Source organism: Streptomyces sp. NPDC008079 (assembly GCF_042957385.1).
GTDB lineage: Bacteria > Actinomycetota > Actinomycetes > Streptomycetales > Streptomycetaceae > Actinacidiphila.
Genome location: NZ_JBIBIC010000002.1, coordinates 403,701 through 460,345 on the forward strand (window position 1 = coordinate 403,701; position 56,645 = coordinate 460,345).

52 protein-coding genes and 1 pseudogene (2 of these 53 cut by a window edge) are annotated in these 56,645 nt (G+C 72.0%); 37 read left to right on the forward strand and 16 right to left on the reverse strand.

Going from position 1 to position 56,645, the window contains the following annotated elements:
• From uvrC to ACFZAM_RS08815, 9 genes are all read left to right on the forward strand, one after another.
• Positions 1-1,459, forward strand: the 3' portion of a protein-coding gene (gene uvrC / locus ACFZAM_RS08775; protein WP_391044085.1) for an excinuclease ABC subunit UvrC. Its footprint begins 632 nt before the window's first position; only the last 1,459 of its 2,091 coding nucleotides appear in the window; its start codon lies off the left edge, out of view; it ends in the stop codon at positions 1,457-1,459.
• Entirely contained in the window at positions 1,456-2,382 is a 927-nt protein-coding gene (gene rapZ, locus ACFZAM_RS08780; protein WP_355333906.1) for an RNase adapter RapZ, read from the forward strand. The genes uvrC and rapZ overlap by 4 nt, the downstream gene beginning before the upstream one ends.
• 2 nt (positions 2,383-2,384) lie before the next feature.
• The gene (gene yvcK / locus ACFZAM_RS08785) at positions 2,385-3,389 is read left to right on the forward strand and encodes a uridine diphosphate-N-acetylglucosamine-binding protein YvcK (RefSeq protein ID WP_355333903.1); all 1,005 of its coding nucleotides are present in this window, start codon (positions 2,385-2,387) and stop codon (positions 3,387-3,389) included.
• The gene (gene whiA, locus ACFZAM_RS08790) at positions 3,380-4,357 is read left to right on the forward strand and encodes a DNA-binding protein WhiA (protein ID WP_188284204.1); all 978 of its coding nucleotides are present in this window, start codon (positions 3,380-3,382) and stop codon (positions 4,355-4,357) included. The genes yvcK and whiA overlap by 10 nt, the downstream gene beginning before the upstream one ends.
• 179 nt (positions 4,358-4,536) lie before the next feature.
• Complete coding sequence (gap, locus tag ACFZAM_RS08795; protein ID WP_355333900.1) at positions 4,537-5,541, forward strand: type I glyceraldehyde-3-phosphate dehydrogenase; 1,005 nt, start codon at positions 4,537-4,539, stop codon at positions 5,539-5,541.
• A 143-nt stretch (positions 5,542-5,684) separates the two neighbouring features.
• On the forward strand, positions 5,685-6,908 hold the full coding sequence (locus ACFZAM_RS08800; RefSeq protein WP_355333897.1) for a phosphoglycerate kinase: 1,224 nt from the start codon (positions 5,685-5,687) through the stop codon (positions 6,906-6,908).
• A gap of 4 nt (positions 6,909-6,912) precedes the next feature.
• Complete coding sequence (gene tpiA / locus ACFZAM_RS08805) at positions 6,913-7,698, forward strand: triose-phosphate isomerase (RefSeq protein WP_391044090.1); 786 nt, start codon at positions 6,913-6,915, stop codon at positions 7,696-7,698.
• A 153-nt stretch (positions 7,699-7,851) separates the two neighbouring features.
• Positions 7,852-8,088: a preprotein translocase subunit SecG gene (gene secG, locus ACFZAM_RS08810; RefSeq protein WP_355333892.1), complete on the forward strand. Its 237-nt coding sequence runs from the start codon at positions 7,852-7,854 to the stop codon at positions 8,086-8,088.
• 170 nt (positions 8,089-8,258) lie between these two features.
• Positions 8,259-8,594 carry an RNA polymerase-binding protein RbpA gene (locus ACFZAM_RS08815; protein ID WP_073497103.1) on the forward strand — a complete coding sequence of 112 codons (336 nt, stop codon included), beginning with the start codon at positions 8,259-8,261 and terminating at the stop codon, positions 8,592-8,594.
• 110 nt (positions 8,595-8,704) lie between these two features.
• Here the strand turns inward: ACFZAM_RS08815 and ACFZAM_RS08820 are convergent, their stop codons facing one another.
• Positions 8,705-9,571, reverse strand: coding sequence for a MurR/RpiR family transcriptional regulator (locus tag ACFZAM_RS08820; RefSeq protein ID WP_188284199.1), 867 nt, complete (start codon positions 9,569-9,571; stop codon positions 8,705-8,707).
• Between the two features lie 70 nt (positions 9,572-9,641).
• Here ACFZAM_RS08820 and ACFZAM_RS08825 point away from each other — a divergent pair, with 70 nt between their 5' ends.
• The 4 genes from ACFZAM_RS08825 (at position 9,642) to pgi (ending at position 13,606) form a co-directional block, all read left to right on the forward strand.
• The gene (locus tag ACFZAM_RS08825) at positions 9,642-10,679 is read left to right on the forward strand and encodes a BadF/BadG/BcrA/BcrD ATPase family protein (RefSeq protein ID WP_355333887.1); all 1,038 of its coding nucleotides are present in this window, start codon (positions 9,642-9,644) and stop codon (positions 10,677-10,679) included.
• 211 nt (positions 10,680-10,890) lie between these two features.
• Positions 10,891-11,655: an SIS domain-containing protein gene (locus ACFZAM_RS08830; protein ID WP_355333884.1), complete on the forward strand. Its 765-nt coding sequence runs from the start codon at positions 10,891-10,893 to the stop codon at positions 11,653-11,655.
• A gap of 94 nt (positions 11,656-11,749) precedes the next feature.
• Positions 11,750-11,872 carry a hypothetical protein gene (locus ACFZAM_RS08835; protein ID WP_391044095.1) on the forward strand — a complete coding sequence of 41 codons (123 nt, stop codon included), beginning with the start codon at positions 11,750-11,752 and terminating at the stop codon, positions 11,870-11,872.
• Between the two features lie 75 nt (positions 11,873-11,947).
• On the forward strand, positions 11,948-13,606 hold the full coding sequence (gene pgi / locus ACFZAM_RS08840) for a glucose-6-phosphate isomerase (RefSeq protein WP_355333880.1): 1,659 nt from the start codon (positions 11,948-11,950) through the stop codon (positions 13,604-13,606).
• Positions 13,607-13,690: 84 nt separating this feature from the next.
• On the opposite strand, the gene pgl is transcribed toward pgi, so the two are convergent.
• Genes pgl through tkt form a run of 5 tightly spaced genes read right to left on the reverse strand, consistent with a single transcriptional unit; the run spans position 13,691 to position 20,296 of the window.
• Positions 13,691-14,470, reverse strand: coding sequence for a 6-phosphogluconolactonase (gene pgl / locus ACFZAM_RS08845; protein WP_391044097.1), 780 nt, complete (start codon positions 14,468-14,470; stop codon positions 13,691-13,693).
• Positions 14,467-15,504: a glucose-6-phosphate dehydrogenase assembly protein OpcA gene (gene opcA, locus ACFZAM_RS08850; RefSeq protein ID WP_355333876.1), complete on the reverse strand. Its 1,038-nt coding sequence runs from the start codon at positions 15,502-15,504 to the stop codon at positions 14,467-14,469. The genes pgl and opcA overlap by 4 nt, the downstream gene beginning before the upstream one ends.
• Positions 15,501-17,030 (reverse strand): glucose-6-phosphate dehydrogenase, encoded by a 1,530-nt coding sequence (gene zwf, locus ACFZAM_RS08855; RefSeq protein WP_391044285.1) that lies wholly within the window; start codon positions 17,028-17,030, stop codon positions 15,501-15,503. The genes opcA and zwf overlap by 4 nt, the downstream gene beginning before the upstream one ends.
• Positions 17,031-17,040: 10 nt before the next feature.
• Entirely contained in the window at positions 17,041-18,159 is a 1,119-nt protein-coding gene (gene tal, locus ACFZAM_RS08860) for a transaldolase (RefSeq protein WP_355333874.1), read from the reverse strand.
• A 34-nt stretch (positions 18,160-18,193) separates the two neighbouring features.
• Positions 18,194-20,296 carry a transketolase gene (gene tkt / locus ACFZAM_RS08865; protein ID WP_391044100.1) on the reverse strand — a complete coding sequence of 701 codons (2,103 nt, stop codon included), beginning with the start codon at positions 20,294-20,296 and terminating at the stop codon, positions 18,194-18,196.
• Between the two features lie 312 nt (positions 20,297-20,608).
• Between tkt and ACFZAM_RS08870 the strand changes: the two genes are divergently transcribed.
• The 3 genes from ACFZAM_RS08870 (at position 20,609) to ACFZAM_RS08880 (ending at position 23,161) form a co-directional block, all read left to right on the forward strand.
• Positions 20,609-21,556, forward strand: coding sequence for a heme o synthase (locus ACFZAM_RS08870; protein WP_355334680.1), 948 nt, complete (start codon positions 20,609-20,611; stop codon positions 21,554-21,556).
• A 52-nt stretch (positions 21,557-21,608) separates the two neighbouring features.
• Positions 21,609-21,947 (forward strand): hypothetical protein, encoded by a 339-nt coding sequence (locus ACFZAM_RS08875; RefSeq protein WP_355333869.1) that lies wholly within the window; start codon positions 21,609-21,611, stop codon positions 21,945-21,947.
• A gap of 86 nt (positions 21,948-22,033) precedes the next feature.
• The gene (locus ACFZAM_RS08880; protein WP_391044101.1) at positions 22,034-23,161 is read left to right on the forward strand and encodes an amidohydrolase; all 1,128 of its coding nucleotides are present in this window, start codon (positions 22,034-22,036) and stop codon (positions 23,159-23,161) included.
• Here ACFZAM_RS08880 and ACFZAM_RS08885 read toward each other — a convergent pair.
• A complete protein-coding gene (locus tag ACFZAM_RS08885) occupies positions 23,138-24,133 on the reverse strand; it encodes a COX15/CtaA family protein (RefSeq protein ID WP_355333865.1) in 996 nt (331 codons plus the stop codon). The genes ACFZAM_RS08880 and ACFZAM_RS08885 overlap by 24 nt on opposite strands.
• 145 nt (positions 24,134-24,278) lie before the next feature.
• Between ACFZAM_RS08885 and ACFZAM_RS08890 the strand changes: the two genes are divergently transcribed.
• The gene (locus ACFZAM_RS08890; RefSeq protein ID WP_355333863.1) at positions 24,279-25,589 is read left to right on the forward strand and encodes a glycosyl hydrolase family 28-related protein; all 1,311 of its coding nucleotides are present in this window, start codon (positions 24,279-24,281) and stop codon (positions 25,587-25,589) included.
• Between the two features lie 6 nt (positions 25,590-25,595).
• Here ACFZAM_RS08890 and ACFZAM_RS08895 read toward each other — a convergent pair whose 3' ends face one another.
• Both ACFZAM_RS08895 and ACFZAM_RS08900 read right to left on the reverse strand, forming a co-directional pair.
• Positions 25,596-26,387 (reverse strand): ABC transporter permease, encoded by a 792-nt coding sequence (locus tag ACFZAM_RS08895; protein WP_355333860.1) that lies wholly within the window; start codon positions 26,385-26,387, stop codon positions 25,596-25,598.
• A 31-nt stretch (positions 26,388-26,418) separates the two neighbouring features.
• On the reverse strand, positions 26,419-27,345 hold the full coding sequence (locus tag ACFZAM_RS08900; RefSeq protein ID WP_355333858.1) for an ABC transporter ATP-binding protein: 927 nt from the start codon (positions 27,343-27,345) through the stop codon (positions 26,419-26,421).
• Positions 27,346-27,545: 200 nt separating this feature from the next.
• On the opposite strand from ACFZAM_RS08900, the gene ACFZAM_RS08905 reads away from it, so the two are divergent.
• The 10 genes from ACFZAM_RS08905 to dapD all read left to right on the forward strand — a co-directional run bounded on the left by ACFZAM_RS08905 (position 27,546) and on the right by dapD (position 37,292).
• Positions 27,546-28,370 carry an ArsR family transcriptional regulator gene (locus ACFZAM_RS08905; protein ID WP_391044106.1) on the forward strand — a complete coding sequence of 275 codons (825 nt, stop codon included), beginning with the start codon at positions 27,546-27,548 and terminating at the stop codon, positions 28,368-28,370.
• Positions 28,367-29,788, forward strand: a complete 1,422-nt coding sequence (gene sufB, locus ACFZAM_RS08910; protein ID WP_355333852.1) for a Fe-S cluster assembly protein SufB — start codon at positions 28,367-28,369, stop codon at positions 29,786-29,788. The genes ACFZAM_RS08905 and sufB overlap by 4 nt, the downstream gene beginning before the upstream one ends.
• 72 nt (positions 29,789-29,860) lie before the next feature.
• Positions 29,861-31,027, forward strand: a complete 1,167-nt coding sequence (sufD, locus tag ACFZAM_RS08915; protein WP_355333849.1) for a Fe-S cluster assembly protein SufD — start codon at positions 29,861-29,863, stop codon at positions 31,025-31,027.
• Positions 31,027-31,365: a non-heme iron oxygenase ferredoxin subunit gene (locus tag ACFZAM_RS08920; RefSeq protein WP_355333847.1), complete on the forward strand. Its 339-nt coding sequence runs from the start codon at positions 31,027-31,029 to the stop codon at positions 31,363-31,365. The genes sufD and ACFZAM_RS08920 overlap by 1 nt, the downstream gene beginning before the upstream one ends.
• 7 nt (positions 31,366-31,372) lie before the next feature.
• Complete coding sequence (gene sufC, locus ACFZAM_RS08925; RefSeq protein WP_355333844.1) at positions 31,373-32,167, forward strand: Fe-S cluster assembly ATPase SufC; 795 nt, start codon at positions 31,373-31,375, stop codon at positions 32,165-32,167.
• A gap of 26 nt (positions 32,168-32,193) precedes the next feature.
• Positions 32,194-33,441, forward strand: coding sequence for a cysteine desulfurase (locus tag ACFZAM_RS08930; RefSeq protein ID WP_355334677.1), 1,248 nt, complete (start codon positions 32,194-32,196; stop codon positions 33,439-33,441).
• 10 nt (positions 33,442-33,451) lie between these two features.
• Positions 33,452-33,934: a Fe-S cluster assembly sulfur transfer protein SufU gene (gene sufU, locus ACFZAM_RS08935; protein WP_188284431.1), complete on the forward strand. Its 483-nt coding sequence runs from the start codon at positions 33,452-33,454 to the stop codon at positions 33,932-33,934.
• On the forward strand, positions 33,931-34,272 hold the full coding sequence (locus ACFZAM_RS08940; protein WP_188284432.1) for a metal-sulfur cluster assembly factor: 342 nt from the start codon (positions 33,931-33,933) through the stop codon (positions 34,270-34,272). Before sufU ends, ACFZAM_RS08940 begins: the two co-directional genes overlap by 4 nt.
• Before the next feature lie 163 nt (positions 34,273-34,435).
• Positions 34,436-36,214: a DUF2264 domain-containing protein gene (locus ACFZAM_RS08945; protein WP_391044111.1), complete on the forward strand. Its 1,779-nt coding sequence runs from the start codon at positions 34,436-34,438 to the stop codon at positions 36,212-36,214.
• Positions 36,215-36,311: 97 nt separating this feature from the next.
• Positions 36,312-37,292 (forward strand): 2,3,4,5-tetrahydropyridine-2,6-dicarboxylate N-succinyltransferase, encoded by a 981-nt coding sequence (gene dapD, locus ACFZAM_RS08950; protein WP_355333839.1) that lies wholly within the window; start codon positions 36,312-36,314, stop codon positions 37,290-37,292.
• 22 nt (positions 37,293-37,314) lie between these two features.
• Here dapD and ACFZAM_RS08955 read toward each other — a convergent pair whose 3' ends face one another.
• Complete coding sequence (locus ACFZAM_RS08955; protein ID WP_391044112.1) at positions 37,315-38,280, reverse strand: NAD-dependent epimerase/dehydratase family protein; 966 nt, start codon at positions 38,278-38,280, stop codon at positions 37,315-37,317.
• Positions 38,281-38,351: 71 nt separating this feature from the next.
• Positions 38,352-38,966: a pyridoxamine 5'-phosphate oxidase family protein gene (locus tag ACFZAM_RS08960; RefSeq protein WP_355333834.1), complete on the reverse strand. Its 615-nt coding sequence runs from the start codon at positions 38,964-38,966 to the stop codon at positions 38,352-38,354.
• 207 nt (positions 38,967-39,173) lie between these two features.
• Here ACFZAM_RS08960 and ACFZAM_RS08965 point away from each other — a divergent pair, with 207 nt between their 5' ends.
• Positions 39,174-39,638: a DoxX family protein gene (locus ACFZAM_RS08965; protein WP_391044114.1), complete on the forward strand. Its 465-nt coding sequence runs from the start codon at positions 39,174-39,176 to the stop codon at positions 39,636-39,638.
• Positions 39,639-39,863: 225 nt separating this feature from the next.
• A complete protein-coding gene (locus ACFZAM_RS08970; RefSeq protein ID WP_391044116.1) occupies positions 39,864-41,267 on the forward strand; it encodes an aminotransferase class V-fold PLP-dependent enzyme in 1,404 nt (467 codons plus the stop codon).
• On the opposite strand, the gene ACFZAM_RS08975 is transcribed toward ACFZAM_RS08970, so the two are convergent.
• Positions 41,245-42,918, reverse strand: coding sequence for an ATP-binding cassette domain-containing protein (locus ACFZAM_RS08975; RefSeq protein WP_391044119.1), 1,674 nt, complete (start codon positions 42,916-42,918; stop codon positions 41,245-41,247). The genes ACFZAM_RS08970 and ACFZAM_RS08975 overlap by 23 nt on opposite strands.
• A 117-nt stretch (positions 42,919-43,035) precedes the next feature.
• On the opposite strand from ACFZAM_RS08975, the gene ACFZAM_RS08980 reads away from it, so the two are divergent.
• From ACFZAM_RS08980 to ACFZAM_RS08990, 3 genes and pseudogenes are all read left to right on the forward strand, one after another.
• The gene (locus ACFZAM_RS08980) at positions 43,036-44,529 is read left to right on the forward strand and encodes a carboxylesterase family protein (RefSeq protein WP_391044122.1); all 1,494 of its coding nucleotides are present in this window, start codon (positions 43,036-43,038) and stop codon (positions 44,527-44,529) included.
• A 304-nt stretch (positions 44,530-44,833) separates the two neighbouring features.
• On the forward strand, positions 44,834-46,363 hold the full coding sequence (locus ACFZAM_RS08985; protein WP_355333820.1) for a hypothetical protein: 1,530 nt from the start codon (positions 44,834-44,836) through the stop codon (positions 46,361-46,363).
• Between the two features lie 157 nt (positions 46,364-46,520).
• Positions 46,521-46,853: pseudogene (locus ACFZAM_RS08990) on the forward strand (Tat pathway signal sequence domain protein); the annotation flags it as partial.
• 147 nt (positions 46,854-47,000) lie between these two features.
• On the opposite strand, the gene ACFZAM_RS08995 reads toward ACFZAM_RS08990, so the two are convergent.
• Positions 47,001-47,645: an HNH endonuclease family protein gene (locus ACFZAM_RS08995; protein ID WP_355333817.1), complete on the reverse strand. Its 645-nt coding sequence runs from the start codon at positions 47,643-47,645 to the stop codon at positions 47,001-47,003.
• 330 nt (positions 47,646-47,975) lie between these two features.
• On the opposite strand from ACFZAM_RS08995, the gene ACFZAM_RS09000 reads away from it, so the two are divergent.
• A complete protein-coding gene (locus ACFZAM_RS09000) occupies positions 47,976-48,392 on the forward strand; it encodes a CBS domain-containing protein (protein WP_355333815.1) in 417 nt (138 codons plus the stop codon).
• 228 nt (positions 48,393-48,620) lie between these two features.
• Here ACFZAM_RS09000 and ACFZAM_RS09005 read toward each other — a convergent pair whose 3' ends face one another.
• Both ACFZAM_RS09005 and ACFZAM_RS09010 read right to left on the reverse strand, forming a co-directional pair.
• Positions 48,621-49,847 carry a TerD family protein gene (locus tag ACFZAM_RS09005; protein ID WP_391044125.1) on the reverse strand — a complete coding sequence of 409 codons (1,227 nt, stop codon included), beginning with the start codon at positions 49,845-49,847 and terminating at the stop codon, positions 48,621-48,623.
• A gap of 179 nt (positions 49,848-50,026) precedes the next feature.
• A complete protein-coding gene (locus ACFZAM_RS09010) occupies positions 50,027-50,785 on the reverse strand; it encodes an alpha/beta fold hydrolase (RefSeq protein ID WP_355333809.1) in 759 nt (252 codons plus the stop codon).
• Between the two features lie 357 nt (positions 50,786-51,142).
• Between ACFZAM_RS09010 and ACFZAM_RS09015 the strand changes: the two genes are divergently transcribed.
• The 3 genes from ACFZAM_RS09015 to ACFZAM_RS09025 all read left to right on the forward strand — a co-directional run bounded on the left by ACFZAM_RS09015 (position 51,143) and on the right by ACFZAM_RS09025 (position 54,830).
• Positions 51,143-52,354, forward strand: a complete 1,212-nt coding sequence (locus ACFZAM_RS09015) for a SpoIIE family protein phosphatase (RefSeq protein ID WP_355334674.1) — start codon at positions 51,143-51,145, stop codon at positions 52,352-52,354.
• 242 nt (positions 52,355-52,596) lie between these two features.
• A complete protein-coding gene (locus ACFZAM_RS09020; RefSeq protein ID WP_391044128.1) occupies positions 52,597-54,393 on the forward strand; it encodes an ATP-binding protein in 1,797 nt (598 codons plus the stop codon).
• On the forward strand, positions 54,390-54,830 hold the full coding sequence (locus ACFZAM_RS09025; protein ID WP_355333804.1) for a response regulator: 441 nt from the start codon (positions 54,390-54,392) through the stop codon (positions 54,828-54,830). The genes ACFZAM_RS09020 and ACFZAM_RS09025 overlap by 4 nt, the downstream gene beginning before the upstream one ends.
• A 79-nt stretch (positions 54,831-54,909) precedes the next feature.
• Here ACFZAM_RS09025 and ACFZAM_RS09030 read toward each other — a convergent pair whose 3' ends face one another.
• Positions 54,910-55,740, reverse strand: coding sequence for an NAD-dependent epimerase/dehydratase family protein (locus ACFZAM_RS09030; protein WP_391044130.1), 831 nt, complete (start codon positions 55,738-55,740; stop codon positions 54,910-54,912).
• 249 nt (positions 55,741-55,989) lie between these two features.
• Here ACFZAM_RS09030 and ACFZAM_RS09035 point away from each other — a divergent pair, with 249 nt between their 5' ends.
• On the forward strand, positions 55,990-56,645 hold the 5' portion of the coding sequence (locus ACFZAM_RS09035; protein ID WP_391044132.1) for a 5-dehydro-4-deoxyglucarate dehydratase. 277 nt of this gene lie beyond the right edge of the window; the window shows 656 of its 933 coding nt (coding positions 1-656); it begins with the start codon at positions 55,990-55,992; its stop codon lies off the right edge, out of view.

Sequence of the window (56,645 nt, forward strand, 5' to 3'; positions counted from 1 at the left end):
GCGCCGCCTGGAACAGCGCATGAAGGACGCGGCGAGCGAGATGGAGTACGAGCAGGCCGCCCGGCTGCGGGACGACCTGGAGGCGCTGCGCCGCGCCATGGAGAAGAACGCGGTGGTGCTCGCCGACGCCACCGACGCCGACCTGATCGCCGTCGCCGAGGACGAGCTGGAAGCCGCCGTGCAGATCTTCCACGTACGCGGCGGCCGGGTCCGCGGCCAGCGCGGTTGGGTCACCGACAAGGTCGAGGCGGTCGACACCGCGGGCCTGGTCGAGCACGCCCTCCAGCAGCTCTACGGCGACGAGCGCGGCGACGCCGAGCGCTCCGGCGGCAGCGGCGGTGTGCCCAAGGAGGTGCTGGTCCCGGCGCTGCCCGCACCGTCGGAGCCGGTCGCGCAGTGGCTGAGCGACCGCCGCGGCTCGCACGTCAGCCTGCGCGTACCGCAGCGCGGCGACAAGAAGGACCTGATGGCCACCGTGCAGCGCAACGCGCAGCACGCCCTCGCGCTGCACAAGACCAAGCGCGCCTCCGACCTCACCACCCGCTCCCGCGCGCTGGAGGAGATCGCCGCCGCGCTCGACCTCGACACCGCGCCGCTGCGGATCGAGTGCTACGACATCAGCCACCTCCAGGGCGACGACGTGGTCGCGTCCATGGTGGTCTTCGAGGACGGCCTGGCCCGCAAGAGCGAGTACCGCCGCTTCCAGATCAAGTCCTTCGCCGGGCAGGACGACGTCCGGTCGATGCACGAGGTGATCTCCCGCCGCTTCCGCCGCTATCTGCTGGAGAAGCAGAAGACCGGCGAGTGGGAGGGCGAGTCCGGCGAGGTCCCCGCGAACCACGGCGATGTTCCCCTGGACCACGAGGAACAGGCGTCCGGCCCCATCGACCCCGACACCGGACGGCCGCGCAAATTCGCGTACCCGCCGCAGCTCGTCGTGGTCGACGGCGGACAGCCGCAGGTGGCCGCCGCCCGGCGCGCGCTGGAGGAGCTGGGCATAGACGACGTCGCCGTGTGCGGCCTCGCCAAGCGCCTGGAAGAGGTCTGGCTGCCCGGCGACGACGACCCGGTGATCCTGCCGCGCTCCAGCGAGGGCCTGTACCTGCTCCAGCGGGTCCGCGACGAGGCGCACCGGTTCGCGATCTCGTACCAGCGCAGCAAGCGCTCCAAGTCGATGAAGGCCGGCGCGCTGGACTCCGTGCCGGGGCTCGGCGAGACCCGCAGGCAGGCGCTGCTGAAGCACTTCGGCTCGCTGAAACGGCTCCGGGCGGCGACGATCGAGGAGATCTGCGAGGTCCCGGGGATCGGCCGCCGTACGGCGGAGACGGTCGCGGCGACCCTGGCAGCCGCGGCTCCGGCCGCACCCGCGGTGAACACCGCGACAGGAGAGATCATCGAAGAGGCCGACGGGACCCCGCCCGGGGCGGACCCGTCCCACCATCGGGGGATCAGCACATGAGCGACCAGGACGAACAGGACGGAACGCACGTGACAACCGGCGGAGCGGGGGAGGCCGTGGAGGCCATCCCCGAACTGGTGATCATCTCCGGCATGTCCGGAGCGGGCCGCAGCACCGCGGCCAAGTGTCTTGAGGACCTCGGCTGGTTCGTGGTGGACAATCTGCCGCCCGCGCTGATCCCCACCATGGTGGATCTCGGCGCGCGCTCGCAGGGCAACGTCGCCCGGATCGCCGTGGTCGTGGACGTCCGCGGACGCCGCTTCTTCGACAATCTGCGCGAGTCCCTCGCCGACCTGGCGACCCGCAGCGTCAAGCGCCGGATCATCTATCTGGAAGCCTCAGACGAGGCCCTGGTCCGCCGCTTCGAGTCGGTCCGCCGGCCGCACCCGCTCCAGGGCTCGGGCCGGATCGTGGACGGCATCGCGGCCGAGCGCGACCTGCTGCGCGAGCTGCGCGGCGACGCCGACCTGGTGATCGACACCTCCAGCCTCAACGTGCACGAGCTGCGCGCCAAGCTGGACGCCCAGTTCGCGGGCGAGGAGGAGCCGGAACTCCGGGCCACGGTCATGTCGTTCGGATTCAAGTACGGCCTGCCCGTCGACGCCGACCTGGTGGTGGACTGCCGCTTCCTGCCCAACCCGCACTGGGTGCCGGAGCTGCGGCCCTTCACCGGGCTCAACGACGAGGTGGCGCAGTATGTGTTCAACCAGCCGGGCGCGAAGGAATTCCTCGACCGCTACGCCGAGTTGCTGCACATCATCGCCGCCGGATACCGGCGCGAGGGCAAGCGGTACGTGACGATCGCGGTCGGCTGCACGGGCGGCAAGCACCGCAGCGTGGCGATGTCGGAACGGCTGGCCGCACGGCTGGCCGCGGATGGGGTGGAGACCGTGACAGTGCACAGGGACATGGGGCGCGAGTGATCATGACGGGTCGGCGGCGGCGCCGGGGTACGGGCCGCCGCGCCGGGGTGCCGCCCAAGGTGGTCGCCCTCGGCGGGGGACACGGCCTGGCCGCCTCCCTCGCCGCACTGCGCCGGATCACCGGCGATCTGACCGCGGTGGTCACCGTCGCGGACGACGGCGGCTCCAGCGGCAGACTCCGCCAGGAGATGGGCGTACTGCCGCCGGGAGACCTCCGCAAGGCGCTCGCCGCGCTCTGCGGGGACGACGAATGGGGGCGCACATGGGCCCGAGTGGTCCAGCACCGCTTCACCAGCGAGGGTGATCTGCACGGGCACGCGGTCGGCAATCTGCTGATCGTCGCGCTGTGGGAACAGCTCAACGACGAGGTCGCCGCGCTGGAGTGGGTCGGGCGGCTGCTGGGCGCCCACGGCAGGGTGCTGCCGATGTCCGCGGTCCCACTCGACCTGCACGCCATCGTCCGCGGCCACGACCCCGACAGGCCCGACGAGATCAGCACCGTCCGCGGCCAGGCCACGGTCGCCCTCACCCCCGGTGAGGTGCAGGAAGTGCAGGTCGTCCCGGCCGATCCGCCCGCCGTTCCCGAGGCCGTGCAGGCGGTCCTCGACGCGGACTGGGTGGTGCTCGGCCCCGGCTCCTGGTTCTCCTCGGTGATCCCGCATCTGCTCGTCCCCGAGCTGGTCGACGCCCTCATGACGACCAGGGCGCGCCGGGTCCTCACGCTGAACCTCGCGCCGCAACCAGGTGAGACCGACGGATTTTCTCCGCAGCGTCACTTGGAGGTTTTGGCCCGACACGCCCCTAAACTCACCATCGACGTGGTTCTCGCCGACGAGGCCGCCGTACCCGACCGTGACAGCCTCTCCGAGGCCGCACAGCGGTTGGGCGGCACGGTCGAGCTGGCACCGGTCGCCGCCCCCGACGGGCCGCGGCACGACCCGGAGCTGTTGGCCGCCGCGTATGACAGGATTTTTCGTATGCGTGGAAGGATCGGCCCATGGCGATGACGGCAGCGGTGAAGGATGAGATCTCCCGGCTTCCCGTCACCCGGACCTGCTGCCGGAAGGCGGAGGTCTCGTCGATCCTGCGGTTCGCCGGCGGCCTCCACCTGGTGAGCGGCCGGATCGTGATCGAGGCGGAGCTGGACACCGGGATCGCGGCCAGGCGGCTGCGCAAGGACATCCTGGAGATCTTCGGGCACTCCTCCGACCTGGTGGTGATGGCGCCCGGCGGGCTGCGCAGGGGCAGCAGGTACGTGGTGCGCGTGGTGGCGGGCGGCGACCAGCTCGCCCGGCAGACCGGCCTGGTGGACGGCCGCGGCCGGCCGATCCGCGGCCTGCCCCCGCAGGTCGTCTCCGGCGCCACCTGCGACGCGGAGGCCGCCTGGCGCGGTGCCTTCCTCGCGCACGGCTCGCTCACCGAGCCCGGCCGCTCCTCGTCGCTGGAGGTCACCTGCCCGGGGCCCGAGGCCGCCCTGGCCCTGGTCGGCGCCGCCCGCCGCCTCCAGATCCCCGCCAAGGCCCGCGAGGTCCGCAATGTGGACCGCGTGGTGGTACGGGACGGCGACGCGATCGGCGCGCTGCTGACCCGGCTCGGCGCCCACGACTCAGTGCTCGCCTGGGAAGAGCGCCGCATGCGCCGCGAGGTCCGGGCCACCGCCAACCGGCTCGCCAACTTCGACGACGCCAACCTGCGCAGGTCGGCCCGCGCCGCCGTCGCCGCCGGAGCCCGTGTGCAGCGCGCGCTGGAGATCCTCGGCGACGACGTACCGGAACACCTCGCCGCGGCCGGGCGCCTGCGCATGGACCACAAGCAGGCCTCCCTGGAGGAGCTGGGCTCCCTCGCCGAGCCGCCGCTGACCAAGGACGCGGTCGCCGGCCGGATCCGCCGCCTGCTGGCCATGGCCGACAAGCGCGCCTCGGACCTCGGCCTGCCCGGCACCGACGCCAACCTCACCGACGAGATGGTCGGCTAGGGCCTGTCCGCCGGACAGGCCCGGCCGGCACGCGCGCGGCGGCGGACGGGGCGGAGGCGGAGGGGCCTCGGCCCGATGTCACCTCCGCGCCCCTGGCCGGGTAGGCTCGTCCCTGGTCGGGGACATCCCATATTTCGCAGCCGGAGAGGGCTCCGGCGAATGAGCGAGGAGATCGGTTCGTGACGATCCGGGTAGGCATCAACGGCTTTGGCCGCATCGGTCGTAACTTCTTCCGCGCCGCCTTGGAGCAGGGTGCGGACATCGAGATCGTGGCTGTCAACGACCTGGGTGACACCGCGACGACGGCGCACCTGCTGAAGTACGACACCATCCTCGGCCGCCTCAAGGCCGAGGTCACCCACACCGCGGACTCCATCACCGTCGACGGCAAGACCATCAAGGTGCTCGCCGAGCGCGACCCCGCCGCCATCGCGTGGGGCGAGCTGGGCGTCGACGTCGTCATCGAGTCGACCGGCATCTTCACCAAGGCCGCCGACGCGGGCAAGCACATCGCGGGCGGTGCCAAGAAGGTCATCATCTCGGCGCCCGCCACCGGCGAGGACATCACGATCGTGATGGGCGTCAACCAGGACAAGTACGACGCCGCGAACCACCACATCATCTCCAACGCCTCGTGCACCACGAACTGTGTGGCGCCGATGGCGAAGGTGCTGCTGGAGAACTTCGGCATCGTCAAGGGCCTGATGACGACGGTCCACGCGTACACCAACGACCAGCGCATCCTGGACTTCCCGCACAAGGACCTGCGCCGCGCCCGCGCCGCCGCGGAGAACATCATCCCGACCACCACGGGTGCCGCGAAGGCCACCGCGCTGGTCATCCCCGAGCTGGCGGGCAAGCTGGACGGCATCGCGATGCGCGTCCCGGTCCCCACCGGCTCGGTCACCGACCTGGTCGTCGACCTCGAGCGCGAGGTCACCAAGGACGAGGTCAACGCCGCCTTCCAGAAGGCGTCCGAGGGTCAGCTCAAGGGCCTGCTGGAGTACACCGAGGACCCGATCGTCTCCTCGGACATCGTCAACTGGCCGGCCTCCTGCACCTTCGACTCCTCCCTGACCATGGTCCAGGGCAAGACGGTCAAGGTCATCGGCTGGTACGACAACGAGTGGGGCTACTCCAACCGCCTCGTGGACCTCACGGTCTTCGTCGGCGGCCAGCTCTGACGCCGTAGCGGCCGACGCACAGCGATGTGAGCGACAGGGTCCGGACGGGTGCGACGAAGCGCCGGTCCGGGCCCTGTCCCTTGCCCACTCCGCAGTCCCGTACCCGTCAGTACCCGCAGCCGTACCCGTAGGAGACCGTACAGATGAAGACGATCGACGACCTGATCAGCGAGGGGCGGATCGCCGGCAAGCGGGTGTTCGTCCGCGCCGACCTCAACGTCCCGCTCGACGGGGAGCGCATCACCGACGACGGCCGGATCCGCGCCGCCGTCCCCACCATCACCAAGCTCGCCGAGGCGGGCGCCAAGGTGATCGTGGCCTCGCACCTCGGCCGCCCCAAGGGCGAGCCCGACCCGAAGTTCTCGCTCGCGCCGGTCGCCGCGCGCCTGGGCGAGCTGCTCGGCGAAGGCCGTCACGAGGTGGTGTTCGCCGCCGACACCGTCGGCGAGAGCGCCGCGGCCACCGTGGCGGGCCTGGCCGACGGCCAGGTCGCGCTCCTGGAGAACCTGCGCTTCAACGCGGGCGAGACCAGCAAGGACGACGCCGAGCGCGGCGCCTTCGCCGACCGGCTCGCGGAGCTGGCCGACACCTACGTCGGCGACGGCTTCGGAGCGGTGCACCGCAAGCACGCCTCGGTGTACGACCTCCCGGCCCGCCTCCCGCACGCCGCGGGCGGACTGATCGCCACCGAGGTCGGCGTCCTGAAGAAGCTCACCGAGGACGTCTCCCGCCCCTACGCGGTGGTGCTCGGCGGCTCCAAGGTCTCCGACAAGCTCGGCGTCATCGACCACCTGCTGGACAAGGCCGACCGCATCCTGGTCGGCGGCGGCATGGTCTTCACCTTCCTCAAGGCCCAGGGCCACGAGGTCGGCAAGAGCCTGCTCCAGGAGGACCAGATCCCCGTGGTCAAGGAGTACCTGGAGCGCGCCAAGGCCAAGGGTGTGGAATTCGTCCTGCCGGTCGACGTCGTCGGCGCCACCGAGTTCCCCGACCTGAAGACCAAGGCGCCGTCCTCGCCGGTCAACGCGCCGGTGGACGCGATCCCCGCGGACGTGATCGGCCTGGACATCGGCCCCGAGTCCCGCAAGCTCTTCGCCGCCAAGCTCGCCGACGCCGCCACCATCTTCTGGAACGGCCCGATGGGCGTCTTCGAGCACCCGGACTACGCCGACGGCACCCGCGCGGTCGCCCAGGCGCTGATCGACTCCGACGCGTTCACCGTGGTCGGCGGCGGCGACTCGGCCGCGGCCGTCCGCATCCTCGGCTTCGACGAGAACGCTTTCGGCCATATTTCCACCGGCGGCGGCGCGAGCCTGGAATACCTCGAGGGCAAGACGCTCCCCGGCCTTGCCGCACTGGAGAAGTGAGCAGATGACCGAGCAGAGCACCCGCACCCCGCTGATGGCGGGCAACTGGAAGATGAACCTCAACCACCTCGAGGCCATCGCGCACGTCCAGAAGCTCGCCTTCGCGCTCACCGACAAGGACTACGACGCGGTCGAGGTCGCCGTCCTGGTGCCGTACACCGACCTGCGCTCCGTACAGACGCTGGTCGACGGCGACAAGCTGAAGATCAAGTACGGAGCCCAGGACCTGTCCGCGCACGACTCCGGCGCGTACACCGGCGAGATCTCCGGATCGATGCTGGCCAAGCTGAAGTGCGCGTACGTGGCGATCGGGCACTCCGAGCGCCGCCAGTACCACGGCGAGGACGAGGCCGTCGTCAACGCCAAGGTGAAGGCCGCCTACAGGAACGGCCTCACCCCGATCCTGTGCGTCGGCGAGGGCCTGGACGTCCGCAAGGCCGGCCAGCAGGTCCCGCACACCCTCGCGCAGCTCGACGGCGCCCTGAAGGACATCCCCGCCGAGCAGGCCGCCACGATCGTGGTCGCGTACGAGCCGGTCTGGGCGATCGGCACCGGCGAGGTGGCCACCCCCGAGGACGCGCAGGAGGTCTGCGGGGCGATCCGCGGGCGGCTGGCCGAGCTGTACGACCAGGAGCTGGCGGACGCCGTGCGCATCCAGTACGGCGGCTCCGTGAAGTCCGGCAACGTCGCCGCGATCATGGCGCAGCCGGACGTGGACGGCGCCCTGGTGGGCGGCGCGGCACTGGACGCCGAGGAGTTCGTCAAGATCGTCCGGTTCCGCGACCAGTGACGGAACCGGGGCCCGCGGCCACGGACAGTGAGCCGGGGCACCGGGCAGTGGGCTGACACGCCCCTCAGGAAGTACCCTGTCGGGGCCGGACCGGCGTGACCGCGCCGTCCGGCCCCGCGCCGTTGTCATGTAGTCGAGAGAGTTGGTCCAGCCGTGGTCATCGGGTTCTCCATCGCCCTCATCATTTTCAGCCTGCTGCTTCTGCTGCTCGTGCTGATGCACAAGGGGAAGGGCGGCGGCCTCTCGGACATGTTCGGCGGCGGCATGCAGTCCTCCGTCGGCGGCTCCTCGGTGGCCGAGCGCAACCTCGACCGGATCACCGTCGTGGTCGGTCTGCTGTGGTTCGCCTGCATTGTCACCCTTGGCCTGGTGATGAAGTTCCAGAAGTAGGGCCGACGTTCGACTCCCGCGCATCCAGGGAGAACTGACGCCTCGTCGCCACCCCGGCTTACTATGGGGAGACGTCCTCGGGGGACAGGTCGAGCGCCTGCCACTGGACGGCACGTAAGGTCTCCGTAAACTGGCGACCTCGCAGCACCATCACGCAGGGAGTTACGACCGTGGCAAGTGGCAACGCGATCCGTGGAAGTCGGGTCGGAGCGGGGCCGATGGGAGAGGCCGAGCGCGGCGAGTCCGCGCCGCGCCTCCGCATCTCCTTCTGGTGCTCGAACGGGCACGAGACCCAGCCGAGTTTCGCCAGCGACGCGCAGATCCCGGAGACCTGGGACTGCCCACGCTGCGGCTTCCCGGCGGGGCAGGACGAGGAGAATCCGCCGGCGCCGCCGCGTACCGAGCCGTACAAGACCCACCTCGCCTACGTGCGGGAGCGGCGCAGCGCCGCCGACGGCGAGGCGATCCTCGCCGAGGCGCTGGCGAAGCTCCGCGGCGAGATCTAGCGAGATCAGGGAAGTCCCGGACCTCGGTTGCCGGGCGGGCTCAGACCTCTGAGCCCGCCCGGCGACCGAGGGCTTTCTGTTTTTTCACGGCACGCTCCGCGGCGGGCGTCTCAGCGGCGGCGCGGCCGGGCCGCGTGCGCGTCCGCGATATGGCCCGTCAACGCGATGGAGGCCGTAGCCCGTTCGTAGGTGAGTTGCGCGACGCGGGCGTACAGGCAGTCCACGATGAGCAGTACGGAGTGGCGGGTGCCGAAGTTGCCGCGCCTGAAGCTGGTTTCGCCCGAGGTGGACGTGAGGCGTACGTCGGCGGCCTGGGCGATCGGCGAGCGCGGGTCGCCGGTGACGGCCACGGTGACGGCGCCGCGCTCCGCGGCCAGCCGCAGCGGCTCCAGCACCTCCCGGGTGGCGCCCGAGTGCGAGATGGCCACCACCGCGTCGGAGGGCGTCAGCAGGGCCGCGGAGGTCTCCGCCGCGTGCACCTCGGTCCAGGCGTGCGCGGCGCAGCCGATGCCGTACAGCCGCGCCTCGGTCTCCCTGGCCACGATCCCCGAGCCGCCGACGCCGTAGACGTCGATCCTGCGGGCCTTCGCGAGCGTCTGCGCGGCCCGTTCCAGTGCCTCGCGGTCCAGCCGGTCGGCGGTCTGCCGCAGCGCCCGCAGATCGGCCTCCGCGACCACCCCGATCACCTGCTCCAGGTCGTCCTCGGGCCCGATCTGCGGCCCGAGCGCCGCCGTACGGGGCTCCGCCTCGCTGCGGCCCTGCTCCTGCGCCAGCTCGATCAGGAGCTGCTGGTACGAGTCCAGGCCGAGCGCCCGGCAGAAGCGGGTGACGGTGGCCTGCGAGGTGCCCGTGCGCCGACCCAGCTCGGCCGCGGAGCCGTGCGTCGCCGCGACCGGGTCGGCCAGCACCAGCTCGCCCACCTTGCGCAGGGAACCGGACATCCGGGGCAGTTCGGAGCGGATCAACGCGGTGATCATGGTGACTCGTCTCGGCTGGACGGCTTGAGGACTTGCCTGCGGGTGAATCTATCAACCACCATTCGTGGCAATGAGTGAAATCTACAGCCGACCGCTTGTGATCGGCATCGACGCGGGCGGTACCAGCAGCCGCGCGTATCTGGCGGAGGCGGCGCCGGAGACGGCCGGGGGTCCGGCGGAGGTCGTCGTGCTCGGCCGCGGCACCGGGGGGCCGGGCAACGCGCTGAGCGTCGGCCGGGCCGAACTGACCCGGCACCTGACGGACGCGGTCGCCCAGGCGGTCCCGGCCGACCTGCGCGGGCGGGTCGCCGCGGTCTACGGCGGCTTCGCGGGCGCCGCGGAAGGGCTCGGCGCCGAGCGCGGCCACGGCCTCGCGCTGTCCTGTCTGGCCGACGCGCTGGCCGCCAACGGCATCACGGGCGCCGCGATCGGCGTCGGCGGCGACACCGAGGTCGCGCTGGCCTCCGCGCCCGGCGCGCCCGGCGACGGCCTGGTGCTGATCGCGGGCACCGGCGCCATCGCCACCCGGCTCACCGGCAGACGCCGCTCCGCGGTCGTGGACGGCCACGGCTGGCTGCTCGGCGACGAGGGCAGCGGCTTCTGGCTCGGCGGCCGGGCGGTGCGGGCGGCGCTGGAGGCGCTGGACGGCCGCGGCCCCTGGACCTCGCTGGTCGCCAGGGTCGCCGCGCACTATCTGCCGCCGGGCGCGTACGAGCGGCTGGGCGGCACCGGGCGCCTGGACGGCGCGGAACGGCCACTGCCCGACGGCGAGGCGCGCGCGGATCTCAGCGAGGCCATCGTGACCAGCGCGTACGAGCAGACGCCCGCCCGGCTCGCGCAGCTCAGCAGGCAGGCGGTGGAGGCGGCGGACGAGGGCGACGCGGTGGCGCTGCGGCTGCTGGACGGCGCGGCCGATTTGCTGGTGGCGACCGTACGGGCGCTGGAGCCGCGGCCGGGGGAGCCGCTGGTGCTCACCGGCGGACTGCTCGGGCCCGGCGGCCCGCTGCTCGACCGGGTCGTCGCCCGGCTCGACGGGCTCGCGCTGCGGGTCTTCCCGGTGGCGAACGGGGGAGTGGGGGCGGCGGCGCTGGCACGGCTGTTGCTGTGAGGGCGGGGGCCGCTGGTGTGAGGGCGGGGCCCTCTGGGGCGAGGGGTCCTCTGTGGTGAGGCCGGGTTCCTCGCGGGGTCGCGGCGGCGCCGGGGTGTCTTGACGGCGGCGCGAAGGGTGGTTCATTGTTTCATCGGACCATCTCAAAGATGGTTGATCGAGCCGAACCGGCCACCGATCTCACCACCCGACCCACCAAGGGGGCTCGGCCATGGCCGACGCACAGCTCAGCGCCGCCCGGTTCGCCGACGAGGGGCGCGCCGCCGTCGAGCGCGCCATCGCGGCCAACAAGGACTCCGTCGCCGCCGCGGGACGGCTCTTCGCCGACTGCGTGGCCGCCGACGGTGTGATCCACGGCTTCGGCACCGGCCACTCCCAGGCCACCGTCCTGGAGATCGTCGGCCGCGCGGGCGGCCTGATCCCCACCAACCGGATCGGCCTCGCCGACCTCGTGCTGCGCGGCGGCGAGGACCGCTCGGTGCTCGACGACCCGCTGCTGGAACGTTCCCCCGGCCTGGCCAGGCGGCTGTACGACCTGTCGACGCCGCACCCGCGGGACCTGTTCGTGATCGTCTCCAACTCCGGTGTGAACAACTCCGTGGTGGACATGGCCCTCCAGGTCAAGGAGGCGGGGCATCCGCTGGTCGCCCTCACCTCGCTGACCCACACCCGCGCCGTGCCCGCCCTGCACCCCAGCGGCAAGCGGCTCGCGGACATCGCCGACGCCGTCCTCGACAACTGCGCGCCCGCCGGTGACGCCCTGCTCCCGCTGCCCGACGGCGGCGCGCTGTGCGGTGTCTCCACCATCACCTCGGCCCTGCTGGTCCAGATGGTCGTCGCCGAGTGCGTGGGCCTGCTCACCGCCGAGGGGCACGAGGCGCCGGTCTACATCTCCGCGAATCTGCCCGGCGGCTTCGAGCGCAACGCCGTCCTGGAGGAGCGCTACGCGGGCCGCCTGCACCGCGGCGGTTTCTGACCCGCCGCCACTTCTCCCGCGCCACCGAGCCGCCCGCGCTCGCCGAGTCCGCCGCGCTGCCCCGGCGCGGCGGACCCGGCCCGCCGCGGTCACCGTGACGGCCGTATCCGGCGCTCTCGGCACGGCGCGGAACGTCAGTGAGGTGACGCTCCTCCAGGAACGCACCCCGGCGGACCTGCTCGGCCGGGTCAGCGCCGCCAACCGCACGCCTTCCTGATGCCCGCCCTCGTCTCGTTCCGGCGTGTCATCAATTAGCGTGGGGCGTGCAGCGAGGACGAGGAGAAGTGGACTGATGTCCGAAACGAACGCGCAGGGCCCGAAGGCTCTCGACCAGCGTGCCGAATGGCACGCGCTCGGCAAGCACCGCGAGGAACTGGCGGACGCGCACCTGCGGGATCTGTTCGCGGCCGACCCCGAGCGGGGCAGCCGTTACACCCTCCAAGTGGGTGACCTCCACCTGGACTACTCCAAGCAGCTCGTGACGGACGAGACGCTCCGGCTGCTGCGCGAACTGGCCGCCGCGACCGGGGTGTTCGAGCTTCGTGACGCGATGTTCCGCGGCGAGCGGATCAATGTCACCGAGGACCGGGCGGTCCTGCACACCGCTCTGCGCGCCCCGCGCTCCGCGGTGATCGAGCTGGACGGCCAGGACGTCGTGCCCGCCGTGCACTCCGTGCTCAACAAGATGCAGGTCTTCTGCGACCGGGTGCGCTCGGGGGAGTGGACCGGCCACACCGGCAAGCGGATCAGGAATGTCGTCAACATCGGCATCGGCGGCTCCGACCTCGGCCCCGCGATGGCCTACGAGGTGCTGCGCGCCTACACCGACCGCGGTCTGACGGTCCGTTTCGTGTCCAACGTGGACGGCGCCGACCTGCACGAGGCGGTCCGCGACCTGGACGCGGCCGAGACGCTGTTCATCATCGCGTCGAAGACCTTCACCACCATCGAGACCATCACCAACGCCACCTCCGCCCGCGACTGGCTGCTCACCGAGCTGCGCGCCGACGAGTCCGCGGTCGCCAAGCACTTCGTGGCGCTGTCCACCAACGCGGAGAAGGTCGCCGACTTCGGCATCGACACCCAGAACATGTTCGAGTTCTGGGACTGGGTCGGCGGCCGGTACTCCTACGACTCGGCCATCGGCCTCTCCTTGATGCTGGCCATCGGCCCCGACCGCTTCCGCGAGATGCTGGCCGGATTCCACCTGGTCGACGAGCACTTCAGGACCGCGCCGCCGGAGGAGAACGTCCCGCTCCTGCTCGGCCTGCTCGGCGTCTGGTACGGCGGTTTCCACGACGCGCAGTCGCACGCGGTGCTGCCGTACAGCCACTACCTGAGCAAGTTCACCGCCTACCTCCAGCAGCTCGACATGGAGTCCAACGGCAAGTCCGTGGACCGGCAGGGCAACCCGGTGACCTGGCAGACGGGTCCGGTCGTCTGGGGCACGCCGGGCACCAACGGGCAGCACGCGTACTACCAGTTGCTGCACCAGGGCACCAAGCTCGTCCCCGCGGACTTCATCGGCTTCGCGCGCCCGGTCGACGAACTCGGGCCGCTCGCCTCCCAGCACGACCTGCTGATGGCGAACTTCTTCGCGCAGACCCAGGCGCTGGCCTTCGGCAAGACGCCGGACGAGGTCAGGGCCGAGGGCGTGCCCGAGGAGCTGGTCCCGCACAAGACCTTCCGCGGGAACCACCCCACGACCACCATCCTGGCCACCGAGCTGACGCCGTCCGTCCTCGGCCAGCTCATCGCCCTCTACGAGCACAAGGTGTTCGTCCAGGGCGCGGTCTGGAACATCGACTCCTTCGACCAGTGGGGCGTCGAGCTGGGCAAGGTCCTCGCCAAGCGCGTCGAGCCCGCCCTCGCCGAGGGCACCGCAGTCCCCGGCCTGGACGCCTCCACCACGGCCCTGGTCGCCAAGTACCGCGAGCTGCGCGGTCGCTGAGGCACCACGCACCGCGGCGGTTCACCGGAGATCCGGTGAACCGCCGCGGTGGCGAGCGACCAGGCCGAGGGCCGCTCGGACGGCCTACGACGAGGCCGGCGGATACAGCTGCGGCGGGAGCTTGGCCGCCGCGGTCCGGTCCAGCAGCCACAGGGTCCTGGACCGCCCGTAGGCGCCCGAGGCGGGCGCCTGCAACTCACCCGGGGACGACAGCGCCAGGGCCACCGCCGAAGCCTTGTCCTCGCCCGCCGCCAGCAGCCACACCTCGCGGGCTGCGCGGATCGCGGGCAGCGTCAGCGAGATCCTGGTCGGCGGCGGCTTCGGAGCGCCGTGCACACCGACGACCGTCCGCTCGCTCTCCCGCACCGCGGGGTGCTCGGGGAAGAGCGACGCCACATGCGTGTCGGGCCCCACCCCCAGCATCAGCACGTCGAAGGCCGGCACCCGCAGCCGGTCCTCGGGACCCGCCGCCGCGGCCAGCTCCGCCGCGTACGCCTCGGCCGCCTCGTCGGCGCCGGCGTACGGCCCGTCCGAGGCGGGCATGGCGTGCACCCGCGACGGATCGACCGGGACCGCGTCCAGCAGCTCCGCGCGGGCCTGCGTGACATTGCGCTCCGGGTCGCCGTCCGGCTCGAACCGCTCGTCGCCCCACCACAGGTCCAGGTGCGCCCAGTCCACCGCGTCACGCGCGGGGGACGCGGCGAGGGCGGCGAGCAGGGCGTTGCCGTTGCGCCCGCCCGTGAGCACCACCGAAGCGGTGCCACGGGCGGCCTGGGCGTCCACGACCTTGGTGATCAGCCGGGCCGCCGCGGCCTGCGCCATCAGCTCCTTGTCCCGGTGGACGACCACCTGTGGCGTGCTCACTTCGCGCTCTCCGCCTTCTTGGCCACGGCGGCCCGCTTGGCGGCGCTGGGCGTCTTGTCCTTCGCCGTGACGGTGCCGTCCGGGCTCACCGTCTCCGCGCCGCCGGGGTTGTTGACCAGGTGCTTGACCCCGAACTGCACGGTGGAGCGGTATATGTCGTCCGGGTCCAGACGGCGCAGCTCCTCCGCGATCAGCTCGGAGGTCTCACGCCGCTTGAGCGCCACATGCCGGTCCGGCTGACCCGGCATCGCCAGCTCCGCCAGCGCGCCGTCCGCCCGGTCGAGACAGATGTCGCCGTCGGCCGTCGCCAGCCGCACCGCGGTGATGCCGGGGCCGTCGGAGACCCTGCGCTCCACCGGCACACCCAGCCGGTCCGCGAGCCACAGCGCGAGCAGTTCCGTACTCGGGTTGTACGCCTCGCCGTCGACGATCGCGTCGGTGATCTTCGAGTGCTTCTGGTCCAGGGCCGCCGCGAGCATCGAACGCCACGGGGTGATCCGGGTCCAGGCCAGGTCGGTGTCGCCGGGCGAGTAACTGGCCGCGCGGACGCCGAGCGACGCCACCGGGTCCTCGGCCGCCGCGGCGTCCGTGATCCGGCGCTGCGCGAGGCGACCCAGCGGGTCCTCCGCCGCGTTGTCCGGCGCGTTGTCCGGCCACCAGACGACCACGGGGGCGTCGGGCAGCAGCAGCGGCAGCACCACCGACTCGGCGTGGTTGGCCAGCTCGCCGTGCAGCCGCAGCATCACGGTCTCGCCGGTGCCCGCCTCCGAGCCGACCAGCACCTCCGCGTCGAGCCGGGCGCTCGCCCGGTCCCGCGGCGAACGGCCCGGCCGCTTGACGACGACCAGAATCCGCGACGGGTGCTCCTTGGACGCCTCGGTGGCGGCCTTGAGCGAGTCGTAGGCACTGCCCTCGTCGGTGACGATGACCAGGGTCAGCACCATCCCGACCGCGGGAGTGCCGATCGCCCGCCGGGCCTGGATCAGACCCGAGTTGATTTTCGCGGACGTGGTGTCCGTCAGATCGATCTTCATGGCCGACGCCAGCTCCTGCCGTCTCGTGCGAGCATCTCGTCCGCCTCGACCGGTCCCCAGGTGCCGGACGCGTACTGGGCGGGCTTGCCGTGCTTGTCCCAGTACTCCTCGATCGGGTCGAGGATCGTCCAAGAGATCTCGACCTCCTGGTGGCGCGGGAAGAGGTTGGCGTCACCGAGCAGCACATCGAGGATGAGCCGCTCGTACGCCTCCGGGCTGGACTCGGTGAAGGACTCGCCGTACGCGAAGTCCATCGTCACGTCCCTGACCTCGGTCGAGGTGCCGGGCACCTTCGAACCGAACCGCACCGTCACGCCCTCGTCCGGCTGCACCCGGATGACCAGGGCGTTCTGCCCCAGCTCCTCGGTGGCCCCGGACTCGAACGGCAGATACGGCGCCCGCTTGAAGACCACCGCGATCTCGGTGACGCGGCGGCCCAGCCGCTTGCCGGTCCGCAGGTAGAACGGCACACCCGCCCAGCGCCGGTTGTTGATCTCCACCTTCACGGCCGCGTAGGTGTCGGTCTTGGACTTGGGGTCGATGCCGTCCTCCTCCAGGTACCCGAGCACCTCCTCGCCGCCCTGCCAGGCGTGCGCGTACTGGCCGCGCACGGTGTTCTTGCCGAGGTCGTCGGGGAGGACGACCGCGCTGAGCACCTTCAGCTTCTCCGCGGTGAGCGCCTTCGGGTGGAAGGAGCCGGGCTCCTCCATCGCGGTCAGCGCCAGCAGTTGCAGCAGGTGGTTCTGGATCACGTCGCGCGCGGCGCCGATGCCGTCGTAGTACCCGGCCCGGCCGCCGATGCCGATGTCCTCGGCCATGGTGATCTGGACGTGGTCGACGTACGACCGGTTCCAGATCGGCTCGTACATCGTGTTGGCGAAGCGCAGCGCCAGGATGTTCTGGACGGTCTCCTTGCCCAGGTAGTGGTCGATCCTGAAGACCTCGTTGGGCGGGAAGACCTCGTGCACCACCTGGTTGAGGTCCATCGCACTCGCCAGGTCGTGGCCGAACGGCTTCTCGATGACCGCGCGCCGCCAGGAGTCCCCGGTGCCGTCCGACAGCCCGTGCTTCTTGAGCTGCTGCACCACATTGGGGAAGAACTTCGGCGGTACGGACAGGTAGAAGGCGAAGTTGCCGCCCGTGCCCCGCGCCTTGTCCAGCTCCTCGATGGTCGCCTTCAGCGTCTCGAAGGCGGTGTCGTCGTCGAAGTCGCCCTGCACGAAGCGGCAGCCCTCGGCGAGCTGCTGCCACACCTCCTCACGGAAGGGCGTGCGCGCGTGCTCCTTGACCGCGTCGTGGACCTCCTGGGCGAAGTCCTCGTTCTCCCACTGGCGGCGGGCGAAGCCGACCAGGGCGAAGCCCGGCGGCAGCAGACCGCGGTTGGCCAGGTCGTACACGGCCGGCATCAGCTTCTTGCGCGACAGGTCGCCCGTCACGCCGAAGATGACCAGGCCGGACGGGCCCGCGATCCGCGGCAGCCGCCGGTCCAGCGGATCCCGCAGCGGGTTGCCTTCCGAAGATGTCAGCGTGGACAACTCAGGCCTCCGAAGGAGCGAGCCGATCGAGTTCCGCCTGGGTGGAGGCCAGCAGTTCGTTCCAGGCCGTCGCGAACTTCTCGACGCCCTCGTCCTCCAGGAGCTGCACGACGTCGTCGTAGGAGATGCCGAGCGCCGCCACGGCGGCCAGCTCGGCCTTCGCCTGCGCGTACGTGCCGGTCACGGTGTCGCCGGTGATCTCGCCGTGGTCGGCGGTGGCGTCCAGCGTGGCCTCCGGCATGGTGTTCACCGTGTTCGGCGCGACCAGCTCGGTGACGTACAGCGTGTCGGAGTAGGCCGGGTCCTTGACGCCGGTCGAGGCCCACAGCGGGCGCTGCCTGTTGGCGCCGGACTTCTCCAGGGCCAGCCAGCGGTCGGAGGAGAAGACCTCCTCGTACGCCTCGTAGGCCAGCCGCGCGTTGGCGACGGCCGCCTTGCCCTTGAGCGCCTTCGCCTCGTCGGTGCCCAGCTTCTCCAGCCGCTTGTCGATCTCGGTGTCCACGCGGGACACGAAGAACGAGGCGACCGAGTGGATCAGCGACAGGTCGAGCCCGGCGGACTTGGCCTTCTCCAGACCGGAGAGGTACGCGTCCATCACACCGCGGTAGCGCTCCAGCGAGAAGATCAGCGTGACGTTGACGCTGATGCCCTTGCCGATCACCTCGGTGATCGCGGGCAGCCCCGCGGGCGTCGCCGGGATCTTGATCAGCGTGTTCGGCCGGTCGACCAGCCACGCGAGCTGCTTGGCCTCCGCGACGGTGGCCTTCGTGTTGTTCGCCAGCCGCGGGTCGACCTCGATCGAGACCCGGCCGTCCTGGCCGTCGGTCCGGTCGAAGACCGGCCGCAGGATGTCGGCCGCGTCCCGGACGTCCGCGGTGGTGATCATGCGGATCGCCTCGTCGACCGTCAGCCGCCGGGCGGCGAGGTCGGCGAGCTGCTGGTCGTAGCCGTCGCCCTGGGAGATCGCCTTCTGGAAGATCGACGGGTTGGTGGTGACACCCACCACATGCTGCTCGTCGATGAGTTCGGCCAGATTGCCGGACGTGATGCGCTTGCGCGACAGGTCGTCCAGCCAGATCGCGACGCCTTCGTCGGAGAGGCGCTTGAGTGCGTCTGTCATGGGATTTGCATCTCCTACTTGTCGTTTACCTGCGTCAGCGATCAACGGCGTCGAGTGATTCCCGGGCCGCGGCGGCCACCGCGTCCGCGGTGAACCCGAACTCACGGAAGAGCACCTTGCCGTCGGCCGAGGCACCGAAGTGCTCAAGGCTGACGATGCGTCCCGCGTCACCCACGAAGCGGTGCCAGGTCAGACCGATACCTGCCTCGACCGCCACCCGCGCCTTCACGTCCTTGGGCAGCACGCTGTCGCGGTACTCCTGGTCCTGCTCGTCGAACCACTCCACGCACGGCATCGACACCACGCGGGTCGGCACCCCGGCCGCCTGGAGCTGCTCACGCGCGCCCACCGCGAGCTGCACCTCGGAACCGGTGCCGATGATGACGACCTGCGGCGCGGTCGCCGCGCCGTCGGCGTCCGTCGCGTCGAACATCACATAACCGCCGCGCGCCGCGTCCTCGTTGCGCTCGTACGTGGGCACGCCCTGCCGGGTCAGCGCCAGGCCGTGCGGCGCGCCCTTGCCGAACACCTTCGTCCAGCGCTTGAGCACCTCGCGCCACACGACGGCCGTCTCGTTGGCGTCGGCGGGCCGCACCACGTTGAGACCGGGGATCGCGCGCAGCGACGCCAGGTGCTCCACCGGCTGGTGCGTCGGACCGTCCTCGCCGACACCGACTGAGTCGTGCGTCCACACGTACGTCACCGGCAGGTGCATCAGCGCGGACAGCCGGACCGCGTTGCGCATGTAGTCCGAGAAGACCAGGAAGGTGCCGCCGTAGACCCGGGTGTTGCCGTGCAGCGTGATGCCGTTCATCTCGGCGGCCATCGAGTGCTCACGGATACCGAAGTGCACGGTACGGCCGTACGGGTCGGCGCCCGGCAGCGGGTTGCCCGTCGGCAGGAACGACGAATTCTTGTCGATCGTCGTGTTGTTCGACCCGGCGAGGTCGGCGGAGCCGCCCCACAGTTCGGGGATGACCGGGCCCAGCGCCTCCAGGATCTTGCCGGACGCGGCGCGGGTGGCGAGCGAGGAGCCGGTCTCGAAGGCGGGGATGTGCTGCTCCCAGCCCTCGGGCAGCTCGGCGGCCTCGATCCGGTCGTACGTCGCCGCGTGCTCGGGGTTGGCGGTCCGCCAGGCGGCGAAGGACTTCTCCCACTCCGCCTTGGCCTCGCGGCCGCGGTCGCCGACCGCACGCGTGTGCGTGATGACGTCCTCGGCCACGTCGAAGTGCTTGTCCGGGTCGAAGCCCAGGATCTCCTTGGTGGCGCGCACCTCGTCCTCGCCGAGCGCCGAGCCGTGCGCGGCGCCGGTGTTCTGCTTGTTCGGCGCGGGCCAGCCGATGATCGAGCGGACCGCGATGAACGACGGGCGCTCGGTCTCGGCCTTCGCGGCGAGCATCGCGGCGTGCAGGGCGTGCACGTCGAGGTCGCCGTTCTCCAGCGGAGTGACGCGCTGGACGTGCCAGCCGTACGCCTCGTACCGCTTGACGGTGTCCTCGGAGACGGCGGTCTCGGTGTCGCCCTCGATGGAGATGTGATTGTCGTCCCAGAGCAGGACGAGATTGCCGAGCTTCTGGTGACCGGCCATGGAGGACGCCTCGGCGGAAATGCCCTCCTGGAGGCAGCCGTCACCGGCGACGGCCCAGATGGTGTGGTCGAACGGCGAGGTGCCGGCCGCCGCGTCCGGGTCGAACAGGCCGCGCTCGTAACGGGACGCCATCGCCATGCCGACCGCGTTCGCGACGCCCTGGCCGAGCGGCCCGGTCGTCGTCTCGACGCCCCTGGTGTGGCCGTACTCCGGGTGGCCGGGGGTCTGCGAACCCCAGGTCCGCAGCGCCTCCAGATCGGCCAGCTCCAGGCCGTAACCGGCGAAGTAGAGCTGCGTGTAGAGGGTCATGCTGGAGTGCCCCGCGGAGAGCACGAAGCGGTCCCGGCCGACCCAGTCGGCGTCCGCCGGGTCGTGCCGCATGACCTTCTGGAACAGCAGATAGGCCGCCGGGGCCAGGCTCATCGCCGTGCCGGGATGGCCGTTGCCGACCTTCTGCACGGAATCCATGGCCAGGACGCGGGCGGTGTCAACGGCCCGCCGGTCCAGATCGGTCCACTCGAGGTCTGTGGTGGTCGGCTGCTTGCTCACCCTGGGTCAGGGCTCCTCTCCACATGCTTGTCCACATGTTGAAAACGCCGGTGACGTGGTGCCTACCCGGCGTTGTCGAGCCTACCGCCGTACAGGCGCTCACCTTTTCGATCCTGCCCCGGTACGCCGGTCTTCGCCTCCTGAACGCGGTGAACGCCTGGTGAACCGGGTCGAGCGACACTCTCCACCCCCCAAAAGCGGACGGAGTATTCCCTGCGTCTAGAGTGGCGTGGTACGCGCAAGTCTCACCGGGTCCCGCGCCTCCGCAGGTGACCGGACTTGCTGGACTTCATCTCTTCTCTTGGGGTGTTCGTGACGGCCGTCGAATCCCGACCCGCTGGGGTCATCGGGACGGGCTCCTCCGGTCACCGCCCGTTCGGAGCCCGTGTGATGGGCTTCGTGGCGCTGACCAAGCCGCGGATCATCGAACTACTGCTCATCACGACGGTTCCGGTGATGTTCCTCGCCGCCGGCGGGGTGCCCGATCTGTGGCTCGTGATCGCCACGGTGGTCGGCGGCTATCTGTCGGCCGGCGGTGCGAACGCGCTGAACATGTACATCGACCGCGACATCGACGCGCTGATGCACCGTACGGAGCAGCGTCCGCTGGTGACCGGTCTGGTGTCGCCGCGCGAAGGACTCGTCTTCGGCATCACGCTCTCCGTCGTCTCGACGGTCTGGTTCTGGACGCTGGTCAATCCGCTGTCCGCCGGGCTGTCGCTGACGGCCATCCTCTATTACGTCTTCGTCTACACCCTCGGTCTCAAACGGCGTACCGCGCAGAACATCGTCTGGGGCGGGGTCGCGGGCTGTCTCCAGGTCTTCATCGGCTGGTCCGCCGTGCGCGACGAGCTGGCCTGGGCGCCCTTCGTCCTCTTCCTCGTCCTCTTCTTCTGGACGCCGCCGCACTACTGGCCGCTGTCGATGAAGGTCAAGGACGACTACGAGCGGGTCGGCGTCCCGATGCTGCCGGTCGTCGCGGGCAACCAGGTCGTGGCCCGGCAGATCGTCCTCTACAGCTGGGTGATGGTGATCACCTCCCTGGCACTGTGGTGGCCGCTGGGCGAGACCTCCTGGTTCTACCCGGTGGTCGCGGCCGTACTCGGCGCGTTCTGGCTCAAGGAGGCGCACGGCCTGCACGCCCGCGCCAAGGCGGGCGTCACCGGCGCGAAGCTCAAGGAGATGCGGCTCTTCCACTGGTCCATCACCTACGCGACCCTGCTGTTCGTCGCGGTGGCGGTCGACCCCTTCCTGCACTGAGCCGCCTCCGGCGGGGTGCCCTCGGCGGTTACCGGGAAGTAGCATCAGCGGTATGGCTGATGACACGGTTCAGGAGAACCCGCGCGAGGCGCGACGCACCGCCCGGCTCGTCCGGCAGATCGACGCCTTCGGCAAGAAGCACGGCGGCGCCGCCGAGGCGAACATCGCGTACATCGGTGAGCGCGGCGCGCGCATCGTGCTCGTCGCGCCGGACGGCGCCTGGGGCGACCTCGTCGCACCGACGTACGCCATGGCGCGGGCGGCCGTCGCCGACGCGGGCGTCACCGTCCACGAGGACTTCGACGGGGAGTTCGCGGGCCGGGTCCGCACCGGCCCGTACGAGTGGACCCGGATGGCCGGGATGCAGATCGGCGGCCCGGCCAACACCTGACCGCCGCCGCGCCCACACCTGACGGCGCCCTCGTCCGTTAAGCCAGGAGGCCGGGAGACCGGGAACGACGGCGAGGGAGCGGGCGGATGACCGGGGACCTGACACACCTCGTGGACGCGTACTGCCACGGGGTGCTCCCCGGCGACCTCGGCCTCGGCGCGTTCGAGGCGCGGCTGCCCGGCGTCGCCGCGCCGCACACCACCCTCTTCGACAGCCCCACCGGCTTCGCGGTGCGCCGCTGGTGCGCGCCGCTGCTCGGCCTCGAACCGCACTGCTCCCCGGCCCGCTACCTGGCCCGCCGCCGCGAGCTGGGCGCGTACGAGGCGACCCGGCTGCTGCTGCGCGCCACCGGCATCGAGGCGTATCTCGTCGACACCGGGGAGCCCGGCGACCTCACATCGCCCAAGGAGCTGGGCGCGGCGGGCGGCGCGGCGGCCCACGAAATCGTCCGCCTCGAACCGCTGGCCCAGCAGGTCGCCGACACCTCGGGCACGGTCGACGGCTTCCTGGCCAACCTCGCCGAGGCCGTGCACACCGCCGCGCTCGACACGGTCGGCTTCTCCTGCGCCGACCGCCCGCACGGCGGACCCTTCCGCGCGGGCGCCGACCAGGCGCTGGGCACCGGACCGCCGGACACCGCGCACGTGCGGTACGCCGCCGCCGACTGGCTCGCCCGGCGGCCGGTCGGCGAGCGCCCCGCCGACCCCGTACTCCTGCGCCATCTGCTGTGGAACGCGGTGGCGACCGGCGTGCCGCTGACGCTGCGGCACGGCGCGGGCGGGGCGGGACCGTCGGCGGCCGGGGGATTCCTGCGGGCCACCGCGGGCCTGGGCACCGAGGTGGTGCTGCTGCCGGGGCCCGGACACGAGGGCGCGGCGGCCGACCTGGCGGCCGTACTCCCGCATGTGCATGTGGCGCTCGGCGCCGGACCGGCCGCGGTGCTCGACCGGGCGCCCTTCGCGAAGGTGCTGTACGCCAGCGGCGCCGTGGCGCTGCCCGAGCTGTACGTGACCGGGGTGCGGACCTTCGGCGCGGCGCTCGGCCGGTTCGTCGGCGAGCGGGTGGCCGGCGGCGACTGGTCGGCCGCGGACGGCCGCAGGGTCAGCGCGCTGGTCGGCGGCGGGAACGCCCGCCGGGTCTTCCGCCCCGACCCGGCCGCCGACGCGGACCGGTGGACGGGTCCTGAGGGGTCAGACGCCGACGCTCAGCGTTGACCCGGCCTGCGCGGGCCCCGGCACGGTGGCGTCGGGCACGTCGACGGCCCGCTCGCGCATCGACAGCAGCACCCGCAGCACCGCGATCCACACGATGGCCGCGCCGAACATGTGCAGGCCGACGACGGCCTCCGGCAGATCGGTGAAGTACTGGACGTAGCCGATCACGCCCTGGGACATCAGCACCAGGAAGAGGTCGCGGGCGCTGTTGCGCGGCCCGACCGGCGCGTCCACCGCGCGCAGCACGAACCACAGCGCGACGGTCAGCGCGACCACCACCCACGCGAGATCCGCGTGCAGTTGCGCCACCGACTTCCAGTCCACCGGGACGCGGTGCACATCGCTGGAGTCGCCCGCGTGCGGCCCCGCGCCGGTCACGACGGTGCCCACCGCGACCAGCAGCCCGGTCGCACAGGTCAGAATCCAGCCGAGCTGCTGCACCGGCTTGCCGACCAGCGGACTCGGCGCGCTGTCGCCCTCCGCGGTCCGCCGCCACATCACCACGGCGATGGTGATCAGCACGAACGCCAGCAGGAAGTGCACGCACACGGTGTACGGGTTGAGCCCGGTGAGCACGGTGAAGGCGCCCAGCACCGCGTTCGCCACGACCATCCAGAACTGCGCCCAGCCGAGCCGGGTCAGACTACGCCGGTACGGCTTCTGCGACCGCACCGCGATGATGGCCCAGCCGACGGCGGCGCAGAGAACGTACGTCAGCATGCGGTTGGTGAACTCAATCGCCCCGTGTACGCCCATCGCCGAGGTGGGCACCCAACTGTCGCCCACGCAGCGGGGCGCGGTGGGGCAGCCGAGGCCGGAACCGGTCAGCCGTACCGCACCGCCGGTGACCACGATGACGACCGACATGACCAGCGCGGACAGGGTCGCCCTGCGGACCGTGGCGGGGGACGGGGTCCACCGCTCTGCGATGGCGGCGAGGGGGTTTCGCACGAGTTCGAGAAGCTTCGGCACGCGCCCATGGTAGGCGGCACGCTTGTGCACGCTTTCACGAGGGGTGTGTACGCGCCGGATCCGATCGCCCCGAAACCACCCGAACCCGGTGGTACGGCCCTACCATCGGGGCTCACGCACGGGGACCGACGACGGGAGGCGCCGTATGACCGGCGAACACCGTGAGACCGTCAACCGCAGGCACCTGCTCTACGGAGGCGCGGCAGCCGCCCTCGCGGGGACGGGCCTCGCCGCCTACGCGGGCGGCGCCTGGGACTCCTCGGCGGCCGACACCGCGGACCCCGCGCACCCGGGGCCCGCGAACCACCCCGGATACGTCGACGTCGTGGCCGACTTCGGCGCCAAGGGCGACGGCCACACCGACGACAGCGCCGCCTTCGCCGCCGCGTACGCCTACGCCGAGTCGCGCGCGGACGGCGGCACCGGCCGTACCGTCATCGACGTGCCGCCCGGTGTGTTCCGGATCACCAAGCCGTACGCCTTCATCGACGCCAACAAGCCCACCCGGCAGGTCAACGGGCTGCGGTTCCGGGGCGCGGGGCTGCGGATCAGCGACATCGTCTTCGACCCGCCGAACGCGTCCGACGCCTATCTGTGCCGCAACATCGACACCTGGCAGAACATCTCCTTCGAGGGTCTGCGCTTCACCTCCGCCACGCCCGGCGCGTCCTTCTTCTACTCGTACTCGACCGGCGGCGCCGCGAACTACCGCTTCTCGGACTGCGAGTGGATGGGGGAGTGGGAGTACGGGCTCGCGCTCGACGGCAGCAACACCAACTCCGAGATGCGCTGGGAGGCGTGCCGGGTCGGCGGCGCCTACCGCAAGGCGTTCCTCTACTCGGGGCTGTCGCTGAACTCCAAGAACCTGGAGCAGCAGGACCAGTTCCTCAACTACTGGTTCACCGACATGAACGTCACCTACGAGTGGGGCAACTTCCTGGAGTTCCCCTACGGCGGGTCCGTCACCTGCCGCGCGGGCAGCTACATCATCACCGGGCGCCGCCCCACCCCGCACCCCGACTACGGCTTCGAGAGCGCCTTCTTCCGCTTCCCGCGCGCCTCGCACTTCGACGGCGCCCAGCGCTTCCACGCCGAGGACATCCGCTTCGAACTGCGCGACCCCTCGGTCGTCGTCATCGACTGCGCGTGGAACCGCGGCACCGTCCACTTCAACGACTGCGACGACACCGCGCACGCCTTCAAGGACTTCTCCGACGACCTGCGCGCCCACCGCTACACGATCGGCGCCAACGGCCCGCTGGTCCGCTACGACTCCTGCCAGCTCGTCGGCGCGCACCAGTTCCGTACGGCGGCGAACGCCAATCCGCCGGTGTGCGTGCGCTACGACATGTGCCGCTTCGGCTCGCACCCGCCGGCCGCGTTCCTGGCGCTGGACGAGGGGCAGGGCCGGGACTTCGTACGGTTCACCGACTGCATCCCGGCCGCGGGCGGGTGAGGGCGGCTACTCCCAGCGGAAGAAGCGGGCCGCCAGGGCCAGCCCGACGACCGCCCAGACGGCGAGGATGCCCAGGTCGCCCCAGGGCATCGAGGCGCCGTGCTGGAGCACGTCCCGCAGCCCGTCGGAGAGCGCCGAGATCGGCAGCAGCCTCAGGACCGACTGGACGCCGCCGGAGAACTTGCTCAGCGGCACGATCACGCCGCCCGCGACCAGCAGCAGGATGAAGACCAGATTCGCGGCGGCCAGTGTCGCCTCGGCCTTCAGCGTGCCCGCCATCAGCAGCCCGAGCCCGGAGAAGGCGGCGGTGCCGAGCAGGAGCAGCAGCACGACGGCGAAGGGGTTGCCGTGCGGCGACCAGCCCAGCGCGAAGGCGATCACCACCAGCAGCGCGATCTGCAACGCCTCGGTGACCAGAACCGAGCAGGTCTTCGCCGTCATCAGCGCCCAGCGCGGCAGCGGCGAGGCGCCGAGGCGCTTGAGTACGCCGTAACGCCGTTCGAAGCCGGTGGCGATGGCCTGGCCGGTGAACGCGGTGGACAGCACCGCGAGCGCGAGGATGCCGGGGGCCAGGAAGTCCACCGACTTGCCCGCCCCGGTGTCCACGATGTCGACGGCGCTGAACAGCACCAGCAGCAGCGCCGGGATGATCACGGTGAGCAGCAGTTGCTCGCCGTTGCGCAGCAGCATCCTGGTCTCCAGCGCCGCCTGGGCCCGGATCATCCGGGGGAGCGGCGCGGCTCCGGGGGCGGGGGCGAAGACGCCGGTCCCGGTCGGGGCGCTCACTTCGGCGCTCATCCGCGCAGCTCCTTCATGCCCGCGAGGTTCCTCATCCGCGCAGCTCCTTGCCGGTCAGCTCCAAGAAGACGTCCTCCAGGGTGCGGCGCTCGACCGAGAGGCGGTCGGGGAGGACGCCGTGCTGGGCGCACCAGGAGGTGACGGTGGCCAGCAGTTGGGGGTCGACCTTGCCCTCGATGCGGTAGTTGCCCGGGGTCAGTTCCGCCGCGGCGGTGTCGGCGGGCAGCGCGTTGAGCAGCGAGACCAGGTCGAGCCCCGGGCGTCCCGAGAAGCGCAGCGTGTTCTCCGCGCCGCCGCGGCACAGCTCGTCCGGGGTGCCGCGGGCGATGGCCCGGCCGCCGTCGATGATCACCACCTGGTCGGCCAACTGCTCGGCCTCGTCCATGAAATGGGTGGTGAGCACGATCGTGACGCCGTCCGCGCGCAGCTCCCGGACGAGATCCCAGGTCGCGTGCCTGGCCTGCGGGTCGAGACCGGCGGTGGGCTCATCGAGGAAGACCAGTTCGGGGCGGCCGACGACGGCCATGGCGAGCGCGAGGCGCTGCTGCTGGCCGCCGGACAGCCGGCGGTAGGTGGTGCGACCGCAGGACTCCAGACCCAGCCGTTCGATCAGCAGCGCCGGGTCGACGGGGTCGGCGTGCAGGGTCGCGGTGTGCCGCAGCATCTCCTCGGCGCGCGCGCCGGGGTACACACCGCCGGACTGGAGCATCACGCCGATCCGGGGCCGCAGTTGCGCGCCGCGCGCGGCCGGGTCGAGACCGAGGACCCGTACGGTGCCGCCGTCCGGCCGCCGGTAGCCCTCGCAGACCTCGACGGTGGTGGTCTTGCCCGCGCCGTTGGGGCCGAGCACCGCTGTGACGCCGCCGCGGGCCACGGTCAGGTCGAGGCCGTCCACCGCGGTCCTTGTCCCGTACCGTTTGACCAGACCGGTCACCTCGACCGCGGGCTCGTTTCGCATGCTGTGAGTCTAGGGACGGCGCAGGACCGGCCGTGCCCGGGTCCCGGGAAGCCGCTCCCCGCTCTCCTCCGCGGCGGCCTCGTACCGCCCGTACGCGGCCTCGTACCGTCCCTGGTTAGGTAACCCTAAGTGACGCAGCCCACCGTGATCGCGACCGGCGCGGCTTGCCTGCTCCTGAGGAATTACGCAACAATGGTGTTGTGGAATACGGGACCAGTGCTGCCCGGAGGGCGGCGGAGGAGCAGACGACCGGGGAGCGGCGCACCCGCAACCGGGTCGCCCGGTCCATCCTGGACCACGGACCTTCCACCGCGGCCGACCTGGCGGAACGGCTCGGCCTCACGCAGGCCGCCGTCCGCCGCCATCTGGACGCACTGCACGCGGACAATGTCGTGGAGCCGCGTGACCAGCGGGTCTACGGCCACCGTGGCCGCGGCAGGCCCGCCAAGGTCTTCGCGCTCACCGACTGTGGTCGTGACGCGTTCGACCAGGCGTACGACCAGCTCGCCGCCGACGCCCTGCACTGGATCGCCAGGTCCGCGGGCGGCGGCGAGAGCGGCGAGGCCGCGGTGTCGGCCTTCGCCCGCGCCCGGGTGGCCGACCAGGCCGAGCGGTACCGCCCCATCGTCGAGGCGGCGGCGCCCGAGGACCGCGCACGCGCGCTGGCCCAGGCGCTGTCCGCGGACGGGTACGCTGCTACGGCTCGAAGCGCCCCCGGCCCCGCCGGGGAGCAGCTTTGCCAGCACCACTGCCCGGTGGCCCACACCGCCGAGCAGTTCCCGCAGCTCTGCGAGGCGGAGGCCGAGGTCTTCTCCCGCCTGCTCGGGACGCATGTCCAGCGGCTGGCCACCATCGCCCACGGCGACGGGGTGTGCACCACGTTCATCCCGCAGGTCAACCACGCGAGCACCATCCCGTCGGGAGCCCCACCTGACACACCACCGGGGACCCCGTCGGACCCACCCCAGAACGCACCCGAAGATCCCACAGCATCTGCCAGCACGTCCGGGAGGAACCCCGCATGACTGCTCCCACGGAGACCACTCACCCGGAGCTCGAGGGCATCGGTACGTACGAGTACGGCTGGGCCGACTCGGACGTGGCCGGCGCCGCGGCCAAGCGCGGCCTGTCCGAGGCCGTCGTCCGCGACATCTCGCAGAAGAAGTCCGAGCCCGAGTGGATGCTGAAGATGCGGCTGAAGGGCCTCAAGCTCTTCGGCAAGAAGCCCATGCCGACCTGGGGCTCGGATCTGTCGGGCATCGACTTCGACAACATCAAGTACTTCGTGCGGTCCACGGAGAAGCAGGCGGAGTCCTGGGAGGACCTGCCCGAGGACATCAAGAACACCTACGACAAGCTCGGCATCCCCGAGGCCGAGAAGCAGCGGCTGGTCGCCGGTGTCGCCGCGCAGTACGAGTCCGAGGTCGTCTACCACCAGATCCGTGAGGACCTGGAGGAGCAGGGCGTCATCTTCCTCGACACCGACACCGCGCTCAAGCAGCACCCGGAGCTGTTCCAGGAGTACTACGGCACGGTCATCCCGGCGGGCGACAACAAGTTCGCCTCGCTGAACACCGCGGTGTGGTCCGGCGGCTCCTTCATCTACGTGCCGAAGGGCGTGCACGTCGACATCCCGCTCCAGGCCTACTTCCGGATCAACACCGAGAACATGGGCCAGTTCGAGCGGACGCTGATCATCGTCGACGAGGACGCGTACGTCCACTACGTCGAGGGCTGCACCGCGCCGATCTACAAGTCGGACTCGCTGCACTCCGCGGTCGTCGAGATCATCGTGAAGAAGGGTGGCCGCTGCCGTTACACGACCATCCAGAACTGGTCGAACAACGTGTACAACCTGGTCACCAAGCGCGCGGTCGCCTACGAGGGCGCCACGATGGAGTGGGTCGACGGCAACATCGGCTCCAAGGTGACCATGAAGTACCCGGCCGTCTACCTGATGGGCGAGCACGCCAAGGGCGAGACGCTGTCCATCGCCTTCGCGGGCGAGGGCCAGCACCAGGACGCGGGCGCGAAGATGGTGCACATGGCGCCGAACACGTCGTCCAACATCGTCTCCAAGTCGGTGGCCCGCGGCGGCGGCCGGACGTCCTACCGCGGTCTGATCGAGATCGGCGAGGGCTCGTCGGGCGCCAAGTCCAACGTGCTGTGCGACGCGCTGCTGATCGACACCATCTCGCGCTCGGACACGTACCCCTACGTCGACGTCCGCGAGGACGACGTGTCGATGGGTCACGAGGCGACCGTCTCCAAGGTCTCCGACGACCAGCTCTTCTACCTGATGAGCCGCGGCATGACCGAGTTCGAGGCCATGGCGATGATCGTGCGCGGCTTCGTCGAGCCGATCGCCAAGGAACTCCCCATGGAGTACGCCCTGGAGCTGAACCGGCTGATCGAGCTCCAGATGGAAGGCTCGGTCGGCTGACCGCGCCGGCTTCCTCGTCCACCATCCCCCCGGCCGGACACAATAAGGCAGAAAGCGAGCACCAGCACAGCCATGGCTGACAACACCCCTGCGGGCAGCACCACGGACGGTGCCATCACGGTGGGCCATCCCGCCGACGCCCGGGTCAGCGCGGCCCCGTCGTACGACGTGGCCGACTTCCCGGTGCCGCACGGCCGCGAGGAGGAGTGGCGCTTCACTCCGCTGGAGCGGCTGCGCGGCCTGCACGACGGCACCGCCGAGGCCACCGGCGCCCTCCGGGTCGAGGTGACCGCGCCCGAGGGCGTCACCGTGGAGACCGTGGACCGCACCGACGCCCGCGTCGGCAAGGCGGGCAAGCCCGCCGACCGCGTCACCGCCCAGGCGTTCAGCGCCTTCGAGAAGGCCTCGGTCGTCTCGATCCCCAAGGACACCGTCCTCACCGAGCCGGTCCGGATCGCCGTCCACGGCGAGGGCGGCACGGTCTACGGCCACCAGGTGATCGAGGTCGGCGCCTTCGCCGAGGCCGTGGTCGTCATCGACCACACCGGTGACGGCACCTTCGCCGCCAACGTGGAGGTCCTGGTCGGCGACGGCGCCAAGGTCACCGTCGTCTCGATCCAGGACTGGGACGACACCGCCGTGCACGTCGCCCAGCACACCGCGCTGGTCGGCCGTGACGCCACCTTCAAGTCGGTGGTCGTCACCTTCGGCGGCGACCTGGTCCGGCTGCACCCGCGGGTGATCTACGGCGCCCCCGGCGGCGAGGCCGAGCTGTTCGGCCTGTACTTCACCGACGAGGGCCAGCACCAGGAGCACCGGCTCTTCATCGACCACGACACGCCGCACTGCCGCAGCAACGTCACGTACAAGGGCGCGCTCCAGGGGCAGGACGCGCACGCGGTGTGGATCGGCGACGTGCTCATCAGGGCGGAGGCCGAGGGCACCGACACCTACGAGCTCAACCGCAACCTGGTGCTCACCGACGGCGCGCGGGTCGACTCGGTCCCCAACCTGGAGATCGAGACCGGCGAGATCGTCGGCGCCGGCCACGCCTCGGCGACCGGCCGCTTCGACGACGAGCAGCTCTTCTACCTCCAGTCCCGCGGCATCCGCTCCGACGAGGCCCGCCGCCTGGTCGTCCGCGGCTTCTTCGGCGAACTGGTCCAGCAGATCGGACTCGCCGACCTCGAAGAGCGGCTGATGACCAAGATCGACGCCGAGCTGGAGGCGTCCGTCTGATGAGCGTCGACAACGGCACGGTCGGATTCGTCCGCGCCTGCGCCGCCAGCGACCTGGAGGAGGACACCCCCCGCCGGGTCGAGCTGGACGGCGTCCCGGTGTCCGTGGTCCGCACCGCGGGCGAGGTGTTCGCCATCAACGACATCTGCTCGCACGCGAACGTCTCGCTCTCCGAGGGCGAGGTCGAGGACTGCCAGATCGAGTGCTGGCTGCACGGTTCCAGTTTCGACCTGCGCACCGGCAAGCCGTCCGGGCTGCCGGCCACGCGGCCGGTCCCCGTATACCCCGTAAAGATCGTTGGGGACGACGTGCTCGTCTCCGTCACCCAGGAGTCCTGAGGCACCCATGGCAACGCTTGAAATCACCGACCTGCACGTCACCGTCGAAGCCGAGAACGGCCCCCGCGAGATCCTGCGCGGCGTCGACCTGACCGTGAAGCAGGGTGAGACCCACGCCATCATGGGCCCCAACGGCTCCGGCAAGTCCACCCTCGCGTACTCGCTCGCGGGCCACCCCAAGTACACGATCACCGGCGGCACCGTCACCCTCGACGGTGAGGACGTGCTGGCGATGACCGTGGACGAGCGGGCCCGCGCCGGTCTCTTCCTCGCCATGCAGTACCCGGTCGAGGTCCCCGGCGTCTCCGTCTCCAACTTCCTGCGCACCTCGGCCACCGCGATCCGCGGCGAGGCGCCCAAGCTGCGCACCTGGGTGAAGGAGGTCCGCGAGACGATGGAACGCCTCCAGATGGACCCCGCCTTCGCCGAGCGCAATGTCAACGAGGGCTTCTCCGGCGGCGAGAAGAAGCGCCACGAGATCCTTCAGCTCGAACTGCTCAAGCCGAAGATCGCGATCCTCGACGAGACCGACTCCGGCCTCGACGTCGACGCGCTGCGGGTCGTCTCCGAGGGCGTCAACCGGGTCCGCGAGAGCGGCGAGGTCGGCACCCTGCTGATCACCCACTACACGCGCATCCTGCGCTACATCAAGCCCGACTTCGTGCATGTCTTCGCGCAGGGCCGGATCGCCGAGTCCGGCGGCGCCGAGCTGGCGGACAAGCTGGAGGAAGAGGGCTACGAGTCCTACGTGAAGGGCGGCCCCGTGAGCAGCGGAGCGAACTCCGAGGGGGACGCCGCGTGACAGTCCCCTCGTCCGTCGGCCGGGTGCTGCCGGGCCTCCTGGACACCGAAGCGATCCGCAAGGACTTCCCCGTCCTGGACCGCCTGGTCCACGACGGCAAGAAGCTCGTGTACCTGGACAACGCGGCGACCTCGCAGAAGCCGCGCCAGGTGCTCGACGCGCTGAACGAGTACTACGAGCGGCACAACGCCAATGTGCACCGCGGCGTCCACGTGCTCGCCGAGGAGGCCACCGCGCTGTACGAGGGCGCGCGCGACAAGATCGCCGCCTTCATCAACGCGCCCAGCCGTGACGAGGTGATCTTCACCAAGAACGCCTCCGAGTCGCTGAACCTCGTGGCCAACATGCTCGGCTGGGCCGACGAGCCGTACCGCGTCGACAGCGACACCGAGATCGTCATCACGGAGATGGAGCACCACTCCAACATCGTGCCGTGGCAGCTGCTCTCGCAGCGCACCGGCGCGAAGCTGAAGTGGTTCGGGCTGACCGACGACGGCAGGCTCGACCTGTCGGACATCGAGCAGATCATCACCGAGAAGACGAAGATCGTCTCCTTCGTGCTGGTCTCCAACATCCTGGGCACCGTCAACCCGGTCGAGGCCATCGTGCGCCGCGCCCAGGACGTCGGCGCCCTGGTGCTGATCGACGCCTCGCAGGCCGCGCCGCACATGGTGCTCGACGTGCAGGCGCTCGGCGCGGACTTCGTGGCCTTCACCGGCCACAAGATGCTCGGCCCGACCGGCATCGGCGTCCTGTGGGGCCGTCAGGAGCTGCTCGAGGACCTGCCGCCGTTCCTCGGCGGCGGCGAGATGATCGAGACCGTCTCCATGCACTCCTCGACGTACGCGCCCGCGCCGCACAAGTTCGAGGCCGGTACGCCCCCGATCGCCCAGGCCGTCGGCCTCGGCGCGGCCGTGGACTATCTGACCGCGATCGGCATGGACAAGATCGCCGCGCATGAGCACGCGCTGACCGACTACGCGGTGGGCCGTCTGCTGGAGGTTCCCGACCTGCGGATCATCGGCCCCACCACGGCCGAGGACCGCGGCGCCGCGATCTCCTTCACACTCGGCGACATCCACCCGCACGACGTCGGCCAGGTGCTCGACGAACAGGGCATCGCCGTACGCGTCGGCCACCACTGCGCGCGGCCGGTCTGCCTGCGGTACGGAATTCCTGCGACCACGCGGGCGTCGTTCTATCTGTACTCCACCCCGGCCGAGGTCGACACCCTGGTCGAGGGGCTGGAGCAGGTACGGAACTTCTTCGGGTGATGGTGGTGTTGTGAAGCTCGACTCGATGTACCAGGAAGTGATCCTGGACCACTACAAGCACCCCCACGGGCGCGGCCTGCGGGACGGCCAGGCGGAGGTGCACCACGTCAATCCCACCTGCGGGGACGAGATCACCCTGCGGGTGCGGATGGACGGCGCCGTCATCGGCGACATCTCGTACGAGGGCCAGGGCTGCTCGATCAGCCAGGCCAGCGCGTCGGTGCTGAACGAGTTGCTGGTCGGCAAGGACGTGGCCCAGGCGCGGAAGATCCAGGAGACCTTCCTGGAGCTGATGCAGTCCAAGGGCCAGGTCGAGCCGGACGACGCGATGGAGGAAGTGCTGGAGGACGCGGTCGCGTTCGCCGGCGTCTCGAAGTACCCGGCGCGTGTGAAGTGCGCGCTGCTGAGCTGGATGGCGTGGAAGGACGCGACGGCGCAAGCGCTGGCCGACGGTCCCGAAGCCTCGGAAGCTTCCGAAGGGAAGACCTCATGAGCCCCGTACCGAACGGCCTGAGCACCACTCCGGCCTCAGAAGAAGAGATCCGCGAGGCCCTCTACGACGTCGTCGACCCCGAACTCGGCATCGACGTCGTCAACCTCGGCCTCATCTACGGCATCCACGTCGATGACTCCAACGTCGCCACCCTCGACATGACCCTCACCTCCGCGGCCTGCCCCCTCACCGACGTCATCGAGGAACAGGCCGTCTCCGCCACCGAGGGCATCGTCAACGACCTCAAGATCAACTGGGTCTGGATGCCCCCGTGGGGCCCCGACAAGATCACCGACGACGGCCGCGACCAGCTCCGCGCCCTGGGCTTCAACGTCTGATCTCTCTCCGGGCTCTCCGTCTCGGCATCGCAGGGCTCCGCGCCACGGCATCGGGCGGCCACCGCGTCTCACGCGGTGGCCGCCCGATGCCGTGTCCGGGCCGTTGACGGTCTCTTGGGGGTGTTGCGAAAATTATCGCAACTTCATGAGGGAGGCGGTTGGGATGGCGAGCGGCAGTGGCGCGCGTGGGGAGATGCAGGCGTATGTGCGGGAGTTGGTCGATCCGCTGGTGCGGTACGCGAGCGAGGGGGGCGCTCGGATACGGCTGGGGGTGAACACGGCGCACCATGACGACACCGCGGCCGACCTGGAGGGGTACGCGCGGCCGTTGTGGGGGCTGGCGCCGTTGGCGGCGGGGGGCGGGGAGTTCGCGCACTGGGACCTGTGGGCGCGGGGGCTGGCGGCGGGGACGGACCCGGGGCATCCCGAGTACTGGGGGACGGCCACCGGCATCGACCAGCGGACCGTCGAGACGGCGGCCGTCGGATTCGCGCTGGCGCTGGCGCCGGAGAAGCTGTGGGACCCGCTCAGCGGCAAGGAACGGGACCAGGCGGGTGCCTGGCTGGCGAGCTTCCTGGGGGCCGACACGCCCGAGAACAACTGGAACTTCTTCCCGGTGCTGGTCAGCCTCGGTCTGGACCGGGTGGGGTACGCGCACGACCGGGACGCGCGGCACGCCCGGCTGGACCGGCTGGAGACGTACGCGCGCCGGGACGGCTGGTACGCCGACGGGAACACCGCGCAGCGCGACTACTACATCCCGTGGGCCATGCACTTCTACGGCCTGATCTACGCGGCGCTCGCGGGCGACGGCGACCCGGCGCGGGCGGCGCGCTTCCGGCAGCGGGCGGCCGACTTCGCGCCGGGCTTCCGGCACTGGTTCGCGGCGGACGGCGCCGCCGTGCCGTTCGGCCGCAGTCTCACGTACCGGTTCGCGCAGGGCTCGTTCTGGGGGGCGCTGCCGTACGCGGGGGTGGACGCCGTGCCGCCGGGGGAGGCCAAGGGGCTGCTGTCGCGGCACTTGCGCTGGTGGCGGGAGCGGTCGGCGCTGACGTCGCCGGACGGGGTGCTGACCATCGGGTACGGCTATCCGCAGCCGGCGGTCGCGGAGCAGTACAACGGGCCGGGCTCGCCGTACTGGGCGATGAAGGCGTTCCTGCCGCTGGCCCTGCCCGCGGACCACGCCTTCTGGACGGCGGACGAGGAGCCCGCCGCCGAGCTGCCGGAGACTTTGGCGCAGCCGGACGCCGGGGCGGTGCTGATGCGTTCGGGCGGGGACGCGACGCTGCTCAGCGGGTCGCAGCACAATCTCTGGGCGCGGGGCGGCGCCGCGAAGTACGCCAAATTCGCGTACTCCTCCCGCTTCGGCTTCAGCGCGCCGGTCGACGGTCTCGGCCTGGAGCCGGGGGCGTACGACTCGGTGCTCGCGGTCAGCGACGAGGCCGACATTGAGGAGGGGACGGCGCCGCGGCACTTCCGGGTGCGCGAGGAGCAGCACGATCCGGCGGTCGAGGACGGCGACACCGTACGCAGCACCTGGCGGCCGTGGCCCGACGTGGAGATCACCACCTGGCTCACCGCCGCCGCGCCCTGGCACTTGCGCACCCACCGCGTCCGTACGGGCCGCGCGCTGTACACGGCGGAGGGCGGCTTCGCGGTCGACCGGGACGCGGGGCTGACCCGGCGCGAGGAGAGCGAGGGCAGCGCGGTGACGGTCACCGGGGCCGGGGACCTCAGCGGGCTGCGCGATCTGGACGGCGGCCGTAGCGGCCGGGTGCTCGACCCGCTGCCGGGCACCAATGTGCTGGCGCGGCGCACGTCACTGCCCGTGCTGGTGGGTCAACTCCCGCCCGGCGAGCACTGGTTGCGCTGCGCGGTGCTCGGCGCCGGGGCCGCGGGGGCGGCGGCGTGGGAGGAGGAACCGCCGAGGGCGCGGCACTGAGGCCGCCGCGGGCGCGCCCGTAGCGGATCGGGAGCCGTACGGGGGCGGGGGGCGGGGCGGGTGGCTGGGCGGGGGGAGGACGGGTTAGCGTCTGGGTATGAATGAGCATCGTGCCCCCGGCGCCCTCGGCGTCGGCCTTGCCACCGTCGCCGACGACGGCACCGTCCTGGACACCTGGTACCCCGCACCGGAACTCGCCGCGGAGGCGGGCCCCGCGGGCACCGAGCGGCTGAGCGCCGAGCGCGCGGCGGAGCTGCTGGGAGCGGCGGCGCCCAAGGCGCTCGGGAAGGACCCGAGGCGCGGGGTGGAGGTCGTGGCGGTGCGGACCGTCATCGCCTCGACGGACGACAAGCCGCTGGACGCGCACGACGCGTATCTGCGGCTGCACCTGCTGAGCCACCGCCTGGTCCGCCCCAACGAGCCCAACCTGGAAGGGCTGTTCGGCCTGCTGGCGAACGTCGCGTGGACGTCGATCGGCCCGGTGCCGGTGGCGGCGGTCGAAGGGGCGCGGCTGGCGGCCCGCGCGGAGGGCCTGCACCTGGCGGTGTACGGCGTGGACAAATTCCCGCGGATGACGGACTACGTCGCCCCGTCCGGCGTGCGGATCGCCGACGCCGACCGCGTACGCCTCGGCGCGCACCTGGCGTCCGGCACGACCGTCATGCACGAGGGCTTCTGCAACTTCAACGCGGGCACGCTGGGCGCCTCCATGGTCGAGGGCCGCATCTCGCAGGGCGTCGTCATCGGCGACGGCTCGGACATCGGCGGCGGCGCGTCCATCATGGGCACCCTGTCCGGCGGCGGCACCCAGGTCGTCTCGGTCGGCGAACGCTGCCTGCTCGGCGCCGAGTCGGGCCTGGGCATCGCCCTCGGTGACGACTGCGTCGTGGAGGCGGGCCTGTACGTCACCGCGGGCACCCGCGTGACGCTCCCGGACGGCAAGATCGTCAAGGCGCTGGAGCTCTCCGGGGCCAACAACATCCTCTTCCGCCGCAACTCGACCACCGGCAAGGTCGAGGTCCTTCAGCGCACGGGTTCGTGGGGCGGCCTCAACGACGCGCTGCACAGCCACAACTGACGACGCGTCACGCGTGACCGGTTCACGCCGTACGAGCCGCCGCCGCGAGCACCGCACGCTCCTCCTCGGGGGACCAGCCGGCCTCCAGCGGCGGCTCGCCGCGTTCCCGGTCCCAGGCCAGGACGTCGGCGGCGGTGACCGCCAGCGGGGTCGCGGGCATCCCGGCGGCCCGGGCGCGCGCTGCGCTGCGCTGCTGTGTGGCGGTGTCCTCGCGGACCAGCGGGAACATCGGCGGTACGACGTCCGGCGTGACCCGTACGATCTCCACCTCGGTGCCCGCGGCCCGCGCGCACGTCTCGATCAACTCGCCGAGGGTGACCGGCTGTTCGGGGCCCACGGCGTGGAAGGCGCCGGGCCGGTCGTCCTCCAGCAGCCGGATCACCAGCCGGGCCAGGTCGCGGGAGTCGATGATCTGCACCGGCTGGGCGGGGTCGGCGGGCAGGGCTACAGCGCCGCCGCGCGCGGCGGCGCGCACCCAGTAGGTGAACATGTCGGAGGGGTCGTGCGGACCGGCGACCTTCCCCGCCCGCACGATCGTGGCGCGCTGCCCGTGGCGCGCGGTCACGTCGTCCTCGCAGGCGACCTTGCACGGCCCGTACGTGGCCTCGCTCAGCACCTCGGTGTCGCGGACCGGCGGGCGGCGCGGGGTGTCCTCGTCGGAGCCGGGCGCCACACCCTCGCGCTGGTACACCGCGTGGCTGGAGATGAACAGATACCGGCCGATCCGGTCGCCCAGCGCGTCCATGGCCTGCGCGACGTGCCGCGGGACGTAGCCGCTGACGTCCACGACGGCGTCCCACCGGGTGTCGCCCGCGAGCGCCGCGTAGTCGCCGGTGTCGCGGTCGCCGGTCAGCCGGGGGAGGCCCGGGAAGAGCCCGGCGCCGGTCCTGCCGCGGCCGAAGAGGGTGACGTCGTGCCCGCGGTGGAGTGCGTCCTCCACGATGGCGCGGCCGACGAAGGCGGTACCGCCCAGAACGAGAATGCGCATAAGGGGCGACTCTACTGTCGGTCCCGGCGGCCGTCACCCGGATATCGCGGTCGTGATCCGCCGGGCAGGCCCTAGTGGTAGATCTTCTCCGCGTACGCGGCCCCGTAGTACGTCTCCAGCTCCGCCAGCGAGTCCTCGGTCCGCTCCAGCGTCTTGGAGATCCGCGCCCGCGAGGCCAGCGCGTCGGGCTGCCACGTCTCCGGCTTCCACAGCGCGCTGCGCAGGAACGCCTTGGAGCAGTGGAAGAAGACTTCCTCGATGTCGACCAGGACCGCGACCTGCGGGCGGTGGCCCTTGACGACCATGCGGTCGAAGAAGTCGGCGTCGCGCAGGAGCCGCGCCCTGCCGTTGATCCTGAGGGTGTCGCCGCGCCCGGGGACGAAGTAGAGCAGGCCGATGTGCGGGTTGGACAGAATGTTGCGGAAGCCGTCCGCGCGGCGGTTGCCCGGCCGCTCGGGGACCGCGATGGTCCGGTCGTCCAGGACGACGGTGAAACCGGCGGGGTCGCCCTTGGGCGACACGTCACAGGTGCCGTCGGCCGCCGAGGTGGCCATCAGGCAGAAGGGCGCTGCCTTCAGCCAGGCCACGTCCAGTTCGTGCAGCCGGTCGCGCGCCTTGTCGCGGACGACCGCGGTGGGCTCGCCGAGCAGTTCCCGCAGTTCGGCCTCGTCGGTGATCTCCTGCATGTGCCGTACACCCCCGGTGAGTGAGTACCTTCTGGGAACTCACACTGTACAGGGTGGCTTTTCCGGGCTTTCCTCGCGCCTTTCCCCTGGCCTTCTCCTGTCTTTCCCGCGCCTGCAATGAGTTCCGCGGCGGTCCCCGGTCTACCTCTTCGACAGCGCCACGGCGCATACGACAGCACCGCATCGACCCGACCAGAGGAGCCCCTCGTGTCCGTCGTCTCCACCTCCACAAGCGCCGCCCCGACCGGTACCGCGACAGCCGTCACCGCCCGCCCCGCCCGTAGCGGGGCGCGCACCGCGCTGCTCGCCCTCCAGATCGTGCTGGCCCTCTTCTACGGCGTGGCCAGCGCCGCCCCCAAGCTCCTCGGCATCGACGCCGCGGCCGACTCCTTCGACCGCATCGGCTTCGGCGACTGGTTCATGTACCTCACCGGCGCGCTCGAACTCGCGGGCGCCGTCGCCCTGTTGATTCCGGTGCTCTACCAGGTCGCCGCGGTCGCGATGATCGGCCTGATGATCGGCGCCACCGTCACCCAGATCACCGTCTTCGACGGCGACAACGCGGCGACGCCGATCATCCTCATCCTGCCGCTGGCCCTGATCGCCTGGGCCCGCAGGGACAGTACGAAGGCGCTGCTGGCCCTGATCCGCGGCGCGGTCGCCCGGACCTGACCGCGCTCCCGTCGGCCGCGGCCGGCGACCGTACGCAACGCCGCACGGCGGACGGCTCGCGGTGCGATCCTGAGTACGGACGTCGCACGGATGTCGCGCGGATGTCGCGCGGGCGTCGTACGGCCGGCGCGACGACTGGCGCAACGGCGATCGTACGGGCGGCCGTTCGGGGTCGCGCGGGATCGCGTCGCGGAGGACCGGAGACCGGAAGACCGGGGGTCGCTCATGGACAGCCTTGGCGCGCTGCGCGCGGTCGAATACGGGTATCTCGACGAGCGACGGCAGGTGTACCTCGACCACACCGGCGCGGGACTTCCCGCCCGCGCCCAACTGCGGGCGCACGCCGACCGGATCGCGGCGGGCTGCTACGGCAATCCGCACTCGGTCAGCCCGGCCTCGCAGGCGTCGGGCGAACTGGTGGAGCGGGCCCGCGCACGGGTGCTCGCGCACTTCAGGGCCGATCCGGCCGAGTACGCCGTGGTGTTCACGGCCAACGCCACCGGGGCGTGCCGACTGGTCGGCGAGGCCTACCCGTTCGGGCCGGACAACCGGCTGGTGCTCACCCTCGACAACCACAACTCCGTCAACGGCCTGCGGGAGTACGCCCGCGGCCGGGGCGCGGGGACGGTGTACGTACCGCTGGAGGCGCCGGGCCTCGGCATCGACGCGACGGCGATGGACGCCGTCCTGACGGGCGCGAGGCCGCGGGCGGGCACGGAGTCCGGGGCCCGGGGGCCCGGACTGCTCGCGTACCCCGCGCAGAGCAATTTCAGCGGGGTCCAGCACTCGCTGGACTGGGTGACCAGGGCGCGGGCGGCGGGCTGGGACGTCCTGCTGGACGCGGCGGCCTACGTGCCCGCGAACGTGCTCGACCTCGGCCGGTTCAGCCCCGACTTCGTGGCCGTGAGCTGGTACAAGGTCTTCGGCTACCCGACCGGCATCGGCTGTCTGCTGGCCCGCAGGGAGGCGCTGACGCGGCTGCGGCGGCCGTGGTTCTCCGGCGGCACCATCCACGTGGTGAGCGCCCAGGGCCTGTGGCACCACATGGCCGACGGCGAGGCGGCCTTCGAGGACGGCACGGTCAACTACCTGAGCATTCCCGACATCGAATTCGGCCTCGACTGGATCACCGGCGTCGGCGTGCAGTCGATACACCGTCATGTCACCTCGCTCACCGCCGAGTTACTGGCCGGGCTGCGCGGGCTGCGGCACGCCGACGGCAGCCCGCTGGTACGGATCTACGGTCCGCAGGACACCACCGGCCGCGGCGGCACGGTCGCGCTGAATCTGCTCGGCGCCGACGGACGGGTGATCGACGAGCGGATCGTCGGCCGCGACAGCGCCGCGCACGGCATATCGCTGCGCACCGGCTGCTTCTGCAACCCCGGCACGGGCGAGGTCGCCTTCGCCATCGACCGCGACGTACTCGGCGGCGCCGTCCGTACCGCCACCGGCACCATCGACGACTACCTCGGCCGCCTCGGCCTCCCCTCCGGCGGCGCCGTCCGCGTCTCGCTCGGCCTGTCCTCCAACGCGGCCGACGTGTCCGCCTTCCTCGCCTTCGCCGCGCAGACCTACCGCGACCGCTCGCCCGACCCGGCGGGGCTCAGCCCACGGCTGGTCTGCTGACCGTGCGGCACTTGCGCGCCAGCACCGCCCACGCGGCGGCCAGGAACAGCGCCGTGAAACCGGCCAGCAGCAGCCAGCCCGCCCACACCGCCCGGTCGAACGAGCCGCCGTACGAGGCCAGCAGCGGCGGCCCCAGCGGCGACGCGCCGTGCGCCCACAGCTCCCGCAGACCGATCCCGCCGCCCAGCGCCTCGAACGCCCACCGGTTGGTCATCGCCGCGCTCAACACCCGTCCCGCCCACGCCATTTGGGGCACCGGCACAAAGGCCCCCGAGAACAGCACCTGCGGGAAGCAGAGCATCGGCAGCATCAGCGTGGCCTGCCCCGGATCGCCCACCGCCGCCGACGCCAGCAGCCCCAGCGCGAGCGCGGCGGCCGACGCGAGCAGCACGGTCAGGAACAGCGACCCGTACGTGCCCCACCCGGCGGCGGGCAGCCGGTTCAGACCGCGCAGCACCGCGAGCAACGCCGCGTCCGCCAGGGCCAGTACGGGCAGCAGCAGCGCCGCCTTCGACAGCAGATACGGCCCGAGCCGCAGCACGGTCAGCCGCTCCCTGCGCACCACCGCCATCTCCGCGCAGATCTGCAACAGGCCGTAGGTCAGCCCGAAGAAGAAGCCGCCGAAGGCGATCCAGAACAGGATCATCGCCGCGGAACCCGGGCTCGGCGCCGCCGGATCGAAGGCCCCCGGCCGGAACAGCAGCGCGAACATCGCCACGATCACCAGCGGCGACCCCACGACGACCGCCGCCGTCAGCCGATTGCGCGCCATCAACTCCCCGGCCCGCCGGGTGAGCAGCCACCACTGCCCGACCGCCCCGAGCGGCGCCGGACGCGTGGCGGCGGCGCCGTCGGCCACGGGCGCCGCCTCGGGCGCGGGGCCGGTCTCCTCCGCGGCAGCCTCGTCCGCCGCCCGTGCCCCGCGGGCCACCGCCCCGTACACCTCCTCCAGCGTCGGGACGCCGTACGCCGCCGTGAGGGTGGCCGCCGTGCCCAGGTGGGCCGGGCGTCCTTCAGAGGTGAGGAACAGGACGCGGTCGCAGCGGGTCAGATCGGCGGGCGCGTGCGTGGTGAGCACGACGGTGACGCCGTCGGCGGTCAAGTCCCGCAGGGTGCGCAGGAGTTCCGCGCCGGTCGCCGGGTCGAGTCCGGTCGTCGGCTCGTCCAGGAACAGCACGCGGGGGCGGGTGAGGAGTTCGACCGCGATGCAGGCGCGGCGGCGCTCGCCCTCGCTGAGGGTGCGTACGGGCTGGCGGGCGCGGTCGGCCAGGCCGACGGCGGCCAGCGCGTCGCGTACGGCCGCGTCCAGGAGTGCGGCGGCGGTCCGGGCGGGCATCCGCAGGCGGGCCGCGTAGCCGAGGGCCCGGTCCAGCGGCAGGTCGTCGTGCATCACGTTGCCGTGCGGCAGATACCCCAACGCCGGTCGCAGGACGGCCGGTTCCGTACCGTCGTGCAGGACGCGACCGGCCGAGGGGGTACGGATTCCGGCCAGGATCTCCAGCAGCGTCGTCTTGCCCGACCCGCTGCCGCCCGCCACGGCCAGCAGCTCGCCGGGCGCGATCCGTACGCTCACCCCCCGCAGCGTCTGCCGCCCCGAGGCGACCCGCTGCCCCACGCCGTACGCCTCGACGCGGAGACCGCCGTCGCTCATCGTGCCCCCTGACCGACCGCTTGGTACGTTGAAGGTGTCGCGGCGCCTCCCGCAGGGGCGGGCCGCCGGTAGCGTACGCGAGCCCCGGGAGCGGGACAGGACGAAGGAGTCTGACGCATGGACGGACCGGTCTGCACCACCCGGCAGGGCGACGTACGCGGAGCGGCCGGCCAGGACGGCGTCGCCGTCTTCCGCGCCATCCCTTACGCCGCACCGCCGTTCGGACCGCACCGGTTCATGGCGCCGCAGCCGCCCGCCGCGTGGGAGGGCGTACGCGACGCGACCGCGTTCGGCCCGACCGCGCCCAAGGGCCCCTACGTCAAGCCGTTCGACGTGCTGCTGCCCGACCCGGACATCGCGGGCGAGGACTGCCTCAACCTCAATGTGTGGACACCCGACACCGCGGGCGGCGCACCGGTCATGGTGTGGCTGCACGGCGGCGCCTTCATGAACGGCTCGGGCTCGCTGCCGATCTACGACGGCGCCGCGTTCGCCCGCGACGGCGTCGTCTGCGTGACCGTCAACTACCGCCTGGGGACGGACGGTTACCTGTCCCTCGACGGGGCCCCCGACAACCGCGGAGTGCTCGACCAGATCGCCGCCCTCGAATGGGTCCGCGACAACATCGCCGCCTTCGGCGGCGACCCCGGCCGCGTGACCGTCTTCGGCGAATCGGCCGGCGCGATGAGCATCGGGGTGCTGCTCACCGCCCCCGGCGCCCGAGGACTCTTCCACCGGGCGATCCTCCAGAGCGGCGCCGCGCACCACACGATCGGCCGGGACACCGCCCGCAAGGTCGCCGCGCACTTCGCCGCGGAACTCGGCGTCGAACCCACCGCCGCCGCCTTCGCCGCACTCCCGCTGGACGTCCTGCTGCCCGCGCAGACCGCCCTGCGCAACGAGGTCACCGCCAACCCCGACCCCGCGCTGTGGGGCGAGGTCGCGCTGAACGCCATGCCCTTCGAGCCGATCGCGGACACCGCGAGCACCGCCGCCCGCGCCCACCCGGTGCCGGGACCCGGCGCCGACTGCGCCGTCGACCTGCTGATCGGCACCACCGCCGAGGAGTACCGGCTCTTCACCGTGCCCAGCGGCGTCATCGACTACATCGACGACAGGCACCTGCGGGCCGCGATCGCCCGGCACGGCCTGGACCCCGACACCGCGCTGCCGCTCTACGCGGCCAACCGCCCCGGCGCCACCACCGGCGACCTGTTCTCCGCCGTCCTCACCGACTGGTTCTTCCGGATACCCGCGGTCCGCCTGGCCGAGTCCGTGCCGCGCGCCCACGTCTACGAATTCGGCCGCCGCTCCACCGCCTTCGACGGCCGCCTCGGCGCCTGCCACGCCTCCGAGATCGCCTTCGCCTTCGACAACCTGGACGCGCCCGGCGAGACCATGCTGCTCGGCGAGGCCCCGCCGCAGCCGCTCGCCGACACCATGCACGCCGCCTGGGTCTCCTTCGCCGTCACCGGCGATCCCGGCTGGCCCGCGTACGACACCCGGGACCGTACGACCATGGTCTTCGGCACGGCGGACGACCCCGCGCACTGCGGTCCGGTACGCGACCCCCGCCCGGACGAGCGCGCCCTGTGGGACGGGGTGCGCTGAGCCCTTCGCGCCGGCTCCTCCCGCGCGCCGAACTCCCGTACGCCTGAGGGACGCGTGGCCGGTACGCACCCGGCGGCGGGCGGCGGTGGCCGGAACGTGTCGCTACGGGCGGGTGAACCGGCGGGGTGACGGGTGCGACGGGGCCGGGAGGCCGACGGTCGGGGGGTCGCAGGGCCTACGCTGAGTGCGCGCGTCCGGCGCGCGTACCGGTTCGCGTGTGCCGGTCCGATCCACCCGCCAGGGGTGAGCCGGACCGGCACACCCCTCACGCCGTACAGCCGTAGAGCCCTCTAGGAGTCACCCCATGTCCGAAGGTCCCCTCGTCCTGCCGCCCGTACGGCTGCTCCCCGCGGACGACCTCGCGCGGCTGGCACTGGCCGTGCCGCTGCTGGACCGAGCGCTGCGGCTGACCCGGTGGGCGACACCGGAACGGCCGGTCGACGCGATGGGCGAGCTGCTGGACGACGACCTGGTGGCCGCCGCCGCGGAACTCGGCCTCCCGGTGGACGAGGACGAGGAAGGGCTCGCCGAGACCGCCCAGGCATGGGGCGTCGCCGTCGACACCGGCCTGCTGGTCCTGGAGATCGACGAGGAGGCCGAGGAGTCCACGCCGGTCGGCGAGGTCGCCGGTCGCGCGCTGCCCGGCGAGGCGTACGAGCGGATCACCGCGGGCCTCCCGCAGGACGTGCTCGACATCTGGCTGGCCGCCGCCGAGTCGGCCCTCGCCGACGCCGCCGCACCGGATTTCGAGAGTCTGCGCGAGGTCATGGACGACGGCGACCAGGTGCTCCTGGACGAGCTGGACTGGGACCCGGAGAAGGAGGCCGAATTCCTCGACAGCGCGCTGGTCAACCTCTACGCGCTGATGGCCGTGGAGGACTCGGCGGTCGCCGAGGACGGGCCCGACGCGGTACCGCTGCCGGTGCTCGCCGCGTCCCTCGTCGTGCCCGACGAGATGGACCAGCCCAGCGACGCCGTCCTCGAAGAGGTCACCGAGGTGATGATGCGGCTGGACGACCACTTCCGGCTGCTCGCCACGACCGGACTGCTGGACTACCAGCCGGTCGACGAGGCGCTGATCGAGGAGGCGGAGGGTGACGGGGAAACCGGCTCCTTCCCCGAATTCCCCGAGGGGGCCGTCGGGGACGACCTCGACCCCGAGGAGGTCTCCCGCTACGGCATGGTCCTGCTCACGCCGCTCGGCGTGCACGGCATGCGCGAACGGCTCGTGGACGCGGGCGCGCAGGCCCCCGCCATCGGCGACCTCGCGGGCGGGTCGGGCGTCGACCTCCTCGAAGCGCTGACCGGCTACCCCGACCAGGCGGCGCGCGTGGAGGCCGAGCTGTGGCTGGAGGACCGCAAGCCGGCCGACGCCGCACGCGAACTGCTCGCCGCCGCGCGCGGCGACGACGCCGGTGCGCCGGGCCGTCGTCTCATCTGCCAGCAGACGCTCACCCTGCTCGGCGCCGAGGCCGAGCCCGCGCTGCGCGAAGTCCTCGACGACCGCGCGCTCGGCGGCCTCGCCCGCGTCTGGCTCACCGAGAGCGGCGCCGCCGACATCCCCGCGCCCGACGCGGACATGGTCTTCTGGCTCACCATCGACACCCTCGCCGCGCAGCTCGCCGCCGACGACGCCCCCGAGATCCTGGCCGACCTCGTCCGTGACCTCGTCGCCCGGCACGACGGCTTCTTCGACGCCGCCTGGCGCGTCGACCACCCCGCCACCGCCGACGTCCTCGAAGCCATGGGGCGTCTCCACCCGGACCGCAAATCCGCCAAGGACGCCCGCAAGGCGGCCTTCAAGGCCCGCTCCCGCCAGGGCCTTTCGGGCTGACGCGCGGCGGGCCACCGCTCGGGGCGCGCCCCCGCGCCGGGGGCAACCGGGTGGCCGCCTCGCGGAAGGACGCCGTTCATCCGGGGTTGGCCGGGGGGCGGCACCGTGGGTGGTCAGCGCGACGTGAGGAGCCCCGGTGCCGGTCAGCCGTACGCGGGAGGCCGTGGTGGCCGACCCGAAGCGAGGTCACGCGTATCTGACCGCGGGAACGTCGTTGTGCCGGCGGACGCCGCCGTCGGCGCAGAACGGTGGCGTGCTCCAGGCGTTCCGGTGCATCGACTCCGGGGGCCGCTACGTGGACGACCTGTCACGGGCGACCGGGCCCGGCACCGTGTACGGCGTGGACTGGGTGGAGACGCCGTTCGCGGCGGGCGAGGTCACGCGGGCGCACGGGCTGACGGGCCTGTGGTGGGCGGACGACGGGGTGTACCTCGTGCGCGAGGGGGCCGTCTGGTTCTACGCGCCCGGCCGCCGCACGCTGACCCTGAAGACGCCGGGCTGACGGACTGACGGGCTGACGGGCTGACGGGCTGCCGGGCTGAGGGGCGGCCGGGCTGAGGGGCGGACCGCCGCCCGGCCGCGCTCGTCACCGCCGTGACGAGCGAGGCCGGGTGCGGCCGGGTGCGGCCGGAACGTTTCAGCAGCCGCTGAGGACCGACGTGAGCTTCGACTTCTCCGCACTGTCCACGGTCAGACCGTAGTAGTGCTTCACCTGCACCCACGCGCGGGCGTACGTGCACTGGTACGACGCCTGCGGCAGCCACTCGGCCGGGTCGCCGTCGCCCTTGGAGCGGTTGGAGTGCGCGGAGACGGCCACGAGCTGCGGGCGGGTCACGTCGTTGGCCAGCGCCTGGCGCTGCGCGGTGGTCCAGGCCCAGGCGCCCGAGGCCCACGCCTCGGCGAGCGGCACCAGGTGGTCGATGTCGAAGGTCGACGGGTCGGTGGTGGTCACGCCGTCGTACGGGCTGGTCCAGTTCCCCGAGGTCGCCTTGCACGAGCTGTCGGTCACCACGCTCGTGCCGTCGCGCTTGATCACGTACTCGCGGGTGTCGCAGGTGCCCGAGATGGTGATCCAGGTCGGGAACAGATTCCGGTCGTACGTCGAGGCGTGCGTCTCCGCGGTGGCCGTCATGCCGGACAGGTAACTGCGGGCGGTGGAGGCGGCGATCGGGGTCGGCAGAGCGGCCTGTGCGGGGCCGCCGCTGACGAACAGGACGGTCAGCGCGAGCAGTGCCGCGCTGACGGCGGCACAGATTCCGTGCACGAGACGGTTTTTGGGCATGACTGAGCGCTCCCGTGGCTAGGGGGTCGAGCGGTACGGGTGGTTCCCGACCAGGGTCCCGGCCACGGGTCTATGCGGGTAGACCGTCAGCGGTAAATTTTATGTGACCATGACATGTTGATGTGCGAACGTCCGGTGGCGGTCCGGCCCGTACGAGGCCCGCGCGGCGCACGAGCCGGTGCGTGCCGGGGTCCCACGGCCTCCGAGCGCCGTGCGCACGGCGCCCCCGCGCCCGCCCGCTCCCGGTCCTGGCCCCGGCTCCCGCCGCCGTGCGGGGCGGCGCGCGGGACTTTATGGTCGGCGCGGGGGCCCGGGACGAATGGAGCTGCTGTGACCACTGCGCGCGACATCATGCATCAGGGCGTCGAGACGATCTCCGCCCACGAGACCCTGGACGTGGCCGCCAAGCGGATGCGGGACGCGGACATCGGGGCCCTGGCGGTCACCGGTGACGACGGCGGGCTCCAAGGGGTGCTCACCGACCGGGACATCGTGCTGCGCTGCGTGGCGACCGGCCACGACCCGGGCGCGGTCCGGGCCGCCGACCTGATGGACGGCAGCCCGGTGACGGCCGCGGCCGACGACGACGCGGGCAGCGTCGTCGCGACCATGTCCTCCCGGCGCATCCGCCGGGTGCCGGTGGTCGAGGGCAGCCGCTTGGTCGGCATCATCAGCGAGGCCGACATCGCCCGGCACCTCGGCCCGGCCGAGGCGGGCGCCCTGGCGACGGCGATCCGCGCGGTCTGAGCCCGACGCCCGGTCCGAGCCCGGTCCGCGGTCCGAGCGCGGCCCGCGGTCTGAGGCCGCCGCGCGGTGTGAGACCGGCCTGCGATGTGAGACCGGTCCGCGCCGCCTGAGGCCGGTCCCGCGCCGCCTGGGACCGGTCGCGCGGGCCGCCGCCGGTCCGCGCGGACTCATGCCAGCCTGCGCGGACCGGCGGCGGCCCCGCAGGGCACACGTCCGGTCCGCGGTGCCTCAGAGCGCCGCGGAGGCGGGCCGCACCATCCCCTTGGCGGTACGCGAGTCGATGAAGTCGCCCATGGCGGTCATCTCCCACTCGCCGGAGAACTGCTTGATCAGCTTGGCCATCAGGACACCCGTGCGCGGCTCGCTGCCGGTCAGGTCGAAGCGGACCAGCTCCTCGCCGGTGCCCGCGTCGAGCAGCCGGCAGTACGCCTTGGCGACCTTGTTGAACTTCTGCCCCGAGTACGAGTTCACCGTGAAGACCAGACCGGTGACCTCCGGCGGCAGCCCGCCCAGGTGCACGGTGATCGTCTCGTCGTCGCCCGAGCCCGCGCCGGTCAGATTGTCACCGGAGTGCTGGACCGCGCCGTTGAGGATGGACAGCTTGCCGAAGTAGCAGGTCGCGATGTGGTTGCGCTGCGGACCGTAGGCGATCACCGACGCGTCCAGGTCGATGTCCCGGCCGCCGAAGGCGGGCTCCCAGCCCAGGCCCATCCGCACCGAGGACAGGAACGGCTTGCCCGCCTTGACCAGCGACACCGTCTCGTTCTTGCGGAGACTGACCCGGCCCTTGTCCAGATTGACCTTGCCCGCGCCCGGCGCGGGAGCGGGCGGCGCGGCCGGGGGAGCGGAGGGCGGCGGCGGCAGATACGCGGCGGGCGCGCCGGAGGGCGGCGGCGCACTGGGCAGTCCCGGCGCGGGCGGCGGCGGGGTGAACGCGGCGGCGGGGGCCGCGGGGGCCGCGGGCTCCTCCACATTCACCCCGAAGTCGCTGGCGATGCCGCCCAGCCCGTTGGCGTACCCCTGGCCGACCGCGCGGACCTTCCAGGCGCCGCCGCGCCGGTACACCTCGACCACGACGAGCGCGGTCTCCGGGCCGAGCCCGGTGGGCGTGAAGGTGGCGATCACCGAGCCGTCGTCCGCGCTGCGGACCGTGGCCGTCGGTGTCGTACCCGCGAAGGGACCGCCGCCGTCCAGGCTCGCGGTCACCACGACCTTCTCGATCCCGGCCGGGACGGCCGCCGTGTCCACGGTGATCGAGTCGGGCCCGGAACCGCCCCCGGAGCGGTGGCTGACGCCGGGCCCCTGGGGCTGGTTGTAGAAGACGAAGTCGTCGTCGGAGCGCACCTTCCCGTCACCGGTCAGGAGCAGGCCCGAGACATCGAGCCGCGCGGAGGAGGCGGCGACGTCCACGGCCACTCGGGGCACGGAGAGCGGCACATTCGAGCCAGGCGTCATAGCGGTCATGCCCCCGTAACGACCGACTGTTGTTTGCGGTTCCATGACCCGGAGATCAGCTTCCGGCCCGTTATGGGCACCCGGTCCCGGCGCCCATTCCGGCGCCCGCGCCGGCTCGTACCGGCAGCGTTGCGCCCGCGGTCGCGTACGGTCGGACCCGTATCGGCAGCCCCGTACCCTCACACCCGCACGCCCCGCCCGTCACCGGCGGTCGCGGGCACGTCGAGGCCGTCCGGGGAGCCGGGCGGCAGGGCGAAGGCGGAGGCGACCTCGGGCGGGAGCGCGGACAGGCCGAGCAGGCCGCAGACGGCCCGGGTGGTGAGCGCGTGCCAGACGGCCGCCTGGCGCAGCATCGCGTGGTCGCCGCCCGGCAGCACGAAGCGGCACACCTCGGCGCCCTCGGCCCTGGCCCGCTCCGCCATCCGCAGCGACTCCACGGGCGAGGTGATCCGGTCGGCCTCCGCGTGCAGGAACACCAGCCGGGCCGCCGAGAGCTGCTCCACCGGCTCCCCCGGCAGGCACCAGGGGGCCAGCGCCACCGTGCCGACCACCCCGTCCGTACCGGCCACCCGCAGCGCCGCCCTGCCGCCCATGGAGTGCCCGACCATCACGACCGGCGCCCCGCCGGTCCGCCTGGACAGCTCCGCCAGCGCGTCGGCCGCGTCCCGCGCGGCGTCCGCCCGCTCCCCGTTCCAGCCGCGGTGCCGGTAGCGGGCCTCGGCGAGCACCACCCGGCGGCCCCGCGTCGCGCGGGCCAGCGCCCGGACGAAGGGGCGCATCCGCAGCCCCGGCGCGTTCAGCCGGGACGGCCGGCCCATACCGCGCTCCCGGCCGCCGTGCAGTACCAGCACCGCCGCCTCGGGGGCCGCCGCGGAACGCCGCATCACCAGGCCCCGATACCCCGCGCGTGCGCTGTCGCCGTCGCGGTCCTCTGCCACCCGTGCCTCCACCCGTGTCCGTTCCCTCCGCCGACGTGCCGTGACAGGTACGAACGGACGTTCCGGAATCCCCGTTCCGCCGTACCCCGTCAATCCTCCGTCATTCGTAGCGACGACGGTTCCGGATGGGTCGCGCGGCGGACCCGGCGCACAGGTTGCCGGATCGAACAGGGGTCCGGAGGCTCCCGCATATACGCTCCTGCCCTGGGCAAGTACGCTCAGCGCAATCTCAATGGTCGGGCAGCCGAAGGCGGAGGAAGAAACGTGGTGCAGAGCGGCCCGGTCGGAGTTCCGGCCGGACTTCCGGTGGGCATCCCGCACACCCGCGACGGGCGTGACAGCCGTGATGTTCGTGACATTCGCGACAGTCAGAGTCCGCGCACGGCGCCGCCCGCCTCCTTCGGGCAGTCGGGCCCCGCGACGGTCCTGCTGGTCGAGGACGACGACGGCGACGCCCTGCTCGTCGAGGAGTACCTCGCGCTGAGCGACGCCGCGACCCAGGTGGTCAGGGCGAGCAATCTCGCCGAGGCGCTGGAGCTGCTGGCCCGCCGCGCCGCGCCCGAGTGCGTCCTGCTCGACCTGCACCTGCCCGACGCCTTCGGCGTGGACGCGGTGTCCCGGCTGCTGAAGGACGCGCCCGGCGCGGCCGTCGTGGTGCTGACCGGTCTGTCGGAGGAGGACGCCGGGCTCGCCGCGGTCGCCTCCGGCGCCCAGGAGTACCTGTCCAAGAGCGCCCTCGAACCCCAGTCGCTCAGCCGCGCCATCCGCTACGCCGTCCAGCGCAAGCAGATCGAGCGCGCGCACGTGGCGCTGCGCGAGAGCTCCATGCGGGCCGAGGAGAACGCCCGGCTGGAGCGCGGGCTGCTGCCCACCCCGCTGCTGCGCGGCGACGACTGGCAGGTGACCACCCGCTACCGGCCGGGCCGCGACCACGCGCTGCTCGGCGGCGACTTCTACGACGTCGTGCAGACCGAGGACGGCACGGTGCACGTCGTCATCGGCGACGTGTCGGGGCACGGCGCGGCCGAGGCGGCCCTGGGCGTGTGCCTGCGGGTCGCCTGGCGGTCCTTCGTCCTCGCCGGCACCCGCGGCGCCGAACTGCCCGGCATGCTGGAGCAGATGCTGGTCGCCGAGCGCGCGGGCGAACACGTCTTCGCCACCCTCAGCTCCCTGGAGTTCGCCCCCGACCGCACCACCGTCAAGATCGTCAGAGCCGGGCATCCGGGCGTGCTGCTGCGCCGCGGCGCCGACGTCCAGTGGTGGGAGCCGGCGTACGGGCCCGCGCTCGGGCTGCTGCCGGGGCAGGGCGTCTGGCCGGTGACGACCGAGACGCTGGACGGCGCGTCCGTGGTCCTGTTCACCGACGGCCTCTTCGAGTGGCGGTACGGCGACGGGCCGGAACGGCTCGGCGAGGACGGGCTGTTGGAGCTGGCCCGGAAGAACGGCGCACTGCCCGCGGAGGCGTTCGTCGACGCCTTGATCAACGCGGCCGAGACGGCGACGGCGGGGCGCGGCGGTCTCGAGGACGACGCGGCCGTGATGCACGCGGGATGGCGGGCGAGGTCATGACGGAACGCCCGCCCGTCCCGGGGCCCGGTTCGGAGCCGACGCAACCCACGGCGCCCGCGCCGGAGCCGACGCCTCAAGCCGCTGCCGGGGCCGCGCCCGCTTCAGGGACCGCGCCCGTCGCCCAGTCCACGCCCGATCCCACGCCAGTTCCGGAGTCCGCGTCCGTGCCGCATCCCCCGACCGACCCGCCGCCCGTGTCCGAGCCTGAGGCCGTATCCGAGTCCGTATCCGAAGCCGGGCCCGTGTCCGAGAGCGCGCCCGTACCCGGGCCGCGGTCCGAGTCCGGTCCCGACGTCGATCCCGGCCCCGACGTCGAACCCGCTCCGGACGTCGATCCCGCGCGGGATACCGATCCCGCGCCCGACGTCGTGCCCGCCCCCGTACCCGCTCGCGGGCAGAAGGCCCCCCGGACGAGGTCCGGCTTCCGGCCGCGCGAGAAGGGCCGGATCACGGTCCAGGGCGCGTTCAACCTCGTGCTCGGCGGGATGACGCTGCTCGTCCTCGTCTTCGCGGTGATCGGCGCGCAACTGCTCGCGCACACCACGTCGATCTCCGACCACCTGGCCAACCGGGTGCAGCCCGCGCGGGTGGAGGGGGTGCGGTTGCAGACCGCGCTGCTGGACCAGGAGACCGGCGTGCGCGGCTATGTGCTCACCCATTCGGCGGAATTCCTCCAGCCCTACACCGAGGGCCTCGCGGACCAGAAGACGATCACCGCCAGGCTGCGCCCGCTGATCAGCGGCAACAAGCGCGCCTCCGCCGACCTGCTGGCGCTGGAAGAGGCGGCCGACCGCTGGCGCACCACGTACGCGCTGCCGCTCATCGAGCACGCCCGCGAGGGCCTGCCCGCCTCCGCCGACACCTCGCTGCTGGACAGCAGCAAGCGGGGCTTCGACACCGTACGCACCCAGTTCACGATCCAGGACACGCATCTGAAGGAGGACCGGCAGCACAGTCAGGATCAGTTGCGGCGCGTGCGCAACGAACGCGACGCGGTGTTCCTGGCGATGCTGGCCTGCTTCCTGGTGGCCATGGTCTTCCTGGCGCTGCTCCTGCGCCGGATCGTCGGCCTGCCGCTGGGGCGGCTGCGCGACGACGCGCTGCGGGTCGCGGGCGGCGACTTCGACACCGGGATCGAGCCCAGCGGCCCGGCCGATCTGCGGGTGCTGGCCGAGGCCGTGGAAGCGATGCGCAGCGGTATCGCGGGCGCGCTGGCCGAGGCGCACGGCCAGCGCGGACTGCTGGCCGCCCAGGCGGCGGAGCTGACCGAGCAGGCCGAGGAACTGCGCCGCTCCAACGCCGAGTTGGAGCAGTTCGCCTACGTCGCCTCGCACGACCTCCAGGAGCCGCTGCGCAAGGTCGCGTCCTTCTGCCAGCTCCTGGAGAAGCGCTACCGGCACGCGCTGGACGAACGCGGCGTGCAGTACATCGACTTCGCGGTCGACGGCGCCAAGCGCATGCAGATCCTCATCAACGACCTGCTGGCCTTCTCGCGGGTGGGCCGGGCGCAGGACGACCACCGACCGGTCCAGTTGGAGAACACGCTCGACCAGGCGCTGTACAACCTCGCGGAGCGGCTGGAGGAGGCCGGGGCGCGCGTCGAGCGGCCCGCCGTGCTGCCGGACACCGTCGGCGACGCGACGCTGCTGGCCCTGGTCTGGCAGAACCTGATCGGGAACGCGATCAAATTCCGTTCCCCCGACCGGCCGCCGGTGATCACGGTGGAGTCGGGAACCGCCCCCGACGGCACGCTCGTCTTCAGCGTCACCGACAACGGCATCGGCATCCAGGAGGAGTTCAGCGAGAAGGTCTTCGTGCTCTTCCAGCGGCTGCACAGCCGCAACACCTACGAGGGCACCGGCATCGGCCTCGCCATGTGCCGGAAGATCATCGAGCACCACGGCGGGCGCATCTCGGTGGACAACGAGTACACCGGCGGCACCCGCATCCGTTTCACGCTGCCCGCCGGGGCAGAAGAGTCACCTGACCAGGCGGCGGCGCCTGGCATCGAGGGAGCAGAGGGAGCACCGCGCGTATGAGTCAACCCGTACAGCCGATCGAGGTCCTGCTGGTCGAGGACGACGCGGGCGACGAGCTGATGACCCGGGAGGCGTTCGCCGACAACAGGATCGGCAACACCCTCCACGTGGTCCGCGACGGCGAGGAGGCGCTGGACTTCCTCTACCGGCGCGGCGCCCACCAGGACGCGGTGCGGCCCGACTTGATCCTGCTCGACCTCAACCTGCCGAAGTACGACGGGCGTCAGGTGCTCGAGATGATCAAGGGCGACCGGGACCTGGCCATGATCCCGGTGGTGGTGCTCACCACGTCCGCCACCGAGGAGGACATCCTCCGCAGCTACAAGCTGCACGCGAACGCGTATGTCACCAAGCCCGTCGACGTGGAGCAGTTCATCAGCGCGGTGCGGCAGATCGACGACTTCTTCCTGTCGGTGGTACGGCTGCCCGGCCGCTGAGCGGCCCGCGGGCGGCGTCCGCGCACGGTCCGTACGGCTCCGCGCGTCCACCTGTACGTCTCGCCACGCGTCTCGTCCGTCAGTACGGCCAGATCGGGGGGTCCGTGCAGAACGGGCCGCCGAGGTTGGCGTGCGCGGGATTGTCCGGGTCCAGCTCGCCCTGCTCGGCGATGAGCTTCGCGGCGAACGGCTCCGAGTCGTCCCGCGGTTCGTACCCGAGCGCGCGGGCGCCCGAAAGGTCCCACCACAGGCGGGTGTTGGCGGAGCTGCCGTAGACGACGGTGTGCCCCGTGGTCCCGGCGCTGAGCGCGGCGTGGAAGAGCCGGGCGCCGTCGGCCGGGCTCATCCAGACCGACAGCATCCGCACTGACGTGGGTTCGGGGAAGCAGGAGCCGATGCGTACGGAGACGGTGTCGATGCCGTGCAGGTCCGCGTAGAGCTGCGCCAGGTCCTCGCCGAAGCACTTGGAGAGCCCGTAGTAGGTGTCGGGGCGGCGCGCAGTGGTGATCGGGATCAGCGCCTCGTCCGGCACCGGGGAGCCCTGCGGCCGCGGGGTGAAGCCGACGGCATGGTTGCTGGAGGCGAAGACGATCCGGCGGACGTTCTCCTCGCGGGCGGCCTCGTAGAGGTGGTAGGTGCCCTCGATGTTGCCGCGCAGGATCTTGTCGAAGGAGGACTCCAGCGAGATCCCGGCGAGGTGGATGATCGCGTCGACGCCGCGCACCGCCTCGCGCAGCGCGTCCCGGTCGGACAGGTCCGCGGTGATCACCCGCGTGCCGTCGGGCGCCCCCTCGACCGGGCGGACGTCGAACAGCCGCAGGTCGTATCCGTACGACGGCAGCAGGCCGCGCATGAGGGTGCCGAGGCCGCCTGCGGCGCCGGTGAGCAGGACGGTGCGGGGAGCGGGCATACGGGGTCTCCGTGTCTGGCGGGGGCTTCGCTGACCTCAGGGGTCACTGTAGACGGCTGACGTCCGCCGTGGGTATGTCCATGGACGACGTTCAAGTATATGGACAGTTCCTGGCGGTGGGCGCGGGCGGCGCGGAGGCTCTTGGAGGTGCCCGTCGGCTTGACCCGCCCAGGTCACCTCGCCTAGCGTGGCAGCGTTCATGAATATAGACATGGATCAGATGAGCGCACAGACTTCAGGGGGAACCCGATGACCTCACCCGCCCTCGCCGAGCGCCTCGACGGCCTGCTGTTCTTCCCCGTGACGGCCTTCGGCCCGGACGGCGCTCTCGACCTCGACGTGTTCCGCGCGCATGTGCGCGCCGGGGTGGAGGCGGGCGCCGCCGCCGTCTTCGCGTGCTGCGGCACGGGCGAGTTCCACGCGCTGTCCCCCGAGGAGTTCCGCGCGTGCGTCGCGGCGGCGGTGGACGAGGTCGCGGGGCGGGTGCCGGTGGTGGCCGGGGCCGGATACGGGACCGCGCTCGCCGTCCAGTACGCCCGGCTCGCCGAGGAGGCGGGCGCCGACGGCCTGCTCGCCATGCCGCCCTACCTCGTCGTCCCCGGCCAGGAGGGCATGTTGCGGCACTACGCGGCGCTCGCCGCGGGCACCGGCCTCGATGTCATCGTGTACCAGCGCGACAACGCTGTCTTCACCCCCGAGACGGTCGTCGAACTCGCCAAGGTGCCCAACATCATCGGCCTCAAGGACGGCCTCGGCGACCTCGACCTGATGCAGCGGATCATCAGCGCGGTCCGCACCGAACTCCCCGGCCAGGACTTCCTCTACTTCAACGGCCTGCCCACCGCGGAACTCACCGGCCTCGCCTACCGCGGCATCGGCGTACTGCTCTACTCCTCCGCGGTCTT

What these genes read in the sequence shown, in the direction of transcription:
- ACFZAM_RS08980 (WP_391044122.1), top strand. Translation starts at nt 43,036, where the DNA reads ATGGACGGACCGGTCTGCACCACCCGGCAGGGCGACGTACGCGGAGCG.
- ACFZAM_RS08985 (WP_355333820.1), top strand. Translation starts at nt 44,834, where the DNA reads ATGTCCGAAGGTCCCCTCGTCCTGCCGCCCGTACGGCTGCTCCCCGCG.
- ACFZAM_RS08945 (WP_391044111.1), top strand. Translation starts at nt 34,436, where the DNA reads ATGGCGAGCGGCAGTGGCGCGCGTGGGGAGATGCAGGCGTATGTGCGG.
- ACFZAM_RS08880 (WP_391044101.1), top strand. Translation starts at nt 22,034, where the DNA reads ATGACCGGGGACCTGACACACCTCGTGGACGCGTACTGCCACGGGGTG.
- whiA (WP_188284204.1), top strand. Translation starts at nt 3,380, where the DNA reads ATGGCGATGACGGCAGCGGTGAAGGATGAGATCTCCCGGCTTCCCGTC.
- pgi (WP_355333880.1), top strand. Translation starts at nt 11,948, where the DNA reads ATGTCCGAAACGAACGCGCAGGGCCCGAAGGCTCTCGACCAGCGTGCC.
- ACFZAM_RS08875 (WP_355333869.1), top strand. Translation starts at nt 21,609, where the DNA reads ATGGCTGATGACACGGTTCAGGAGAACCCGCGCGAGGCGCGACGCACC.
- sufB (WP_355333852.1), top strand. Translation starts at nt 28,367, where the DNA reads ATGACTGCTCCCACGGAGACCACTCACCCGGAGCTCGAGGGCATCGGT.
- ACFZAM_RS08820 (WP_188284199.1), bottom strand. Translation starts at nt 9,571, where the DNA reads ATGATCACCGCGTTGATCCGCTCCGAACTGCCCCGGATGTCCGGTTCC.
- tpiA (WP_391044090.1), top strand. Translation starts at nt 6,913, where the DNA reads ATGACCGAGCAGAGCACCCGCACCCCGCTGATGGCGGGCAACTGGAAG.
- yvcK (WP_355333903.1), top strand. Translation starts at nt 2,385, where the DNA reads ATGACGGGTCGGCGGCGGCGCCGGGGTACGGGCCGCCGCGCCGGGGTG.
- ACFZAM_RS08995 (WP_355333817.1), bottom strand. Translation starts at nt 47,645, where the DNA reads ATGCCCAAAAACCGTCTCGTGCACGGAATCTGTGCCGCCGTCAGCGCG.
- ACFZAM_RS08960 (WP_355333834.1), bottom strand. Translation starts at nt 38,966, where the DNA reads ATGCAGGAGATCACCGACGAGGCCGAACTGCGGGAACTGCTCGGCGAG.
- ACFZAM_RS08825 (WP_355333887.1), top strand. Translation starts at nt 9,642, where the DNA reads ATGAGTGAAATCTACAGCCGACCGCTTGTGATCGGCATCGACGCGGGC.
- ACFZAM_RS08920 (WP_355333847.1), top strand. Translation starts at nt 31,027, where the DNA reads ATGAGCGTCGACAACGGCACGGTCGGATTCGTCCGCGCCTGCGCCGCC.
- ACFZAM_RS08800 (WP_355333897.1), top strand. Translation starts at nt 5,685, where the DNA reads ATGAAGACGATCGACGACCTGATCAGCGAGGGGCGGATCGCCGGCAAG.
- ACFZAM_RS09005 (WP_391044125.1), bottom strand. Translation starts at nt 49,847, where the DNA reads ATGACGCCTGGCTCGAATGTGCCGCTCTCCGTGCCCCGAGTGGCCGTG.
- ACFZAM_RS08900 (WP_355333858.1), bottom strand. Translation starts at nt 27,345, where the DNA reads ATGCGAAACGAGCCCGCGGTCGAGGTGACCGGTCTGGTCAAACGGTAC.
- tal (WP_355333874.1), bottom strand. Translation starts at nt 18,159, where the DNA reads ATGACAGACGCACTCAAGCGCCTCTCCGACGAAGGCGTCGCGATCTGG.
- rapZ (WP_355333906.1), top strand. Translation starts at nt 1,456, where the DNA reads ATGAGCGACCAGGACGAACAGGACGGAACGCACGTGACAACCGGCGGA.
- ACFZAM_RS09025 (WP_355333804.1), top strand. Translation starts at nt 54,390, where the DNA reads ATGAGTCAACCCGTACAGCCGATCGAGGTCCTGCTGGTCGAGGACGAC.
- ACFZAM_RS08975 (WP_391044119.1), bottom strand. Translation starts at nt 42,918, where the DNA reads ATGAGCGACGGCGGTCTCCGCGTCGAGGCGTACGGCGTGGGGCAGCGG.
- ACFZAM_RS08955 (WP_391044112.1), bottom strand. Translation starts at nt 38,280, where the DNA reads ATGCGCATTCTCGTTCTGGGCGGTACCGCCTTCGTCGGCCGCGCCATC.
- ACFZAM_RS08890 (WP_355333863.1), top strand. Translation starts at nt 24,279, where the DNA reads ATGACCGGCGAACACCGTGAGACCGTCAACCGCAGGCACCTGCTCTAC.
- ACFZAM_RS08895 (WP_355333860.1), bottom strand. Translation starts at nt 26,387, where the DNA reads ATGAGCGCCGAAGTGAGCGCCCCGACCGGGACCGGCGTCTTCGCCCCC.
- opcA (WP_355333876.1), bottom strand. Translation starts at nt 15,504, where the DNA reads ATGAAGATCGATCTGACGGACACCACGTCCGCGAAAATCAACTCGGGT.
- sufD (WP_355333849.1), top strand. Translation starts at nt 29,861, where the DNA reads ATGGCTGACAACACCCCTGCGGGCAGCACCACGGACGGTGCCATCACG.
- ACFZAM_RS08830 (WP_355333884.1), top strand. Translation starts at nt 10,891, where the DNA reads ATGGCCGACGCACAGCTCAGCGCCGCCCGGTTCGCCGACGAGGGGCGC.
- ACFZAM_RS09030 (WP_391044130.1), bottom strand. Translation starts at nt 55,740, where the DNA reads ATGCCCGCTCCCCGCACCGTCCTGCTCACCGGCGCCGCAGGCGGCCTC.
- ACFZAM_RS08970 (WP_391044116.1), top strand. Translation starts at nt 39,864, where the DNA reads ATGGACAGCCTTGGCGCGCTGCGCGCGGTCGAATACGGGTATCTCGAC.
- sufC (WP_355333844.1), top strand. Translation starts at nt 31,373, where the DNA reads ATGGCAACGCTTGAAATCACCGACCTGCACGTCACCGTCGAAGCCGAG.
- dapD (WP_355333839.1), top strand. Translation starts at nt 36,312, where the DNA reads ATGAATGAGCATCGTGCCCCCGGCGCCCTCGGCGTCGGCCTTGCCACC.
- ACFZAM_RS08940 (WP_188284432.1), top strand. Translation starts at nt 33,931, where the DNA reads ATGAGCCCCGTACCGAACGGCCTGAGCACCACTCCGGCCTCAGAAGAA.